Source organism: Bifidobacterium pseudolongum subsp. pseudolongum DSM 20099, assembly GCF_000771225.1.
GTDB lineage: Bacteria > Actinomycetota > Actinomycetes > Actinomycetales > Bifidobacteriaceae > Bifidobacterium > Bifidobacterium pseudolongum.
Genome location: NZ_JDTZ01000003.1, coordinates 345884 through 403554 on the forward strand (window position 1 = coordinate 345884; position 57671 = coordinate 403554).

Sequence of the window (57671 nt, forward strand, 5' to 3'; positions counted from 1 at the left end):
ATTGCGGTGTGGAAGGCCCTACCACAATCCGTGATGTCAACGAGCTGCGCCACCGCCAGATGCGCAACATGTTCTCCACATTGCTGCTCAGCCAAGGCATACCGATGATCTGCGGAGGCGATGAAGTGGCTCGCACGCAGTTGGGCAATAACAATGGATATTGCCAGGACAACGAAATATCGTGGACGCATTGGAATCTCAAAGACTACCAGAAGGACATGCTCGCGTTTGTTTCGAAGCTCGTGCATCTGCGTTTGGAGCATCCGGTGTTGCACCGCCGCCGTTTCTTCACGGGGCGTGATGCGAACATGGCCGCTGATGCGTTGCCACAGGTGGAATGGTTCGACCACAACGGCAACATCATGGATTTGGCGGCATGGTCCAACACGCACGCCTTCTCGATCATGGTGTTCCTCAATGGCAGCGACATTCCCGAACCTGACTGGTACGGCAACACGATGGTCGACAACGACTTCATCCTCATCTTCAACGCGCATTACGAGCCAATCATGTTCACACTTCCAGATGAGCAATATGGGCGCAAGTGGAAGCTCATTGTGGACACACACAATCCGAAAGGTCCCGAACTCAACTACGAGGCAGGTTTCGCCATCACCGCGCAGTCGAGGAGCTTCATGCTGCTCATGAGCGATGAGAAGAAGGGACGGCATTCAGGTAACTGAGTTGGCGGATTATCGTCGCGTGAGAGGGGCGGGCCCTGTCCACACATTCGATGTGTGGACAGGGCCCGCCCCTCTCACGCGACGACATGTCACTTGGCCAGCGATTGGATGGTGTTCTTCGCCTCATTCGCCAACATTGGGCTGCTCATATCGGTGAGCACCGTGCTGAATCCGGCCTGTTCCTCAGCATCAATCATCTTGTCGAGCGCCGCGGGGTTGATGACCTGATGCGTGAGGATCTGCCGCTGGATGCGGTCCGCTTCGATGGCGGCGATCTGGCGTGAGAACCCGATGAACCATCCCAGGAAAAGCATGGCGGCGAGCGCTTCGACGTTCGTTAGCGTGTTGATGCCCATGAGCCACGAAACGCCCACAAGCGCGCAGACCACGATGGCGAGGTCGGAGATGGCGAAGAAGGCCTTGGAAAGCTGCGGGGCGAGCCAGGGGAGGGCCACGAGCATGATGAACATGACGACCGGCATACCACGTGCAAACACATTATGCAGGATCGGGTGGGGTGTGTAGCGGAACATGCCGATCCCGATGAATGCCACGCCAGACAGCACAAGCATGACGCTCAATATGGTGATGCGTACCTTGAAACGGGGAATCTTGTAGGATACGTTTGGTTGGCGTATGGCGATGTCGCCGTTCGGACGCACGATGCGGTATGTGGCGATGAGTTCTGATATGGCGAAGTACGTGATGATGATGATGCAGATGCCGCCCATGATGAGCGTGGTGTTGAACATGCGCGCCGCGAACGTGGTGCGGTCGCCGAGCTCTGAGAAATTGTTGCGGAACCAGTGGGGGTCGGTTGTCGTGGAGCTTGCGGTGCTTACGCCCGCGATCACAAAAAAGGGTAGGAGGGCCGAAAGTGTCTTGGCATTCATCAGCTCGGCCTGCACGAACGTCAGATATCCGCTCACACCGGCGAACGCGGCGGTCAACGCAGGGATGTACGACGTGAAGATCGCTTTGCCCATGATGGAGTTCACCAAGGAGAACAGCATGTACGACATGAGGAACAGCGTGGACGCGTAGACGATGGAGAGCGCGAGGATCTCGAAGGCGCGGCGCACGCTGTGCACCCATCCTTTCTGCACATCGAGCATACGGATGCGGTGGATGTAGCCGACGACGAACGAGATTACGCCGCAGGCTGCAACAATGGCGGCGCATGCCATGAACCGGCGTTGCGACAGTTGCCAGAACGCGGGGGCCGATTGCAGATACAGATACATGACGCCACACCCGACAAGGGCGCAGCAGACAAACGATATCAGTCCTAACGATTCAGCGCGTTGGTGCCTTCCCATACGCCCACCTTTCCACTCGACACCCCATTGTATCGAATTAGTCAACAACCATGGTATAGTTATCGCTTGTGCGTAAAAGCATCCTTTTGTGCATCGGGCTGTGGCGCAGCTTGGTAGCGCGTCTGCTTTGGGAGCAGAATGTCGCAGGTTCAAATCCTGTCAGCCCGACAAACATGCGGGGCCGTTGCTAACACGGCCCCGTTTTTCATGAATTGGCTTAGATCCACACGGCACCCATGCCGGCATTCGTGAGATGCGCGCCTCATGTTCAGACGTTGCCATTACGATGAAGCCTATGACCGAACATGATACCCAACCTTGGCCGGCACCCCTCGCCGAAGGACCGCTTGACGCCACCGTGACCATCCCCGGCAGCAAATCGCTGTCGAACCGTTTCCTCATCCTCGCCGCGTTGAGCACGCGCCCGGTACATATCCGCGGTTTGCTGTGTTCGCGCGACACCGAACTCATGATGAGTGCCTTGCAGACGCTCGGCGTGACATGTGAACGGCACAGCACTGACGGGACGGATGTCACGATCACTCCGCCCGCCGATGGCGTGTTCCGTGGCAACACGGACGTCTATTGCGGACTCGCCGGCACGGTGATGCGCTTTGTGCCGCCGCTTGTACTGTTCGCCAACGGGCCGGTGCGTTTCGATGGCGATGAGCAGGCATATGCGCGCCCGATGAAACCACTGCTTGACGGATTGTGCCGCTTGGGTGCGCATGTGGACTACCACGGTGAGGAGGGGCATCTGCCCTTCACCGTCATACCACCGACATCATTAGGTATGTCGGGCCGCCGTGCAGTCGTGAAAATCGATTCTTCCGCCTCGTCGCAGTTCATTTCGGGATTGCTGCTCGCCGCGTCACGTCTGCCGAACGGACTGACACTCAGGCACACCGGCCGCAAACTGCCGAGCCTGCCGCATATCCGCATGACCGTGGAAGACATCAATGCCGCCGGTGGTGCGGTCGAGATGACACAGCGCGGCGAATGGGCGGTCGAGCCGCGCGCATTGGCGATGGCGCAGGAGATCACTGTCGAGCCGGATCTATCGAACGCCGCACCGTTCCTAGGGGCCGCCTTGATTGCCTCGGGGTCGGTGAGCGTGCCGAACTGGCCTGCGCACACGACACAGCCCGGCGGCTTGTTGCCCGCGATTCTACACCGGTTCGGTGCCGAGGTAACGCTTGACGGCACTTCGTTCAACGAGCTCGCTGATTGCGAGGAATTCAATGACCGGTACTGCGGTACGCTGACGGTGCGTTCCGATGGAACCATCCGGGCATTGGGTGAACTCGATTTGTCAGCCGCGGGGGAGATTGCGCCGAGCATCGCCGCCATCGCTGTGTTCGCAGACGGTCCATCGGCACTCACCGGTATCGGGCATCTGCGCGGGCATGAGACTAACCGTCTGGAGGCGCTCGTGCAGGAGATTGAACGTGTGGGCGCCCATGCGCATGAGCTCGCGGACGGCATCGCCATCAATCCAGTCGCGCAGGGGCAGTTGCATGGCGCGGTCATGGAATCCTATGCTGATCACCGCATGGCCACGTTCGCGGCGATGCTGGGGCTGCGCATCGCGGATATAGCGATTGAGGACGTACAGACGACACGCAAGACAATCCCCGATTTCACCGGCCTGTGGACCGCGATGCTGGCACAGCATAAGTAAAACCGTTATGGAGTGGTTTATGTAATTATGTAAAAGGAATGCCATAGGAAAACAGTTGTGAACGTTTTGTCAATCTATATGGTTTTGGCACTGTGCCGATGCCACGTTATGGCAGAATGAATTCCTGTGGGGGGAAAACAGGAAAGAGGCCAGCCGAATCCGGCTGGCCTCTTTTTATCGCTGAGAGGAGCGTCTGGCGCGGAGCGATCAGGCGACCTTGTTGCCGTAGGTGTCTTCGCCCTTTTCGGCGATTGCGGCGGAACGCTGTGCGATCGCGAGCTCTTCGTTCGTCGGGACGACGGCGATGATCACCGAGGAATCCGGCGTGGAGATGATGCGTGGCTCCTTGGAACGGGTGTCGTTCTTCTCCATGTCGAGCTTGACGCCGAACGGTGCGAGCTTCTCGCAGACCATGCGGCGCACGATTTCGTCGTTTTCGCCGACGCCGGCGGTGAACGTGATGACATCGAGGCCGCCGAGCTGGGCGGTATAGGCGCCGATGTAGCTCACGATGCGGTGCACGTAGACGTCGAGCGCGAGCTTGGCGTTCTCGTCGCCTTCGGCGATGAGGCGATGGACTTCGCGCATGTCGCCGAAGCCGGTCATGCCCATCATGCCGGACTTCTTGTTGAAGAGGTCATCGAGCTCATCCACGTCCATGTGCGCATTGCGAATCAGGTGGAAGACGGCGGCCGGATCGATGTCACCGGTACGGCCGCCCATGACCAGACCCTCAAGCGGGGTCAGACCCATCGATGTCTCAATCGGCTTGCCGTCGAGTTCGGCGGAAGCGGAGGCGCCGTTGCCGATATGCAGCACGATCTGCTTGAGGCCTTCAGCGGGCTTGCCAATGACCTCAGGAACCTTCGAGGAGACATACCAGTGCGAGGTGCCGTGGGCGCCGTAGCGGCGGATCTTGTACTTTTCGGCGACTTCACGGTTGAGCGCGTAGGTGCTGGCGGCCTTCGGCAGCTGCTGGAAGAAGGAGGAATCGAACACGAAGATCTGCGGCACATCCGGCAGCAGTTCGCGCATGACCTCGGCGCCCTTGGCTTCAGGGCCGTTATGCAGGGGAGCGAGCACCGCAAGGTCCTCGACCTGCTTGATTGTCTCGTCGGTCACGAGGGCCGGGTCAGGGAAGGTGCTTCCACCCTGGACCACGCGGTGGCCGACGGCCACGATGCCGGCGCTTTCGAGGCTTGGGCCATACTCCTCGAAGAAACCGAGCACGCGCTTGAGACCCTGCTCGTGGTTGTCGATGCGCTCTTCGAGCTCATGCTTTTCGCCGTTGTATTCGTACTTGTAGTGGCCGTCGATCGGCTCGCCGATTTTCTCAACGAGACCCGAGGCAATACCTTCGCCGGTTTCAAGGTCGACAAGCTGGTACTTGATCGAGCTGGATCCGGAATTGATAACAAGGACGGTTTTTGCCATTCTGGGCATCCTCCATTGGTGTTTTGTGTTCACCGCTGTTGCGGCTTTCCAGAAGTACAGGGTACTCGCCATTTGCTACAAAACGATGACGGACGACACGATGCGGGCGTCGTGGCTCCAATCCATAGGGGAAGTGGAACCACGACACCCGCATCGTGTTCAGGGTTGTGCGGTGTGTCTCAGTCGTTCTGCTGGGCTTCGATGGCGGTGAGCGCGATTGTGTTGATGATGTCCTGCACCAGTGCGCCACGGCTCAGGTCATTCACCGGTTTGTTGAGGCCTTGCAGAATCGGCCCGATGGCCACTGCGCCTGAGGAGCGCTGCACGGCCTTGTAGCAGATGTTGCCCGAATCGAGATCCGGGAACACGAACACGGAGACACGTCCGGCGACGGGATCGCCGGGGGCTTTGACTGCGGCTACATCTGGCGACCACGCGGCATCGAATTGGATCGGTCCCACGAGTGCCAGATCGGGATCCTTTTCCCGTACGATCGACGTGGCCTGAACGACCAGATCGACATCGGGGCCTTTGCCGGAACCGAGTGTGGAATACGACAGCATGCCCACACGCGGTTCAATCGAGAACGCTTTGGCGGTCTGGGCGGACTGCAATGCGATGTCGGCGAGCTGCTCCGGGTCGGGGTCGAGGTTGATCGCGCAGTCAGCGAATACGGACACATGGTCTTTGAGGCACATGAGGAATGCGCCGGAGACGGACTTGGTGCCGGGTTTCGTCTTAATGAGCTGCAGGGCCGGACGCACCGTGTTGGCGGTAGAGCTGATGGCGCCGGAGACAAGGCCGTCAGCCTGCCCGAGCACAACAAGCATGGTGCCGAAGTAATTCGGGTCGCGCAAAGTCTTGCGGGCCACATCAGGGGTCATACCCTTCTTGGCGCGTATCTGGCACAGCTTGTCAATCATCTCGGCAAGCAGCTGCTCGTCTTCCATCGACTGGAACCGTGCTTTGTCGAGCGTCTTGAGGCCGAGTTTCTTGCCGCGTTCGATGATCTCATCGCGCTCGCCGATGATCACAATGTCAACCACGTTCGATTCGAGCAGGTAGTTCGCAGCGGTGATGATGCGGTCGTCGGCACCTTCGGGAAGCACAATCGTTTTGCGGTTCTTCTTGGCTCGCGCGAGGATGTCGTATTGGAACGCGTATGGCGTGGTCGGTGGCACGAAGGGGGAGTCCAGGGTGCTCAGCAGTTGGTCTGCGGGCACATGCGCGGCAAAAGAGCCAATGGCGTCGTCAGGAGTGGCGTTCTCTTCGAGGTCGAGGAACGGCACCGTCCAGACGGGTACATCGTAATCCTTGAAATAGGTGCGCAGCGATGTGCACTGGTTTTCATCACAGCCGGTGATGAACACGCCGATGACCTTGGTACCGGCATTGACGATGACCTCGGTGCATGCCTCAATCGTCTCATGCAACTGCTGTGGTGTGCGATGCAGTGTGCAGACGGTCAGCAGCACTGGCGCCTGCAAGTCCGCTGAGACATCGGCGTTGAAGCTGAATCGCTCCGGGTCGCCCACGCCATTGCGGTCGCTGCCGACAATCACACGGACCTTCGGGTTGAGCTGGGCGTTGGTGTCGATGAATTTGCTGACGATCTGCGCGCGGGCACTCTGCTTGTTGATGCGCGCATCGCGCAGTGTGACACCGATGGCCTGCTCCCTGGTCTGGTGCGCGGTCGCGTAGTCGAGTAGTGTGTCGGTGAAAGTCTCGTTGCTTGAGACCGCGGGGCGGAACACGCTGGTGACGTTGTTCTTGGCGAGCAGGGCAACCAGTCCGAGCGCGACCACGTTGCGTCCATTGCCGGGTTCTGGACTGATGATGCTCACATTCTTGAGGCTCACATTGACTCCTTATGATGCATGCTACGTTGCGTGCATGCGGGGTGGTGCATGGCAGTGCGTGTGGGAAAAGGCACGCACCATTCCATTGTACGCATTGGCGGTCATGTGGCAATTCATGCGGTCATGGGTCACGGCGGCGGCAATGAGCGCATGTCCGCATGATATGAAAAAGGCGTGTGGAAACGAATTTCCACACGCCCCATTCCCGGATGCTGATCACCGGGAAGCGTTAACCCTTAGGCTCACTCGTTGTCGCCTGCGGTCGCCGCGGTCGCGGAAAGCATCTGCGTCTCGTCGACCTTGACATCCGGGTACACCCAGTCGGTGAACTCCGGGATGTCGTAGCCGTTGTCGACAGCGAACTGGAACGCCTTCTTGCGGAACGCGTTGAGCTCGTCGATCTTGTCGGCGTACTTGTCGGCATCGATCAGCTTGAGGGCAGCGGCCTGGAGCGCATAGCGATCCATGTCGTTGACGCGGACCATGTCGAACGGCGTGGTCGTGGAGCCCTGCTCCTTGTAGCCGACGACGTGGAAGTTGTCGTGGTTCGGGCGGTCGTAGATGAGGCCGCGAACATCCTGAGCGTAGGAGTGGTATGCGAACAGAACCGGCTTGTCGGCGGTGAAGAGTTCGGTGAACTCCTCGTCCGTGAGGGCCTCGTCGTTGTTCTCGCGGGACTGCAGCTTCAGGAGGTCAACAACGTTGACGACCTTGAACTTGATGCCCATCTTGTTGAGGGCATCGGAGGCGGCCATGAGCTCCTGGGTCGGCACATCGCCAGCGGAAGCGAGGACGACCTGGACCTCATCGTTGTTCTCGGCGTTGGAAGCCCACTTCCACTCAGCGGCGCCGGCTTCGAGCTCGGCGCGGGCCTCATCGAGCGTGACCCACGTCGGAGCAGGCTGCTTGCCGGCGAAGATCGCATTGATCTTGTTGGTGGACTTGAAGCACTTCTCGGAGATCGCGAGCAGCATGTTCGTGTCGGTCGCGAAGTAGATGTTCGTCACGTGATCGTTGTTGAACGTCTTGTTGATCAGGAGCGAGGTGACACCCGGATCCTGGTGCGAGAAGCCGTTGTGATCCTGACGCCACACGTGCGAGGAGACGAGGAGGTTCACCGAGGAGATCGGCTTGCGCCACGGGATCTCGCGGACGGTGGCCTCGAGCCACTTCGCATGCTGGTTGAGCATCGAGTCGATGACGTGGACGAAGGACTCGTAGGAGCTCCAGATGCCGTGGCGGCCGGTGAGGAGGTACGCCTCGAGGAAGCCCTCGCACTGGTGCTCGGAGAGCTGCTCGGTGACCTGACCGGTGACCGCCATGTGCTCGTCGACGAGACCCGAAAGGTAGCCGTTGTCCCACTGCTTGTCGGTGACCTCGTAGGTCGCGTTCAGGCGGTTGGAAGCGGTCTCGTCCGGTCCGAAGATGCGGAACGAATCTGGGTTGTTCTTGATGATGTCGCGGCAGTATGCACCGAGGGCACGCGGAGCCTCGACCTGGCCCCAGCCATGGCCGTACTCCTTGACGCCGGTGACCTCGTACTGGTCGAGCTCGGGGAGCTTCAGGTCCTCGCGGATCACACCGCCGTTGGCGTTCGGGTTGGCGCCGATGCGGAGCTCGCCCTTCGGCATGAACGCGGTGACGTCATCCTTGATGGAGCCGTCGGCGTTGAAGAGCTCTTCCGGCTTGTAGGATTCCATCCAGCCCTTGAGGACTTCGAAGTGCTCTTCGGTGTCGCGGGCGGAAGCCAGCGGGACCTGGTGCGCACGCCAGGAGCCTTCGGTCTTCTTGCCGTCGATGAACTTCGGGCAGGTCCAGCCCTTCGGGGTGCGGAAGATGAGCATCGGGTAGAACGGACGGGTCATGTCGTCGGTCTGGGCCGCAGCCTTGATGTCGCAGATCTCGTCGAAGATCGTCTCGAACAGCTCGGCGAAACGACGGTGGATCGACATGTGGTCCTCGTTGTCGAAGCCGGCAACGAACTCGTACGGGTGGTAGCCCATGCCGCGGAAGAAGTCATGCAGCTCTTCGTCGGAGATACGAGCGAGGATGGTCGGGTTGGCGATCTTGTAGCCGTTGAGGTGCAGGATCGGCAGCACGATGCCGTCGGTGCGCGGGTTGACGAGCTTGTTGGACTGCCAGCCGGTGGCGAGCGGGCCGGTCTCGGCCTCGCCGTCGCCGATGATGCACGGCACGAACAGGCTCGGGTTGTTCATCACGGCGCCGTATGCGTGGGAGAGCGCGTAGCCAAGCTCGCCACCTTCGTGGATCGATCCCGGGGTCTCCGGGGCGAAGTGCGACGGGATGCCGCCCGGGTAGGAGAACTGGCGGAAGAACTTCTGCAGGCCAGCTTCGTCCTTGGTGATGTTCGGGTAGTACTCGGTGTACGTGCCGTCAACGTAAGACTGGGAGGTGCCAGCCGGGCCGCCGTGGCCCGGGCCCATGATGAACACGGTGTTCTGCTGGTGGTCAGCGATGAGGCGGTTGATGTGGGCGAGAAGGAAGTTCAGGCCCGGGGTGGTGCCCCAGTGGCCGACCAGACGGTGCTTCACGTCATCGCGGGTGAAGGGTTCCTTCATCAGCGGGTTGCTACGCAGATAGATCTGGCCGATGGACATGTAGTTGGTGACGCGCCAATACTTGTCCATGCCTTCGATGGCTTCTTCGGAAACCGGGCGATCCAGCTTCTGCCACGGGGTGCCAATAACAGGATTTGTCATGTGTACTCCTGTACTCCTGCACAATATGTGCGATTGTTTGTTCCAATGTGGCCACGGGATCCGCATGTCCTCCCACTGGAGAGGAACCCCGTGTCCAATCGAGAATCATGTTACGTGAACTCTCTGACTTTTTGCTTCTTTTTGGGCATGTGTGTGCGTAAATGTGATATTTCTTACCTCTTTTGCAAACTTTACCAGTTGAATTGTGCATTCCGGAATTGCCTCTCAACCCTCGTGGAACGCTGCAATAGCAATGATTGCAAGCGTATGTGCATGGTTGATCCCGTTCGATTGGACACAATGCACGGCGGCGTGTTGCAGTAAACCGCACATTGCGAGGAATCAGGCGTCGCAGTAGCCCTGCAATCCGATGTCGGTCCTGTATGGGCCGGCTTGTCTACTTGCATGCCCACAATGGAGTATGTCAATTACACGCCACAACATACCTATGTATTAAGGGGTTCAACTTATGGCACAAGGGCCTGTACTCGTCGTTGATTTCGGCGCCCAATACGCGCAATTGATTGCCCGTCGCGTGCGTGAGGCCAACGTCTATTCGGAGTTGGTACCACATTCCATGCCGGTCGAGGAGATGCTCGCCAAGGACCCACAGGCGATCATTCTTTCCGGTGGCCCCGCCTCGGTGTTCGAGCCCGGCGCCCCGTCCATCGACAAGAAGGTGTTCGAGTCCGGTGTGCCGGTGCTCGGCATCTGCTATGGATTCCAAGTGATGGCGCATGAACTCGGCGGTGATGTGGACAAGGCCGCACTGGGTGAATACGGTAAGACCGAAACGGTCATCGACGATCCTGACGGCATCCTTGCCGGCTCGCCATCGGAGCAAACCACATGGATGAGCCACGGTGTGGCTGTCAAGGAAGCCCCCGAGGGCTTCGAGGTGCTCGCACACACCGAGGGTGCGCCAGTGGCCGCGATGCAGGACCCGCTGCGCAAACTCTACGGCGTGCAGTGGCATCCAGAGGTCAAGCACACCCCGAGGGGCCAGGCGCTCATCGAACGCTTCCTGCATGATTGTGCTGGCATCGGCCGTGACTGGGACGCCGCGAACATCATCGACGATCAGGTCAAGAAGATCCGCGAGCGGGTCGGCGACGCGCAGGTCATCTGCGGCCTGTCGGGCGGTGTCGATTCCGCCGTCGCCGCGGCTCTCGTACACCGTGCGATCGGCGACCAGCTCACCTGCGTGTTCGTGGACCACGGCCTGCTGCGCAAGGGCGAGGCGGAACAGGTCAAGCACGATTTCGTGGCGGCCACCGGCATCAAGCTCATCGCGGTCGACGCCTCCGAGGACTTCCTGAATGCGCTCAAGGGGGTATCCGATCCCGAAACCAAGCGCAAGATCATCGGTGAGAAGTTCATCCGCACGTTTGAGAAAGCACAGCGTCAGGTCATCGAGGACGCAGGCAGCGAAGGCAAGGAAGTGAAGTTCCTCGTGCAGGGCACGCTGTACCCCGACGTCGTCGAATCCGGTGGCGGTGACGGTGCGGCGAACATCAAGTCCCACCACAATGTGGGCGGCCTGCCCGACGACCTCAAGTTCGAATTGATCGAACCGCTGCGTTCGCTGTTCAAGGATGAGGTGCGCGCGATCGGCACCGAGCTCGGCCTGCCGGACGAGATCGTCTGGCGCCAGCCGTTCCCCGGTCCGGGCCTCGGCATCCGCATCATCGGCGATATCACGAAGGAACGACTCGACATTCTGCGTGACGCCGACGCGATCGCCCGTGAGGAACTGTCGAAGGCCGGTCTGGACCGCGACATCTGGCAGTGCCCGGTCGTGCTGCTCGCCGACGTGCACTCCGTGGGTGTGCAGGGTGACGAACGCACGTACGGCATGCCGATCGTGCTGCGCCCCGTGAGTTCCGAGGACGCGATGACGGCCGACTGGTCGCGCGTGCCGTACGACGTGCTCGCGGCGATCTCGACGCGCATCACGAACGAATGCCGCCAGATCAACCGTGTCGTGCTCGACTGCACGTCGAAGCCGCCGGCGACGATCGAATGGGAGTGAGTGCGACGCTCTGGGCATGACGAGGCCTGCCGAAGTACGTTCGGCAGGCCTTTCTTTTTGGATGAATGCGCACTGTGACAGGCGCCGTCTGGAACGGGAATTATATATTCGTCGATGGCTTGGTGCGGTTGGTTGCCGGTGCTTCATCGGAGGAGGCATGGCGTTCCAGAAGTGAGAACAGCACGGTGCAGCATACCGCGAAGAGCACACCAATCATGTTGTCGTAGATCCGCAACGTCACAGATCCGGAGACGCCGTAGACGCTCTCGGCAAGCAGGAGGGGCGCCGAAACAATTGAGGGCGTTGTTTACCATGTACTTGCTGGGGAATCCCATACAGATGCCTGCGATGGGGCCGAACAGGATGCGGGACCCGGCCGGTACCACAAGCGAGAATCCGGCATATAGCAATGATCCCACGACAACCCCGCCTATGCGCTGCAGCGCTCGCATTGGCAGGCTCGTTCCCGCTTCGCCGAAGGGGAGAAGCACCGACATGCAGGCATAGCCCACCCATACGCCTCGGGGCAGTCCTGCCAGTTCCCCGATGAGCAAAGCCATGGCCACCCCTGCGGACAGTCTGATCTGCCAGAGTCCCTTTGCGCTGGATACGCTGAATGCAGCCAGCATGTCATACAAACGAACATTCTGGAACTTCCCGTGGTGCTTGTGCAGGAGCACGGCGCTGCATGCCAGCCACAGCAGCAACGCCAGCGCACACCGGCTTGCGAGCGCTTCCCCGTTCACAGGCGTCTGGCTCACGAACAGGTATCCGAACACATAGAGCCCGGCGTTGCCCATCAGTGGCTCGTCGGCGACGAGTATCAGGATGACGGTGATGAGCAGGACGTTCACCATCAGGCAGGGGACTGGCGGCCATGCCTGGGCCGCCAGCCCCCCCACACCATGGCCGCTAAGACGAACGCCAGAGCGATGGCACTGTCCGTTGCGCGGTATCCATAAGGAACATGCTTGATGCCGAGCAGGATGCAGAATCCCGCCACGGCCAGCCCGGAGTTATCGGGGCCGAACACCGCCGACAAACCGCCGACAAACCGCCGATGAACACGACGGCGAAGGAGACGAGCAGAATGCTCCTGATTGACATGGCGAAGATGAGACGAGCCTTTGTTCGCGGTTCCGTGGTCGCCTTCACTTTCGCCCATAGCCCATGGACATCCATCTGAAGAAGCTGATAGAAGGATGGTTCGTTGATGGCGCATCTCCTGTTCTGGGTGATTTTGGCAATGAACGATACCCGGTATGCATGATGGTGCTGAGCGGACTGTATATGCATTGGTTTGACCAAGAATACAAGCAACGTCTCGAGGAGGCCACTGACATGCCCACATGTGGAGATTACGAGGATTATCTACGCAAAGGCATTCCTTTCCTGACCGATCACGACAGGAAAATCACGGTGGTCGGGGAGATCGAACTGTTCCCATTGTCGGTATACGGCCGGGCGGAAGAACTGTGCAATGATGGCCATCCTTCACAACCAGTGGAATATGATGATAGGGACATCTACATGGGCGGCGTGGTGACCGTGCATGCGGGATTCGATGAACACCGGTATTATTACTGTGATTTCATCACCGGTGATGGCGTCAAATTGCCTTACGATGCCTGGAGCGGGACGCAACAGGGTTTGGTGCTGAATCTCAGCAGGCAATATGGTGATGCACTGCGCGGAATCATCACTGACGCATCGATGCATCATATGAGATTGTTCATTGATGCCGCTGCAGAGGAATGATCAGAGTCCACGCTCCATTCGCCATGCGGCGAGTTCCGCATGGAGCTGCGCCTTGCGCCCATCCGAAGCGAACGACGCGTCGATCGAGTTGCCGGCGAGCGCCGCCAATTCCTCCATCGACATGCCGATGTCGGCGAGCGCGGCGTAGTTCGCTGCAACATAGCCGCCGAAATACGCCGGGTCATCCGAGTTGATCGTGCACATGACTCCTTCATCGAGGAATCGGGGGATCGGATGCTTGCGCATATCGTGCACGACCTGCAGCCTGAGGTTCGACAACGGGCAGCAGGTGAGCGGGATCCCATCGCGCACGACGCGCTCGAGCAGCTCATGGTCGTCCTGGATGTGGATGCCGTGGTCGATGCGCTCGGCATGCAGCAGATTGAGCGCATCGCGAATATACACCGCCGGCCCCTCTTCGCCGGCGTGCGCCACGCAATGCCAACCAAACGACCTTGCCCGCTCGAACTGGTCGACGAAACGGTCCGGCGGATAGCCCACTTCCGCCGAATCCAGGCCGATGCCGAGGATCTCGTCTTTCCGCGGCTGCGCCAGATCGAGGATCATGTTCGCTGAATCGATATCCATATCGCGCACGATGCTGAGCATCAGACCGCCGGTGATGCCGAAGCGCTCGCGGCCAATCGCCATGCCTTCAAGCAGACCGTCGAGCACCGTGTTGAAATCCAACCCATTCGTGCACACATGCACCTGCGGATCGAAGAAGATCTCCGCGTGCTTGACACCATCCGCGTTCGCCCGTGTGAGATAGGCGATCATGAGGTCCTTGAAATCATCCTTCGTCTTGAGCGTCCTCATCAACGCATAGTAGAGGTCGAGGAACGACTGCAGGTCTTCGAACTCGTATTGCGCGCGCAGTTCGTCGATGCTCGCCCACGGCAATGCGACACCGTTGCGCTCGGCCAAGGTGAGCGCCAGATCCGGTTCGAGCGTCCCCTCGATATGCAGGTGCAGCTCGCATTTCGGCATTGTTGCGAGCGCCTGTTCCTTTGCTCTGTCCACCATGATTCCTCGTTCCCTGACGACATCGGATACGGATTCCCATAATTCTACCTTCGATACGCGTCCGTCGCGCCGCCGCAGCCGAGGTGCACCATCCGAAACAGGGACGTAATAGGCACGTCATGGAGACGAATGCCGAATGTGAAGTATCCATCCATGCCGAACGAAAGCAGAGAGGATGCCCATGAGACCTACGATCGCCGTGATGCCGCTCGTCGACGACGAACGCGAAAGCCTGTGGATGCTGCCCGGGTATATGGATGCGCTGCGCGAAGCCGGTGCCGTGCCGTTCATGCCGGCGGTGACGACGGATGATGACGAGATACAGCAGATCTTCGCGATGTGCGATGGGTTACTGATGACCGGTGGGCATGATGTCGAGCCGCGGCAGTATGGGGAGGAGCCAAGGTTCGACAACGTCGTGCCGAACGCCGAGCGCGACACGATGGAGCTCGCGTTGCTGCGCCTCGCGCTCGCGCATGACAAACCCGTCTTCGGGATATGCAGAGGTCTGCAGATCATGAACGTAGTGTGCGGTGGCACGTTGTATCAGGATCTTCCGAGTGAATCGATTCCGATGTCGACCATCATCAGCGACCCCCATACGACCGGCCGGTGCACGATATACATATCGAAGTAGGAACGCCGCTAGCCGCCGGAATCGGCGTCGACGACCTCGCGGTCAACAGCTACCATCATCAGGCGATACGCGTGCTAGGGGGAGCGACTCGTGCCGATGGCAATCAGCGAGGATGGCCTCATTGAGGCGATCGACAGGCCGGAGAACACATATTTCCGCGCCGTGCAATGGCATCCCGAATTCCTCTACACAGTGGATGGGCCGAGCCGGCGACTGTTCCGTTCGTTCGTCGCCGCCTGCGCGAGACAAAGCGCAGAGCCACGCTACGGGCGTAGCGGTGTGTGCCGCCGCTAGCATGGAATCCGATAAGGCACACACGGATACTGACGAAGGAACACGCGGATATGACGGCCGGCACAGCGAATCACGAGACGATGCTGCAATGCTTCGAATGGTATCTGCCCGACGATCATGGGCTATGGAACTGGATCGCGGCGCAGGCGCAGGATCTCGCCGCCGCCGGGTTCACGATGACATGGCTTCCACCGGCGTACAAAGGCCAAGCGGGGGACTCTGACGTCGGCTACGGCGTCTACGACATGTATGATCTGGGTGAATTCGACGCGAAGGGCTCGGTGCCGACGAAATATGGGTCGCGTGGTGATTATCTTGCCGCAATCCGTGCATTGCGCGCGCATGGACTGCGCGTCATCGCTGACATCGTTTTCAACCACAGGATGGGCGCCGACGGCAAGGAGCGGGTCGCGGCGCATGTCGTCGACGTGGATGACCGCACAGTGAGCGACAGCACGGTGATCGAACGTACGCTCGACACTGTCTATGAGTTCCCCGAACGCGGCGGCGCGTATTCGACGTTCCGTTGGAACTGGCGTGACTTCACCGGCACCGACTACACCGCCAATGACGGCAGCATCGGCATCATGCGCTTCGCCGGCAAACAATGGAGCGGCAACGTAAGCCAAGAGCGTGGCAATTTCGACTACATCATGGGGGACGACGTCGATGTCAATGAACCCGAAGTGGCCAAGGAACTGACCGATTGGGGCATCTGGTACACCGAGACGACGGGTGTCGACGGCTTCCGTCTCGACGCCGTCAAAAGCATAGACGCGACGTTCTTCGCACCATGGCTCAATACAATGCGACAGTATGGCAACCATCCCGATTTCGCGGTCGGCGAGTACTGGTCAGGCGATGTGGATGAATTGGTCGGTTACCTCAACGATTGTGGGCACTGCATGACGCTGTTCGACGTCGCGCTGCACTTCGCATTTGAACATGTCTCGCAGGAACCTCAGGCATATGATCTTCGCGAACTAGCCGCGCATACGCTTACGGTCGATGAGCCAGAGTACGCGTGCGCGTTCGTGGACAACCATGATACACAACCGGGTCAGGCACTCGAATCCTGGGTGCAGCCTTGGTTCAAACCGCTCGCATACGCCTATATTCTGTTGCGTGACAGCCCGTATCCGTGCGTGTTCTTCGGCGACTGGTACGGCATGCCGCACGACCTATTCCCACCACTGGCGCTGCTCCATGAGATGGTGTGGATCCGTGCGCATCTGCTCGGCGGCCGTGTCGTTCCGCAGGGCGGCAACACCGCGCATTCATTGTGTTGGGTGGTGCGGGGCGGCCATCCGGTATGCGTTGTGCTCAACACCGGTGATGCCGCAGTGGCCCGCCCTATCCAAGAGGATTTTCTTGCAGCGCACACGGTTGTAGACATCTGCCACCCGGATGCAGCGGTGCGGATCGACGCGTCCGGCCGGTGCGTGCTGCATTGCCCACCGCGGGCCTGTAGCATCTACATTGACGCCGGCGATTATGAGTTGATGCGGGAACGCTCAGCCGATATGCAGTAGCGTCTTGCCATTCGAGCCGCCGCGGCGCACACGAAGATGAACGCATAACGTTGGCCGCGCCTGTGACCCAGACGGTCGTTCCTCATGCCGGCCGCGTCGAACAGGAGACGCTTGTACCAAGGCAATCCGATGCGTCTGGCGAACGCGCCGTTCGGTGTGCCACGCAACGAGACCAGGATTCCGCCGCGTTTGAGAATGCCCATCTCCTTGCCGATCTCACGGTCACCCACTGTATCGAGCACATAGTCCATGCCCGACAGCATCGTGGCGTAGTCCTGAGTCTTGTAGTCGACGAAGGTCGTCACGCCCATGTCGAGCATGCGCCGCCGGCTGGAAGCTCCACCACTGACAGACACCTCGAGGCCCAAGTCGCGTGCGATTGCACCGCCATCGCGCCCAGGCTTCCCGTCGTCCCGGAGATGAACAGACGGCCGCCTTCGGCCACATGCATGAACTCGTACGCTTGCCATGCGGTCAACGCCGTCAACGGCACACAGGCCGCCTCCTCGTCGTTCATGTACTCCGGAGTCGCCTCGAGCGCCGACTGGGGGATGGACACGAACTGCGCGAACGCGCCAATGGAATCCAATGGCATGCGCCCATATACACGCTCGCCCGCGGAGAATCGCGTGACCTGCGTGCCGGTCCTCTCCACCACGCCGACGAACTCATTGCCTATCGTCAATGGCATGGGGTACGGCACGATGAGCTTCACCTCGCCGCACACAATCATATTGTCCAGTGGATTGACACCCGCGAACGTGACTCGCACGAGAACGTCATCCGGCCCGACCGTCGGATCGGGTATGTCGCACACCCGCAATGGAGTTCCCTGACGGTCATATTGGTCCAATATCGCTGCCTTCACGATTCTTCTTGCATCGGCGTGGGATTTGATGCGATTCTATGGCAGCGGGACGTGATTCTCCGATGGAGATATGCGGGAATATGGGAGCATGCGCGCATGCCGCGGACTACACTGGCCGTAAAGAGGATGATGCGGGAACAATGGTTGGCATATGAATCGAAACGGGTATGGAGCGAACATGAATGGAACGCAACGAATGAACACGGACAGGGGCGGCTCGGACGCTGGGACAAAGGAATCAAGACTGCAGCAGATCGCCGCCCATGGCGACCACTTCGGCTATGACGCACACATGCGCCGACGCGCGTTGCGTATCGCGAGCGGTGTGGCCGTCATCATCCTCGGTTTTGCTGTCGGCAGTTTCTTCGCACTGCTGCCGGAACGCAACACGGCCGACGTCGAAGAGATCGTCAAAGGGCTCAACCGCCTCATCGGACTCATGACACATGAGATCGTGGAACTGCCGGAAGTACAGAAACACCCGGAGACGTTCATCATCGAGATCATCGCCATCCTCGTCGGGTACACGATACTCAAGCACACAGCGGAGGACCACGATGACTACAGACGCGCGTTCCGTCGCATCGAACAGTTCTACACCCCGCGCGCACGCAGGCAAGGATGGGAATTGTGCGCGGTATGCGTCATTCTCGCCACGGCGGTCATCGTCGCCGTGCATGCGGTAATCGCCGTGTGGGGCATGCATTGGCCCGTGTCATTCGCCTCGGGCCTCTCACGCACGGGGCTCGCAGTGGGATGCTGGCTCTATATTTACGGGCTTGTCATGGGCGTGCGCACGAACCTCTTCCTGTACAACTTCAAGGCGCTGCGCCTCATCAACATCTATGAGCTCGGCGTGAAGGAGTCCGATACGCGCCGAGGCACTCAACTCGCCGAGAAGAAGCTGTGCGATTTCTCAGTGTCATTGACGAGCTTCGCGACCATCTTCGGTGTGCTCGGCGCGCTCGCGTTGTACTTCCTGCCGACATTGAGGACGACGTATTTCTGGATTCCACTCGCCGCCACGCTCGGCGTGACGTTCGTCATCAAATGGATTGTTGTCCATTACGCCAAAACCAAATACGAGCCGGATTTTGACTGAGGATCCTCAGTCCGTCTGGGCCGGTGTGGCGAGGAAACGTTCTTCGCCGGGCAGCACCAGATTGAGCACCACAGCCACCACAAACGCCACCGCGATGCAGTTGTGCGCGAAAATCGACTGGAACAGCGGGGGAAAATGCACAAAGATCGCGGAGACCTGCGTGAAACCGATGCCGATTGTCAAGGAAAGCGCGGCGATTGTGATGTTGCGTTGCGTATACCCGGCGTCGGAGATCATCTGGAAGCCCGAGAGGATGATGTTGCCGAACATCATGATTGTGCAGCCGCCGAGCACCGCCTGCGGCATGGAGTTGAAGACCTCGGACACGGCCGGTACGAAGCTCGCAAGCACAAGTAACAGGCCACCGGAGAGGATCACCTTGCGGTTGACGACCTTGGTCATGGCCACCAGACCGATGTTCTGGGCGAACGAGGTGAGCGGCAGGCAGCCGAACAGGCCGGAGACCGATGAAATCAGGCCGTCGCCGGCGATGGCGCCAGCTGTCTCTTTCTTGGTGGGGGTGCGGTTGAGACCGACCTTGGTCAATGCCGCGGTGTCGCCCAGCACTTCGACGGATGAGACGACATAGAGCAGGCCGATCGAGATGATGGCACCCCAATCGAATTCCGGCTTGAAAGGCATGAATGTGGGCAGGCTCACCACCTGCAGGTGTGCGAATCCGCTGAAATCCACTTTGCCGAGGCACAGTGCCAGCAGGTAGCCCACCACAAGGCCGAACAGCACGGAAAGCTGCTTGGCCACACCTTTCATGAGCAGTTGGAATGCAAGGCAGGCCGCCAACGAGACCACACCGAGTGTGAGATTCTGCCAACTGCCGAAATCCGGGGCTCCCGAGCCGCCACCGAAGCTTTCGGCACCCACGGAAAGCAGCGAGAAGCCAATCGATGTGACCACCACGGCGGACACCACCGGTGGTACAAACCGTGCCCAATACTGGGCCGTGAGTCCCAAGGCGACTTCGAGCAGGCCGCCGACGAGCACAGCCCCCACCACGGCCCCATAGCCCTGCTGGCCCACGATGGCGATCGCCGCAGCCACATAGGTGAACGAGATGCCGGTGACCATCGGCAGGCGCGATCCGATGCGCCATATGCCGTAGAGCTGCAGGCATGTGCCCAAGCCCGCCACAAGCAAACCGGACTGGATGATGCGCGCGGAATCGACGGCACTCATGTGTCCTGCGGCCGCCACGAGGAAGATGGGGGCGAGATTGGCCACGAACATGGCGAGCACATGCTGCAGTCCAAACGGTATGCCGCGCCAGAACGAGACGGGTGCGTCGAGCGACGAAAGCGTGGCGAACGAGACCTCACTGTGGTGCTGCTTCACCTTGGATTCCTCCTGTGTGGTCAGTGGCGGAAGGTCACGGTGCCATTGTCGGCATCCATCGACTCGACGATGGCGAGGGAATCAAGGTCGAAGCCAGCCTCGCGCAGACGGTCGCCGCCGCCTTGGAAACCTTTTTCGATGGCGATGCCGATGCCCTCCACCGTGGCGCCGGCGTCCTCGCACAGCTCGATGAGCCCTTGGAGCGCCTTGCCGTTGGCTAGGAAGTCGTCGATGATGAGTACATGGTCGCCTTCAGACAGGAATTTCTTGGCCACGATCACAGGGAATTCACGCTGCTTGGTGAATGAATACACCTGTGTCACGTATTGTTCGCCGTCGAGGTTGATCGATTGCGCTTTCTTGGCGAACACGACCGGAACATTGTCGAAATGGCGTGCGGCCACGCATGCGATGCCAATGCCGGAAGCTTCGATGGTCAGGATCTTGGAGATCGGCTTGCCCCGGAAATGTTCGGCCCACGCCGCGCCCATGGCGTCGAACAGCGCCACGTCGCACTGATGATTGAGAAAGGCGTCCACCTTGAGCACATTGCCCGGCTTGACCGTTCCCTGCTGCCTGATCCGCTCCTCAAGTTCCAGCATCTGCATCCTTCCATCTGGGAATGCGGCACCGATGGCGGCACATGGTCTCCAGAATGGTGCGCGTGTTGTTGGGTGATATGTCGCATCACTGTACGCTGTGCAACTGACCACGGCATACAGTGATGGCGCATGCCGTCGCGACGTGACCAATCGATGTGCTAGATATGGTAGCCGGCCTGTTCCCGGGCCCATGGTTACGAAAGGAAGCGACGTGCAGCAAGATCCCGACGTCATCGCCCGGCCACCAGAGGCGCTGATTGGCGATTTGAACCCCCAGCAGGCCGAAGCGGTCCAATACCGCGGGCCGGCCCTGCTCATCGGCGCGGGCGCCGGTTCGGGCAAGACGCGCGTCCTGACCCGACGCATCGCCTGGATCCTCACGCAGTTCGGCGCTTGGCCGAGCCAGGTGCTTGCGATCACCTTCACCAACAAGGCGGCCGCGGAGATGCGCGAACGTCTCGAATCGCTCATCGGGCCGGTCGCGTCGCGCATGTGGGTCTCCACGTTCCATTCCGCGTGCGTGCGCATCCTGCGGCGCGACGGCGAGCGCATCGGCCTGAAATCCGGCTTCACCATCTACGACACCGCCGACTGCGAGCGCCTCATCAAGCTCATCGCCAATGATTTCAACTTCGATGTGAAGCGTTATACGCCCCGCTCGATCCTTGCGCGGATTTCGGATTACAAGAACAACCTGACGAGCGCGCGCGAGATGCTCTCCCAATACGCGCCGGACTTCAAACCCGGGCAGCGCGGGTACCGTGTGGGGCGCATCGGCAATCCGGAGGAGCTGTATGCGGTGGTCTATGCGGAATACCAGCATCGGCTTGCCGCGGCGAACGCCGTGGATTTCGACGACCTGATCGTACGCACGGTGGAGCTGCTGCGCGCCTGCCCAGACGTCGCGGAGTACTACCACCGCAAATTCCGCTACATCCTCGTGGACGAATACCAGGACACGAACCATGCGCAGTATGTGCTCATCCGTGAGCTCGCAGGCGTGGACGCCGGCGAACACGCGGACATGGGCGCCGTCGGCGCGGGGCGCGTGGGGCCGGCGTGGATCACCGTGGTGGGTGATTCCGACCAGTCCATCTACGCGTTCCGCGGAGCCGACATCCGCAACATCCAGGATTTCGAACAGGATTTTCCCAACGCGAAGACGATCATGCTCGAACAGAACTACCGTTCGACGCAGACGATCCTCGACGCGGCGAACGCGGTCATCGCGCACAACGAGGGGCGCAAGCCGAAGCGCCTGTGGACCGCGGCGGGCGCGGGGGAGCAGATCACCGCATACGCCGCGGACACCGCGCAGCTCGAAGCACATTGGATCGCCGCGCAGATCAAACGCCTGCACACGGACGACGGCGTGCGCTACAGCGACATCGCCGTCATGTACCGCGCGAACGCGCAGTCGAGGTCGCTCGAAGAGGGGCTGATCCAGGCGCGCGTGCCGTACCAGCTCATCGGCGGCACGAAGTTCTACGAGCGGCGTGAGGTGAAAGACGCGCTCGCCTATCTGCAGGCGATCGTGAACCCGGCTGATGACATCAATATGCGGCGCATCCTCAACGTGCCCAAGCGCGGCCTTGGCGCGCGCGCGGAGTCGCAGGTCACCCTGCATGCCCAGCAGATCGGGGGCACGTTCTGGGACGGCGTCGCGCACGCGGACCAGATCGAAGGAATGACGGCGCGCACGCTCAACCCGCTCATGCGCTTTGCCCAGATGATGCAGGAACTGCGTGAATTCGCCCAAGAGCATGATGCGAAGCCTTCGCAGATTGTGGCCGAGGTGCTCGAACGCAGCGGGCTGCTCGAGGAACTCAAGAAGTCGCAGGACCCGCAGGACCAGTCGCGTGTGGAGAACCTGTCGCAGCTGCAGTCCGTTGCCGCCGAATACGAGCAGAACACGCCTGACGCGACGCTCGCCGGGTTCCTTGAGACGACGGCGCTTGTGGCCGACTCCGACCAGCTGCCCGATGAATCGCAGGATTCCGGCAAGGTGACGCTGATGACGCTGCACACCGCCAAGGGCCTCGAATACCCGATTGTGTTCCTGACGGGCATGGAGCAGGGCACGTTCCCGCATGCCCGCGCCATGGAAGACACCAGTGAGCTGTCCGAGGAACGCCGTCTGGCGTATGTGGGCATCACGCGCGCCAAGCGGCATTTGTTCGTCACGCGTGCCGCCGTGCGTGCGCAGTGGGGGCGTTCGGCCGAAATGATGCCGAGCCAGTTCCTCGACGAGATCCCGGCCGACCTGATCGACTGGAAGCGCAAGGAGGCTGGCATGGAGCGCATGCGCTCCGGCTGGCGTGCGAACGCCTCTCATGACTTCGGCGCGCACGGCGGCTGGAACGACGACGAGTTCGACGCCTCGAGCTCGTTCGGTGGGTCGTCATACGGGTATGGCTCACGCTCGTCGTATGGGTCACGGTCGACCTACGGGTCCGGAGTGCGTGGTTCCGCGGCGCATGCCGGCAAAGTCACCACGCGCCGGGCGCCGGTGCGCCAGCCGGTGCAACCCGCGTCGTCGCTGAAGGCCGACAACCACCTGCGTATCGAGGATTTTGCCGTCGGCGACAAGGTGACCCACGACAAATTCGGTTTGGGTACCGTGGTAGACGCCCAAGACAAAGGACGCAACTCGGTGATCACTGTGGACTTCGGTTCGAGCGGTGTCAAGCGGCTCATGCTGCGTGTGGCGCCGATCGAAAAGCTCTGAGGGGCCTTACGTCCATAGGGCCGGTGTAGACTATTGCGCTGGTGCCGATCCGCATAGGATTGGCATCGTCTGGAGCCTTGGCCCGTCGATGGGTCGGCGGCGCGGACCCGCGCCGTTCGTGCATGGCACGACGAAGCATCGGAGAGGCTGGCTCAACACGACGCCGCAGGCGTTGTGTTCCGTTCAGACAACGACAGAACAACCAAAGGAACAAACAATATGACGAACGTTCAGCGTTCCCGCCGTCAGGTGCGTCTTTCGCGCGCCCTCGGCATTGCACTGACCCCCAAGGCCCAGCGCCTTTTCGAAAAGCGTCCGTATGCTCCCGGTGAGCATGGCCGCACCCGCCGCCGCGCCGAATCCGATTACGCGGTCCGTCTGCGCGAAAAGCAGCGTCTGCGCGCCCAGTACGGCGTGTCGGAGAAGCAGCTGCGCGCTGTGTACGAGAAGGGCACCCACACCGCCGGCCAGACTGGCAACGCGATGCTCACCGATCTCGAGACCCGTCTCGACGCCCTCGTGCTGCGTGCCGGCATCGCCCGCACCACCGCGCAGGCCCGTCAGTTCGTGGTGCACCGCCACATCCTCGTGGACGGCAACATCGTCGACCGTCCGTCCTACCGCGTGAAGCCGGGACAGACCATTCAGGTCAAGCCGAAGAGCCAGACCATGGTGCCGTTCCAGATCGCCGCCGAAGGCACACACCGTGATGTGCTGCCGCCGGTCCCTGGCTATCTCGACGTCAATCTGGCCTCCCTCAAGGCCACGCTGACCCGCCTTCCTGAAGCGGAGGAGATTCCGGTTCAGGTCAACATCCAGTACGTGGTCGAATTCTACGCCCGCTGATCTGGATCCACTTACTGTACTGATACAGTTCAAGGACATACACAACGAAGCCCCGCAATATGCGGGGCTTCGTTGGTTGGGGGAACCGGGCGGCAACGAGGAGCGGCTCACGAGCCGATCGCCGCGCTGACGATTCCGGAGACGATCGACATGATGATCGAGCCGAGCGTGGCCCACCAGAATCCGTCGATTGTCACGCCCACATCGAACAGGCTCAGCGAAAGCCATGATGCCAGTTCCATGAACAGCCAGTTGATCACGAGCGCGAGGATGCCGAACGACAGGATGGTGAACGGCAAGGCCAGCGTCTGTACGACCGGCTTGATGGAGGCGTTGAGCAACGCCATGAACAACGAAAACGCCGCGATGCCCAAGATGGGAGGGTGCCCAACGGCATGCATGCCGGGCAAGAGCAGCACCATGACGGCGGCCGCCACTGTGAGCACGAGCCACCGGATACAAAATGAAGCCATGGTATTGATTATGCCGGTGCGGTGCGATAATCGTGAACCATGATCATTCATCTTCATCTCGTCCGCCACGGGCAGACGTTTTTCAACCGATACAACCGCCTGCAGGGGTGGTCCAATTCTCCGCTCACCGAAGCCGGCCTCTCCGATGCCGACCATGCGGGCTCCCTGCTGGCTGGCATTGATTTCGCCGGCGCCTATTGCTCGGACACCACGCGGGCGCAGATGACCGCCGAGCGCATCCTCGACGCCAATGAACAGGCGGGGCATACGCGCCCTACGCTTGTGGCGGACATGCATTTCCGGGAACAGTTCTACGGGTATTACGAAGGTCAGGACATGTCGATGGCATGGCTTGCGGCCGGTGGGCCACACGGTGCGCCGACCTATCAGGCGATTGTGGCGCGGTACGGGCTGGCGGCCACACGCGACTTCCTCAAGGAGGCTGACCCCTTCCACGACGCCGAATCGGATGACGAATACTGGCGCCGTATCGCCGGCGGGTATGCGCTCATCGCCGCGAACACCGGCCTGCACGACGGCGACCATGTGTTGCAGATATCGCACGGCAACACGTTGCTCAGTCTCATGCAACGCTTCGCGCCGGCCGGCTACGACCTGAGCGAACGGCCCGCGAACGGTTCGGTGACCGTCTTCGATTTCGATACAAGCGAACCATTTGATTCCGCGCTGCGGGTCGTCTCATACAATCAGCGTTGAGCTTGGCTGGTCTGGGTGATTGGTTACGCTAATGCGGGTAAGAGTCGTCGTGGCGTATGCCGTGACCAAGAAAGAGGTGCACATCCATGGGTGCTGGTGAAATTGCAGGACTAATCGCGGCGATCGCCTTCGCCATCCTTGCCGGATTCCTGATCTACCCGTTGATCCGTCTTGGCAAGCTGTTCGACCAGATCGCCGACACCGTCAAGGAGACCGGCGACCATGCGCTGCCGGCGCTCGATGAGGGCGTGACCACCGTGCAGCAGGTCAACAAGTCGCTCACCGACGTGAACAAGATCTCGGCCGCCGCTTCGAGCACGGCCAACAACGTCGGCGCATTGACCAACCTCTACGGCTCGTTCCTGGGCAAGCCGGTCATCAAGCTGGCCTCCACGTTCTACGCGATGAAGGTCACCGCGCAATCGTTCCTGCATAAGAACCAGGCCAACAAGGCCTCCGTCGTCGTCGAAGAAGCCAAGGGGGAGTGATGTTCAAACGTCTGTTCTGGGTGGGGCTCGGTGTGGTCGCCGGAGTCGTCGCCGTCAGCAAGGCCCAAGCGTATGTGAAAGCCAACACGCCCGACAAGGCGCGTCAGTTCCTGCTGGGTCCCGATCAGGAGAACGTGGGCATGCGCACGCTCGAAGGCCTCGTCAATGAGTTCACACAGGTGCGCCGCACGCGGGAAGCCGAGCTCAACAACCGTTACATCGACAAGCTGCAGTGACCCCAACCGCAGCCAACCCACAACCACATAGGACTTACCAAGGAGCGTCCCTTTACATGCGTACCGCGCAGATCGCACAGACCTATCTCAACTATTTCAAGAAGCACGACCATCTGGTCGTGCCATCGGCTTCGCTCATCTCGCCGAACCCCACCACGCTGTTCACAATCGCCGGCATGGTGCCGTTCATCCCGTACCTGATGGGGGAGCAGACCCCGCCGAGCCACCGCATGGCGAGCAACCAGAAGTGCGTGCGCACGCTCGACATCGAAGAGGTAGGCAAGACCACGCGCCACGGCACCTTCTTCCAGATGCTGGGCAATTTCTCGTTCGGCGACTACTTCAAGGAAGAGGCCATCCACTACGCCTACGAGCTGCTCACCCTGCCGGTGGAGCAGGGCGGCTACGGCTTCGACCCCGAAAAGCTGTGGATGACCACCTACACCGACGACGAGGAAGCCCGCGCCATCTGGCGCAACGAGGGCGTCGACCCCGAGCACATCCAGATCCTGGGCATGGAAGACAACTTCTGGACGACCGGCGGCCCCGGCCCCGGCGGCCCCTGCTCGGAGATCTACGTGGACCGTGGCCCCGAGTACGGCAAGGAAGGCGGCCCGATCGCCGACGAAAACCGGTACATCGAAATCTGGGATCTCGTGTTCGAGAACTACATGGTCGACAACGTCAAGTCGAAGACCGACCTGCACATCGTCGGTGAGCTCAAGCACAAGAACATCGACACGGGTGCGGGCCTTGAGCGTCTGGCCTACCTGCTGCAGGGCAAGCAGAACATCTATGAGACCGATGAGGTCTTCCCGGTCATCGAGGCGGCGGAAAAGCTCGCGGGCGTCAAGTACGGCGAGAACGCCGAAGCCGACGTCAAACTGCGTGTCGTCGCCGACCATGTGCGTTCCGCGCTGATGATCATGAGCGATGGCGTGCGCCCGAGCAACGCCGGCCGCGGCTACGTGCTGCGCCGACTGCTGCGCCGCACGATCGAAGCGATGCGCGTACTTGGCGTGGTTACGCCGGTGATGCCGGAACTGCTGCCGGTCTCCGAAGCCGCGATGGAGCCGAACTACCCCGAGCTCGCCAACACCTTCCACGATGTCTCCGAAGCCGCCTACGGCGAGGAGGACGCCTTCCGCCGCACGCTGACGAACGGCATCGAGATCTTCGATGTCGCCGTGAAGAAGGCCAAGGAACAGGTGGCAGGCAAGCAGGACGCGCAGCCGGTGGTCTCCGGCGACGCCGCGTTCACGCTGCACGACACCTATGGCTTCCCGATTGAGCTGACCCTCGAAATGGCCCAGGACCAAGGCGTTAAGGTCGATGAGGCCAAGTTCCGTGAACTGATGAACGAACAGAAGTCGCGCGCTCGTCAGGATGCGCTGAAGAAGCGCCACAACGTCGATCTGAGCGAATACGACGACTTCAAGAACAAGATGCAGGCGCCGATCGAGTTCCTCGGATACACCGACATGACATCGCGCAGCCGTGTCATCGGCATCATGCAGGAAGGCGTCGGCTCGGTGCCGGCGGTCTCCGCGCCCGCCACCGTCGAGGTGATCCTGGACCGTACGCCGTTCTATGCGGAGGCCGGTGGCCAGCTCGCCGACCAGGGTGACATCGTCTCCGACGATGGCGCAGTGCTCGAGGTGGATGACGTGCAGAAGCCGATCAAGGACCTCATCGTGCACCAGTGCCGCCTCATCGAAGGCACACTCGTCGTCGGTGCCGAAGTGACCGCCGAGATCGATGTGGAGCGCCGTGGCGCGATCGCGCGCTCGCACACCGCGACGCACATCGTGCACAAGGCTCTGCGTGAGGAGCTCGGCCCGCAGGCCACCCAGCGTGGTTCCGAAGATGCGCCGAACCGCCTGCGCTTCGACTTCCAGTGGTCCAAGGCCCCGACCAAGTCGCTCATGAGCGCTGTGGAAGCGCGCGTGAACGACCGTCTGCGCGACAATCTGCGTGTGTCTACGCAGGAGATGAAGTTCGACGACGCCATTGCGCTCGGCGCCATGCACCTGTTCGGTGAGAAGTACGGCGATGTGGTGCGTGTCGTGACGATTGGTGACGACGGCTGGAGCCGTGAGCTGTGCGGGGGCACGCATGTCGACTACGCCGGCAAGATCGGCATGGTCAACATCCTGTCCGAAGCCTCGGTGGGTTCGGGCGTGCGCCGTGTGGACGCGCTCGTGGGGCAGGGCGCCTACGATTACAACGCACGTGAACATGCGCTTGTCTCGCAGCTGTCCGACACACTCAACGCGCGACCCGACGAACTCGCCGAGCGCGTGAACACGCTGCTCGCCAAGCTCAAGGATTCCGACCGCAAGCTGGCGTCGATGTATGAGGCTCAACTGGCCGCCTCGGTACCGCAGATCATCCAGGACGCCAAGGAATCGAATGCGCCGGTTGTGGTGGCCGCGAAGAATGTGGGCCACTTCGGCTCTTTCGATGTGCTGCGCAAGACCGTCATGGACATCCGCAACCGCTTGGGTGACGACAAGCCTGTTGTGGTGGCCCTCGCCGGCGTGAACGAGGATGACCGTCCGATGGTGGCCGTGGCCACGAATGAGGCCGCGCGCAAGGACGGTATCAAGGCCGGTGACTTGGTGCGTGGAGCATCCAAGATGCTCGGCGGCGGTGGTGGCGGCAAGCCGGACTTCGCCCAAGGCGGCGGCTCCGACGCGGCGCAGATCGACGCCGCGCTCGAAGCGCTGCAGCGCGAGGCCGTGAAGGCCTGATCGCATATGGTGTGGCTTGGCGTTGATCTAGGGAACGCACGGGTCGGACTGGCATTGTCCGACCCGGAGCTCACGCTGGCACATCCCGCCGGCAACATCACGGTTCGACGGGATTATTTCGAGGCGTTCGATGATGTGCTCAACGTCATCGAAGACAACCGGGTGGATCGAGTGGTCATCGGTTTGCCTCTGGACATGGACGGGACCGAGGGACGCAGCGCGAAAAAGGCGCGCCGCTGGTCCACCAATCTGGTCACACGGCTTGAGCGTGAGCGGGATGACCCACAATCTGGCATCACATGGATGCCGGATGTTATGCTCATAGATGAACGGCTGACGACGGTCGCCGCACATCGGCAGCTGTTCGATGCCCAAATCGACAGTCGCGGCCACAGGGTGCTCGTCGATCAGCAGTCAGCGGTGACCATCCTCCAGATGGCACTCGACCGACCATGAGCATAGATGAAGTTACGAGGAGCAAGCGTGTCAGACGACATCCATGATTTTTTCAATGACGATGATTCATGGGGGAATGCGCAACAGGACGATGTGGGGGCGCCCCCTGCACCTCCCCGTTCACGCCGCGACATGCGCATGAAGCGCAAAAGCAAGCAGCGCCACCGGATGGCGAAACTCATCATCGCCATTGCCGTGGTTATCGCGCTGATTGTCGGTGGCGTCTACGCCTACCGTGCCGTCAAGCAATGGCGGCACAACACCCTTGCGGATTCCTCGGTCGTCGAGGATTACCCAGGCCCGGGCTCCGGCAGCGTCGCGTTCACCATCACCACCGGGGAAGGCGTTGCGGAGATTGCCGAGCATCTGGTGCAGGACGGCGTGATCAAATCCGTGGATGCGTTCACCGGCGTGGTTTCCGCGAACGATATGACGTTGTATCCGGGCACCTATGAGCTCAAGCACGAGATGAAGGCGTCACAGGCCGCGCAGATCCTCTCCGACCAGGGCAATGCCAAGGGGTTCGTGGAAGTGCGGCAGGGCGAACGCCTGCAGGCGGTGCTCGAACGTGCGTCCGAGGCGTCCGGCATCGAACTGAAGGAATTCGAGGCCATCACCACCAACGCCGCGGAGGCGTCGAAGCTCCTGCCCGCGGAGGCCAACGGCAATTTCGAAGGCTGGCTTGAACCGGGTGTGTACAACGTCTCGGCAGACCCCAACGCCGCGCAGATTCTTACAGACATGGTCAAAGCGCGCATCAGCAAGCTCGATGAACTGGGTGTGCCGCAAGGCGCGGACCGTGAGCGGACGCTGATCATCGCCTCCATTGTGGAGGCGGAGGTCAATTCACCCGAATACTACGGCATGGTCAGCCGCGTCATCCAGAACCGGCTCAATGACGACATGTCGCTCGGCATGGACAGCACAGTGGCCTACGGATTCGGCATCAACGGTACCGAACTGACGAACGACCAGCTCAACGACGGCAGCAATCCATACAACACGCGTGTCAACAAGGGATTGCCTCCCACTCCGATCAGCAATCCGGGCGATGACGCCATTGAGGCGGCAATGCACCCCAGTGACGGCAATTGGCTGTATTTCGTCACGACGAACCTCAAGACGGGCGAGACCAAGTTCACCGATAGCTACGACCAGTTCGAACAGTACGTGCAGGAGTACAAACAGAACAACGACGGCGCGAACTAACCCAAGAGCGCGATGGCGGCGACCCCCGCCGCCACGATGACCGGTGCATACGGCGCTTTGCAGTGCGCGCCGGCCATCGACGTATGCCGCAGCGCCTGCCATAACAGGAGCCACGCTACGCCGATAGCCGCCATGCACATCCACCACAGCACAAAGGCAGCGGGGGAGTGTCCGCCAACTGCGCATCCCACCAGCGCGCAGAGTGTGACATCGCCCAACCCAAGCGCGCCGGGACGGATCAGCGCAAGTGCCAACTGGATGCCCGTGCCCGCCACCATGCCGATGAACGCTCCGGCGAGCGCGCCCCATCGTCCCGCGCATGCCGAAGCCGCGGTGAACGCCGCCAGTTGGCATAGCACACCGCACACGATCCACGCGCGCGGAATGCGCCGCGTGCGCACATCGTGCGCGCTTACGGCGATTCCGAAGAGCAGACTCGGCAGGTAGCAAAGGTACGGCATACCGTTAAGATAGTCGCAGTATTCACCGAGATAAAGGAGCGGGCATGTTGCGTTGGCAGACGGCGGGCGAATCGCATGGCGAGGCGCTTGTGGCGATGATCGAGGGGGTTCCGGCCGGGGTTGAGGTCACGAGTGACGACATTCGCGGTGCCCTCGCCCGTAGGCGGCTGGGGTATGGCCGTGGCGCGCGCATGAAGTTCGAGCAGGATCAGGTGCGCCTGCTGACCGGCGTACGCCATGGCAGTACGCTCGGTTCGCCGATCGCCATCGAGATCGGCAACACCGAATGGCCCAAATGGACGGAAGTGATGAGCGCCGACCCGCTCGACCATGAGATCGCGCGCGAAGGCCGCAATGCGCCGTTGAGCAGGCCCCGTCCGGGGCACGCCGATCTGACGGGCATGCGCAAGTACGGCTTCGATGACGCCCGTCCGGTGCTCGAGCGGTCAAGCGCACGCGAGACGGCTTCGCGTGTGGCCTTGGGTGAGGTGGCTGCGCGGTTCCTCGACCAGGTGGCGGGCATCCGTACCGTCTCCCACGTGCTGTCCATCGGCGGCGTAGGCGTGGATGGGCGGTCGGAGGATCCGACACCCGACGATGTGGAACGGTTGGATGCCTCTCCGGTGCGTACCTTGGACGGTGATGCAGAGGCGCGGATGGTCGCGCGCATCGACGAGGCGAAAGCCAACGCGGACACCCTTGGTGGCGTGGTCGAAGTGATCGCCTACGGCATGCCGGCCGGTGTCGGCACGTATGTGGAATCCGACCGCAGGCTCGACGCCGCCTTGGCCGCTGCCGTCATGGGTGTGCAGGCCATCAAGGGTGTCGAGATCGGCGATGGGTTCCTTGAGGCGATGCGCCCCGGTTCACAGGCGCACGATGAGATGGTGCCGGGCGATGATGGCCATATCGACCGTCTGACGAACCGTGCCGGCGGCATCGAAGGCGGCATGTCCAATGGGCAGCCGATCCGCGTGCGCGCGGCGATGAAGCCGATTCCGTCAATCCCCAAGGCGCTGCGCACCGTGGATGTGGCCACCGGTGAGGCGGCGCAGGCGATCAACCAGCGTTCCGACAGCACCGCGGTGCCAGCGGCGGCCGTTGTGGTCGAGGCGATGGTGCGCCTCACCTTGGCCCGCGAACTGCTCGAGAAGTTCGGTGGCGACAGTGTGGACGAGACACGGCGCAACCTTGAAGGCTATCTGGCCTCGTGGCCAGAGCACATGCGGTGATCGCCATGGCCACCACAGCACATGATGGGGCGGTGCGTCCCCTAGCCGTCATCATCGGCATGATGGGTGCGGGCAAGACCCGGCTCGGCAAGGAAATGGCGCAGATGATGGGCCTGCCGTTCCGTGACGCCGACATCCAGATCGAACGGCGCATCGGCATGTCGATCCCACAGTATTTCGCACAGCAAGGCGAGCCCGCGTTCCGCGACGTGGAGCGTGAGGTGATCCTCGAGACACTCGAAGGCTTCGACGGCATCTACGCATTGGGCGGCGGCGCCCCGATGACGCCGGCCGTGCAGCAAGGACTGGCCGCATACGCGCGCGCCGGCGGCAAGGTGATTTACCTGCAGGCGGACCCGCATGAGGCCATGACCCGAGCACGCCGCGCCGGCGGCCGGCCGATGCTCGACGGCGACGCCGACGCGCGCTGGATGGCCCTCTACGAACAGCGCGACCCGACCTACCGCGCCGTGAGCAACGTCGTGGTCCGCACCCACGGCATGACCCCCAAAACCGCAGCGAGGAAGATGATCGAGATGACAGATGAAGGCATCGTGCATGTGGACGGATCCGGTATCGAACCCTACGACGTGCGTATTGGCGAAGGCGCGTTGAACCACCTGCCGGACGTGCTTGGAGAACAACCGGTGCGCGTGGCGCTCATCCATACGCAATCCGTGCAGCGGCACTCCGACCGCGCCCGTGCGATCCTGCGCAAGGCAGGCTACGATGTGAGCGACATTGTGGTGCCCGACGCCGAAGCGGGCAAGACCGCGCACGTGGCCAACGGCATCTGGGAAAGGCTCGGCAACGAAGGCTTCACACGGTCCGACGCGATCGTCGGCCTTGGCGGCGGCGCGTGCACCGACCTCGCCGGGTTCATCGCGGCCACATGGATGCGCGGTGTACGCTATGTGAACTGCCCGACCTCACTGCTGGCGATGGTCGACGCGTCGACGGGCGGCAAGACCGGCATCAATACGCCGCAGGGCAAGAACCTCGTCGGTTCGTTCTACACACCCGCTGGTGTGCTCGCCGACCTGCGCGCACTCACGTCCCTGCCCAACGACATCTTCATCGAAGGGCTCGGCGAAGTCGCCAAATCCGGATTCATCCGCGATTCTGAGATCCTGGCGATCCTCGAGAAGCATGCCAGCGACCTGCGCGCGTTCAACGGCAAGACATTCCTCGACTCGCCGCTCAAACCCGTCGTCGCCGAACTCATCGAACGCACCGTGCGCGTCAAGGCGCACCATGTGTCCGCCGACCTCAAGGAAGCCGGCCTGCGCGAGTTCCTCAACTACGGGCACACCTTCGGCCACGCGGTCGAACAGCTCGAGCATTTCCGCTGGCGTCACGGCAACGCCGTGGCCGTCGGCATGATCTACGCCGCCGAACTGTCGAACCTGACCGGGCATCTCGACCGTCAGACCGTGGAATACACCTACGACCTGCTCGACCGGCTCGGCCTGCCCACGTCATGGAATGGCGCCGACTTCGACGCGGTGCTCGCGCTGATGCACCGCGATAAGAAGGCGCGCGGCAATACACTGCGGTTCGTGGGGCTCGAAAAGATCGGCAAGCCGTTCCACCTCAACGACCCCGATGCTCAAGCGGTGCGCGAGGCGTTCGAACGCGTGCGCCAACAGGCGTGACGCGCAGACGGTATTATCATAGGGCTGGGAAGCCCGCAAAGGATTGGAGTGGATATGGCCGAAGCTGAGCCAGTCAAGGTGATCGTCGTCAACGGGCCGAACCTCGGTCGTCTCGGCGTACGGCAGCCGGACGTGTACGGCAGGCAGGACCTCGAGCAGCTGCGCAGGCTGTGCACGCAGTGGGCGCAGGAGCTTGGTCTCGATGTGGACGTGCGACAGACCGACGACGAGGCGCAGATGGTGCAGTGGATGCACGAGGCCGCCGAAGGGCAGAAGGCGGTCGTCATGAATCCGGCCGCGTTCACGCATTACTCATATGCGCTCGCCGACGCGGCGCACATGGTGCTTGATGCGGATATGCCGCTCATCGAAGTGCATATCTCGAACCCGGCCGCGCGCGATGAGTTCCGCAAGCGTTCCGTGATCAGCCCGGTCGCGACCGGCACGATCACCGGACTCGGGTTCTTCGGGTACAAACTCGCGCTTGAGGCGGTGGCCGAGCTCACCCAATGAACTGGGATGTCCACTGGCTGGACAGCTGAGATACCCGCAAAACCGGGTGAAACCGTGTGGATCCCCTCCGTTCCTTTGGACGGAGGGGATTTGTTGTGCCGCACAATGTGAACAAAGTGCGACGAAGTTGTGCAGAAATAGTGTAAAATATTCCTGATTTCACTGCAAACGTGTGCAAAGCTCGTGGCTGAGCTCCTCGGAAATCCATGCAAGAGAAGCATGTGAGGCTTTTGCATACTTTGGCATGCTGGCTCGTTGATGGAGTGGTGGAGGTTTTACAAAGCGCTCCATGGATGGACCGGCCCAGGGAAAAGAGAAATGGAACATCTATGGTGATTCAGCAGGTTAGAGACTGCATGCGCCGGACCACAGGCATAGGCGTGGCCATTGCCATGGTCGGCACGGGCGCCCTGCTCGCAGTGCCGATGGCGGCGAACGCCGCGGAGGACACCGGGCAGACCACCCTCCCCGCGAAAACGGACGTGCAGGTGATCGCATTCCAGCAGACATGGAATTCGATCGCCAAGGAATGCACGAACACGTACGGCCCACAAGGCGTGGCGTACGTCGAGATCTCACCGCCACAGGAATCGATCCAGGGCACCGAATGGTGGACAAGCTACCAGCCGGTGAGCTACAAACTCGATTCGAAGCTCGGCACCGAAGCCGAATTCAAGAACATGATCACGACATGTGATGCCGCGGGCGTCGGCATCATCGCCGACGTCGTGCTCAACCAGACGACCGGTTTGGATGTCGCTGCAGGCGAGCAGACCGGTGTGGCGGGCACGAAGTACAACGGCTTGACCGGCGACTATCCGGGCTTCACCGGCGAAAACGGCCAATATCCGCAAGGTGTGACCGCCGCCGACTTCCATGACTACAACAACGGCGCAAGCATCTCCGATTACAAGAACCAGCAGGAGGTGCAGGAAGGCCGCCTGAACTCGATGTGGGACTTCGACACGTCGAGCGAGAAGGTGCAGGACATCCAGTCCGACTATCTCGCCAAGCTCTACAAGATGGGCGTCAAGGGCTTCCGCATGGACGCCGTCAAGCACATCAACAACGAGGACATCAAGGGCATCAAAGACAAGATGGCCCAGAAGGTCGGCAAGAACGCCAACGACATCTACTGGATCCAGGAAGTCATCGGCAATGCGAGCGAAGCGCCCGGCATCCAGCCGCGCAATTACCTGGAGACCGGCACCGTGACGCAGTTCGACTACAAGTCGGACCTCAACGCGAAGTTCAAGGGCAAGATCGCCAAACTCAAGGACCTCTCGACGCGCATCGGCGACCTGTCGTCGAATCCGAACGCGATTGCGTCCAAGGACGCGAACGTCTTCGTGACGAACTGGGACACCGCTCGCAACGACGGTGCGATCACGTACAAGAACGATTCGATGTACGCGCTCGCGAACGCATTCATGCTCGCCTATGACTACGGCACGCCGCGCCTGCTGTCGGACTATAAGTACGACGTCAACGACAACGGCGCCCCGGGTGCGACCGCGGCCGAAGTGCCTGACGTGGACTTCGACGAGGCGTGCTCGACGAAGGATGGCGAATGGAACTGCCAGCAGCGTTGGACGACGACGCGCGGCATGATCGCGCTCCACAACTACGTGGACGGGACCGCCGTCGAGCAGTGGCAGGACGACGGCGCGAACAACATCGCGTTCTCGCGTGGCGACAAGGGCTTTGTCGCGATCAACAACTCGACCGAAGACAAGACGGCCGAATACGCGACATCGATGCCTGACGGCGAGTACTGCGACGTCTACGGAGTGCAGGACTGCTCGAAGACCGTGACCGTCTCCGGCGGCAAGGTCAAGGTGACCGTGCCGGCGATGCAAGCCATCGCGATTTACGGCGGTGCAACGAAGACGACGCACCCCGTGTCTGACGTGGCCGTTGACCCGAGTACCCCGGACGTCGTCATCCCGGACAACACCGTCAAGCCGGACGACCAGACGACGACCGTGTGGTACAAGCCCGCCAACACGTGGGACAAGGTCTTCGTGCACCATGGCGCTGGCTCCGATTGGACGGCCGTTCCCGGCGAACAGATGGAAGGACCGGACGCGCAGGGCTACTACACGAAGACGATCGACACCAAGGGTGAGGACCATCAGATCTGTTTCAACAATGGCGGCGATGACTGGGACAGCAACAGTGGCAAGAACTATCTGATCCGCAAAGGCATCACGCAGGTGGCGGTCGAGGATGGCGCGCTGTCGGTAGGCAATCCGGAGGCGATCGGCGGACAGACCCGCATGCTCGTGCACTACAAGCCCGCGGCCGACGAAGCGGGGAAGAACCGCGGTGTCTATGTATGGGGCAAGGATACGACTGGTGCCGACATGGAGGCCAAGAACCATCCATTCACCGGCGAGGATTGCTACGGCAAGGTCGCCGAACTCACATTCGACGGCAAGTACGAGGACCTCGGCTTCATCATCACGACCGAAGGCTGGGACAAGTTTGGCGGCGACCGTAATGTCAAGGTCGGCAAGACCGGCACCATCGAGGTGTGGATCGACGGCACTGGCGACGCTGACACGACGCTTACCGAAGCGCCCTCCGACTACAAGTGCAAGGCGGACAAGGTGGATGTGACCGTCCACTACATGCGCAACGACGGCCTGTACTTCAATGCCGACGACACCGAGACGAAGGACCCGCAGTGGGACCTGTGGATGTGGAATTCGAACAGCAACGGTCTTGCCGCGAAGTTCACGAACCATGACGACTGGGGCGAGCTCGCCACAGCATCGTTCTCGAAATACACCTACCAAGCGTCCAATGGCGAATCGGACTTCGGCCTGCTGCGTCGTTACGGCGTCGATGAGTGGAAGAAAAAGGACGGCTCCGACGGTGATATCAGGATGACCGCCAACGCCCTCGTTTTCAACAACGACGGCACCGCGAAAGCCGAAGTGTGGCTCATGCAGGACGACCCGACCGTCTACACGGCGCGTCCGGCGCTTGGTGCGCGCATTTCGACGGCCGAGATCGCCAAGAAGAACACGATTGACACGAAGCTGACAAAGCCAGCCGACGTCAAGGCCGGGGATGTCAAGGTGACCGACGCCGACGGCAATGCCGTTGAGATCGACAATGTGAAGACCGACGGCACCGTCGTCACGATCATGCTCAAGAACGATCTGGACCTGGCCGCGAAGTACACGGTCAAGATCGAGGGATTCGGCTCCGCCGACGCCGTGGCTGGCTCCGTGGTGCGCACTGACGAGTTCGATAAGGAATTCGCCTATGACGGCGATGACCTCGGCGCCACCTACGCCGCTGACGGCACGACCTTCAAGCTCTGGGCCCCGACCGCAAGCAAGGTCGAGCTCGTGACGTTCAAGGACGCCAAGACCGCCGACGCCGAAGCCGCCGACACCATCGCGATGGACCGCGGTGAGAAGGGTGTGTGGAGCGCCACGGCCAAGGTCGCCGACGGCACCGCCTACATCTACCGCGTGTCGTTCGCCGATGGCACCGTTAACGACTCTGCCGACCCGTACGCCCGCGCATCCGTGGTCAACGGCAAGCGTTCCGTGGTGCTGTCGCCGGCCAAGACGACGGTCAAGGACTCGGGCCGCATGGCGCCGTTCTCCAAGAACACCGACGCGGTGATCGCGGAAACGCACATCCGCGACCTCACGAAGAACGAGAACTCCGGTGTGGACGCCGACAAGCGCGGCAAGTACCTCGGCATGATCGAGAACGGCACCACGAACTCCGCGGGCAAGTCCACTGGCGTGGACTACCTCAAGGAGCTCGGCATCACGCATGTGCAGATCCAGCCGATGTTCGATTACGCGAGCGTCGACGAGACGAAGCCGCTCGATGACTCCAACTACAACTGGGGTTACGATCCGCTCAACTACAATGTGCCGGAAGGCTCCTACGCCTCTGATCCGACCGACCCTGCCAACCGCGTGGTCGAGGCCAAGCAGATGGTGGACGGCCTGCACAAGAACGGCCTGCGCGTGGTCATGGACGTGGTGTACAACCATGTGGCCGACGCTGCGACGAATCCGTTCGGCCTGACGGTGCCGGGATACTATTTCCGCTACCAGAACGGCTCACTCGTCAACAACTCGGGCTGTGGCAACGACACCGCGTCCGAGCGGGCGATGATGCGCAAGTACATTGTGGATTCCGTCACCTATTGGGCGAAGGAATACAACATGGATGGCTTCCGCTTCGACCTCATGGGCCTGCATGACCTGGAGACGATGAAGCAGGTGCGTGCGGCCCTTGACAAGATCGACCCCTCGATCATCATCGTCGGTGAAGGCTGGGATATGAACACCACGATGGACAAGTCCGCGATGTCGATCCAGCCCAACGGCTACGAGCTCGACACCCCGGCTTCCACCGTCTCGTTCTTCAACGACTCGATCCGCGACCAGCTCAAGGGCTCTGTGTTCTCCGAGGAGGACAACGGCTTTGTCTCGGGCAAGCAGGGCCTCGAGCGTGTGATCCTCAACAACATGCTCGGCTGCCGCAACACCGACGACTTCGACGGTGCCTATTGCACGAACGGCAATGCGAACGTCAAGTACGCGAACGCCGGTCAGGTGGTCAACTATGTGGAGATCCACGACAACCTGACGCTCAACGACAAGCTCGAGAAGTCGCTGTTCGTACAGGGCCGCAACGAAGGCCTTGACGAAGCCGGCCAGAAGGAGAAGGTCATCGAGACCTCGAAGCTTGCCAATTCCGCCGTCTTCATGGCGTTCGGCATCTCCGAGTTCCAGGTGGGCCAGGAATTCCTGCGCACCAAGGGCGGCGACGAGAATAGCTACAAGTCGGGCGATTCGGTCAATGCCGTCGATTGGGACCGCATGAACGACGCCGGTTACGGTGACCATGCCCAGTACGTCAAGGACCTCATCGCGATCCGCAAGAAGACCTCCGCGCTGCGTGTCGAGAGCTATAAGAAGATTTCGAGCGGCACGAAGGAACTCAAGGCGGCCGACAATGTGGTGGCCTACGAGATTGTGCGCGACAACGGCACCTATGTGGTGGCGCTCAACGCGGGTGATGATGCCGCCGCGGTGCCGGGCGTGACCGCCGGCGACTACGGCGTGCTCGTGTCCAACGGCCGTACCTACCTGCATCCGGCTGAATCCCAGGCCGTGGCCTTGGCCGATAATGCCGAGGGTGTGGACGCCTCGGTGGCCGGTGCCGCGATTGCGGTCAAGGATGGGCAGAACGTGGTGGTGCCCGCCCATAGCGCGGTGCTGCTCGCCCCGGTCTCCGACCTCGGCCAACCGGACACCCCGGATACGCCGGACACCCCGGACCAGCCGGTCAATCCGGCCAATCCGGACGAGCCCGGTGACACTGACAAGTCGGCTGCCGGCGAACAGCCGGGCGGTCAGACCTCCGGTGGCGCCACTGGCCCGCAGGCGTCCGCTGGCGCCGCGCAGCAGGTGGCCGGCATCGCCTCGACCGGATCGGCGATTGCACTGCTGGCCGCCATGGCTGTGGCCCTCGTGGCTGCAGGCAGCGGTCTGCTGATGTTCCGCCGCCGTGGCTGAATGATACGGCAGACGCCATAACGGTGCATGCACTGGTTGAATCCTCGAGGAGGATGCCCCACTGGGCATCCTCCTCGTGTGTTATGGCCCCTGCGCGCCCCAATGTGAGAACACGGAGTGGTTCGGCACTTGGGGCGGTTACAGTGGGGAACGAGTGCCCATGCCGCCGCTGGTCTGGGTGATGCTTGAGGAGGAAGGACAATGGTTCGATGACAACGAGGACACCTCACACCGCACCATTTATATTGCGCGGACCCGTTGGCGGGATGCGCCGCACGATGGGCCGGGTGTGCGCCGCCTGCGCCGGCATGGTGCTTGTGCTCGTACCGCTCGCCGCATGCGGGCAGGCCGACACAGGCAGCACGGCGTTGCCCCGTAAAACCGATGTGGAGGTCATCGCGTTCCAGCAGCCATGGAACTCGATCGCCCGGGAATGCACGCAAACCTATGGGCCGGCTGGCGTCGCCTATGTGGAGATCTCGCCACCGCAGGAATCCATCCGTGGCACCCAATGGTGGACCTCATACCAGCCAGTGAGTTACAAACTCGATTCCAAACTCGGTACCGAGGAGGAGTTCACCCACATGATCCAGGAATGCTCCGCCGCGGGCGTGGATATCATCGCCGACGTGGTGCTCAACCAGACAACGGGCACGGGTGAAGACACGCAGCTCACCGGGGTCGCCGGAACGCCATACAACCCGGGCACCGGAAACTATCCGGGGTTCACCGGCAATGAGCACCAGTACCCGAACGGCGTGGATCACCATGATTTCCACGACTACAACAACGGCGCTTCGATCAGCAACTACCGCGATCAGGACGAAGTGCAGCGGGGGCGGTTGAGCGGTATGTGGGACTTCGACTCATCCAGCGAGAAGGTGCGCGACCTGCAATCGGATTATCTGGCCAAACTCTACCGTATTGGTGTGCGGGGTTTCCGCATGGACGCCGTCAAGCACATCGACACCGAAGATATGAAAGCGCTCAAACAGGCCATGGCCAAGAAGATCGAAGTGCCGGAGCAAGACATCTATTGGATTCAGGAGGTCATCGGCAATGCCGGCGAAGCGAAGGGCATCCAACCATCCAACTACTTCGACACCGGCACGGTGACCCAGTTCGCGTTCGCTGGCGCCATGAAATCGAACATGCCCGGTTCGCTCAACGCATTGTCGGATTTGCGCGAGCGCCTCGGCGACACCAAACGCAATCCCTACGCGATCCCGACCGGCAAGGCGAACGTGTTCGTGACCAACTGGGATACCGAGCGCAACGGCCAGTCGCTGTCCTACAAGGATGGCGCAGCCTATGCGCTCGCCAATGCGTTCTCGCTCGCCTACGACTACGGCACCCCAAGGCTCATATCCGACTACCGGTTCACGGACAATGACGCCGGCGCTCCGGGCGCCACGGAGACGAGTGTGCCCGACGTGAATTTCAATGAGGCGTGTGCCACGAACGACGGCCCATGGAATTGCGAGCAACGGTGGACGTCCACACGCGGCATGATCGCGTTCCACAACTATGTGCATGGCACGGCGGTGGATCATTGGCAGGAGGGTGCGGACGCCTCCGTCATCGCCTTTTCCCGTGCAGGCAAAGGATTCATCGCCATGAATGGCGGGGACCGGGCCTCCGATGTGGAATTCACCACGTCGATGCCTGACGGCGAATACTGCAATGTCTATGCGGTACAGGACTGCTCGCAGACCGCACGTGTGCGCAAGGGAAAGGTGCGCGCGTCGATTCCCGCACGATCCGCGGTTGCACTGTACGCCGGGGCGACGGCGAAGGCGCATCCCTCATCACCCTTGGCGGTAGATCCGAGCACCCCTCCACAGGATTGACAGTCCGTGGATTCTCCTTGCAGTGCAGATGGTGGTGTCGCGAAAAAGACGCACATATAACTCGCTCTTGGAGATATTATATACTGGCCAACGGTAGCAGGAATGTCGTATATAACTATATGGCTGCGATGACATCCGTGATGTCCGCGGCACATCGATTAGGGGGGTAGATGAATACGAAGGATATCAGGCGAAAACTCACGGCGGCGATTGGTGCGGCCACGGCGTGCGCGACACTCATATGTGGGGGAGTCGGTGCAGCGCAGGCGATGGAACGCGACGCACTCGGCGGCTCCGTGCTCAATGCATACAACGCCCTCAACGGCAACGGCATGCGCTTCGAGAAAGTCAGAGGGCGGATTGCGCGCCCCCGACGGCGTGGTCGATTATATCGGCGACGGTATGATCGCCGAAACGGACAAGGGCCAAGGCGACCGCGGCCAGTCCTACAGCTACGCCGCCGCGTCCCATGGCGACTGGGTGTACATCGGCGCCATGTATGGCGGTCTTGGCGTGCAGGCGATCCTGAGCCACGGCATGGCGGTCCAACATGGGCATGTCCGCTGAAGCGGCGAGCAACCTCATGCAGACGATGTACGCGGGCCACATGTATCTGGGCGAACCCGACGGCAAAAGCGCCGGCGGCATGCTGTTCAAATTCAATGTGAAGACCGGCGAGACGAAGATCCTCATGTCCAAGAGCGCCGGCATCGAAGGCGGCAAAGGCATCATCCCCACATTCCGCAGCGCATTCGAGATGAACGGCAAACTGTATTTCGAGGGCATGGTCATGGACACGGCGAACCCGGACCTCGACCAGCGCGAGATCCAGACCGCCATCGCGATGCAGAACGGCTTCCCGTGCATCTACGAGATCGATCCGTCCAACGGCGACAAGCTCACGCTCGTGCACAACAGTGTGGACACGGAAGGGTTCCGCACGCTCGTCAAGCAGAACGTGTTCACCTCCACGCGTGCGATCGGCTCATTCAACGACACGCTGATCACCGGAGACCTCAAGATCGACGAGAACGGCAACGGTGCGGCCTATCTGGTGGCGTCGGACACGCCGTCGGTCCCCGGATCGTACAAAGTGATCGCCGACATGGCGAGTTTCGACAACCTGCCGGCGATTCACCGTTCCGACGTCAACGGTGGCGGCGGCATCTACCAGATGCTCGAATTCAATGGCAAGCTCTACGTCGTGGTGTGCACCGGCAGCACGGACACGCGCAACGAGCAGACCGGCACATTGCGTTCCTTCGCCATCTACGTAGGTGAAAACAACGGCGACGCGACGAACAAGGACGATTGGAACTGGCGGCCGCTCGTCGGCGACCCCACCAAGGGCGCCAAATACTTCTACGGTCTTGACTCCAGCCGCGTGAGCGCCGGCGCCTGCACGCTGCAGGTCTTCGGCGACCACCTCTACATCGGCGATTACAACGATGTGTCGAGCGCACTGCAGGGCTTCGCGATGAACATGGACTTTCGTGACCCAGGCCACGAACCTCGAACAGTCGATCAACCTGTACCGCATGGATGCCAATGAGAACGTCGAAATGCTCGTGGGCGACGCCAACAAGACCTTCCCCGATGGCGGCAGTACCGGTTTGGGCAGCGGCTACGGCAACAATATGAACCAGTACACATGGCAGACCGCCGTGCACGAAGGCAAGATGTACCTGTCGACGATGAACACGACGACGCTGCTCGAGCCGATTGCCCAGTTCACCAATGGCGACATCCTGCACATGAGCGCGCAGGAGTGGAAAGACACGGTGAAATATCTGCGCGCGTTCCTCGAAATCCTGCTCAAGCGCGATGATACCGCCGCATTCTCACGCACCCGTTCGGTACGCCCATCGGCGGATGACCCAGATGCGCTTGTCGAATGGGCGTGCCGGCAGGCGAGCGAACGTGCCGCCGCTGACACCCCGGCCCAGATCGATGGCGACGGCGGCACCCAGGAGGAGGTCGCCCTGACCGATGCCCAGCGCGAGTCGCTTGTCAAGGGCATCAAGGACGGCGGCATCGTGCCGGAAAGCCTCGATGACGCCAATACCGCAGGGGAGCTGTTCGCCATCAACGGCGCGTTGAGCTCCCTGGCCCCGCAGCTGGACGAACAGGCATCCGAAGGGTTCGTGGACTCCTATGGTGATCTGCTTGCCGCGTTGGGCGCGTTGCCGCAGGTGCCCGAAAACCTGAAGAAACTCTACGAGACGCTCCTCAAGCTCGCCTCCAAGCAGAACATGCAGGCGTTCTTCAAGTCCCTGCCGTATCTGGCCAAGTCGAAGCGCGGCTTCAACCTGTTCGAGATCAGCGAAGACGCCCAGGGTGGCGTGGCCGTCGCCAGCGACAACACCTTCGTCATGCCGTCGCACAGCAACCGAGCCGGGCTCCACAGGCAACAGCACCTCTGCGGGAGGCAGCCAGCAGTCGGTCGACCTCGCGTCCACAGGTGCATCGATCATCGCCCTGGCGATGGCCGCGGCAGTCGCCATCGCTTCGGGAGCCACGATGATCGCCGTCAAGCGCAAGCGCGCCTGACCTGTGCCCCATAAGGGGCAGCCATACGACACGCCGACACCAGAACGTTGGAATTCCAACGATGCTACGGAACGTAGCATGGAAATCCACTGGTGTCGGCGTTCGTTGCTTGTGGGCATTGGTGCGGGCCCATACGGTGGCCTCATCGACGCGGCGCCAGCTGGCCGCCTCCCTGGACCACGAGGAGCAGATACCATGGCACAGCATCAGCCACCATCCGGCGACGCGATCATCAGCGCACGGGGATTGACCCAATCGTTCTGTACGGTCGACCACGAACAAACCGTGCTCAACGGCCTTGATGTGGACATCCGCCGCGGGGATTTCACCGCGATCATGGGTCCCTCTGGAGCAGGCAAGTCAACGTTGCTCTACGCGCTCGCCGGACTTGAGCGTCCGGCCGCCGGCACCATCGCTTTCGACGGCGAAGACCTGACGGCCATGCGTGACGACGCGCTTGCCGTGTTCCGCCGGTCCCATTGCGGGTTTGTGTTCCAACAGCACCAGTTGCTCGAACGCATGAGCCTCATCGCAACGTCATCGTCGCCGGTGCGCTCACGATGCGATCCAAGCCACGGATCGCCGCCAAAGCGCGCGAACTGTTCTCGCTCGTGCACCTAGACGAACGCACGCAGACGCGCACAAGCGCACAGGTATCCGGCGGTGAGGCCCAACGCGCAAGCATCGTGCGCGCCCTGATCAACGACCCCGAGCTCGTGTTCGTGGACGAACCGACCGGTGCGCTCAATTCGCACAATTCCCAAGCGGTTCTCGACGTGTTCTGCACGCTGTATGCCAGCGGGCAAAGCATCGTCATGGTCACGCACGACCGGCACAGCGCCCTGCGCGCCAACCGCGTGCTGTTCCTGCGCGACGGCACGATCGCCGGCGAATGCGCGCTTGGCGCGTGGACTAGCGGCGAGCCGTACGGAGAACGTGAACACAAGCTTGCCGTGTTTCTCGACGAGATGGGGTGGTGACCAGATGCGCATGCTCGCCCTGCACCAATGGCGCCGCAATACGGGGACCTTCCTCGGATTCGGCGTGATCATCCTCATCGCCGCCTGCATGCTGGGTTCGGCACTCACCCTGCTGTTCACCGTGGGGCCGCGCTATACCGCGCTCGCGGACGAACTGCGCACCGCGGACGTGGACATCGTGGTGCCGCGCGCCGCCGCCACCGCTGACGTACGCGAATTGATCGACGGCACCGCCGGCGTGGTCGAAGAGATGGAATTCGGCAACGCCGGATCGCAGATCCTCGCGTTCAGCGCCCCAGCCGCACGCTTCACCCAGCTTGAACGCGCGTATCCGCAGGCGCGCATGACCGAATACGCGGTGAGCGTAAGCGCCGGCGCCGATCCGCGCGCCGTGCGTTCACACATTGATCGGGCGCTCGCCGACGCAGGCGTACCCGTGGCCGCCGCTATCGACTGCGACAGTGTGCGCGCAACCCGTACGATGGTCAGCCGGCTCATCATCCTCATCCTCGTGGTGTTCGCCGTGCTCGTCACCGTGGTCAGTCTGGCATTGTGCACATTCCACATCAGGAACATCGTGAAGACCGACCGTACCGACATGGGCGTGCTCAAAGCGCTCGGCTACACCAGCCAGATGATCTCGCACGCGATGATGGCACCGTATCTGCTCGTGTGTGGGCGCGACGTTGGCCGGACTCGCCCTATCCACACTCGCCACCCCAGCGATCGGCTCACTGATCGCGCTGCAGGCCGGCTTCACGTTCCATGCGCAGGCCGACGCGCGCGCTTGGCTCATCACCATCGCGGCGCTCGCCGGCGTCACGCTGCTGTTCGCGTGGATTGGCGTACGCTCCTTGCGTGCACTGCAACCGATCGAAGCGATCCGCGGCATCAGTGCGCGCAGCCAGCGCCATACGGTACGCCCACTCAACCGCATGCCGGGCAATGCGCGCACGGCGATCAGCCTGCAGCAAGCCGCCGCATCCCCCTCGCGCAACCTGCTCGTGGGGTGCATGCTGTTCCTGATGACCCTGATCGTCAGCTTCGCCGCAGTGCTCACATACAACGCCACGGTCAAACCGGACAACCTTTACAACACGCTGTCCACGGAGACGCCACAGGTTGTCGCCACACCAGCCCAAGGAGAAACCACTGAGGCGATGCAACGCATCCGTGCGATTCCGTCGTACAGAACGTGATCGCATACACCACGGCGGCACCGCGCTCGGCTACACCGTGGTGGGCTACATCCAGAGCGTCAACGACGGCGGCTCCGTCTGCGAACTGACCAACGCGGGCTATACACGCCTCGACCCTGACTTCGCGCACAGCCCACGCACGCTTTACGTGCACTGCGACGGAGACGATACCGCACGCATCATCCGCGTGATCAACGACACCTGCGCCGGCCTCGTGACACACACCGCCGACATGGAGCGCATGCGTGACACAAGCCAACAGATGTACGGATCGGTCATGTCAACCGTCAGCCTCGCCATACTCATCCTCGCGGTCGGTCTGACAGGACTCGTGCTGATGATGGTCATCCGGTCCACCATCGTGCGCGAGCGCCACCGCTTCGGTATACTCAAGGCCCTCGGATACACCAGCGGACAGCTCATGCGCCAGATCGCCGCCATGCTCATGCCCGCCACCGTGATCGGCGCCGCCCTCGGCGCGGCAGTCGCGAGCATTGCCCAACCGGTGACCGATGCGCTCTTCGCGACCGTGGGCGTCATGCGCAGCCAATTCGACCACCCTGCCCTGCTGCCCGCAGTCGCCGCGCTCGACCTAGCCGCAGTGCAAGGTGCGCTCGCACTGGCCCTCGCCACTCCGATCTGCGACATCAGCCCCTACCAGCTCATCACCGAATAGGAGACCACTATGGACGAACAGACAACCACACCCAAAGTGCGCACGATGGAATTCTCCACACGCCTCAAGGACCTGCGCGCGCAATCCGCGTCTCGCAGGAACAGCTCGCGCGGCGCATCGGCGTCTCACAGCAGGCCATCACCAAATGGGAAAGCGGCGCAGGCCGCCCGGAATTGGAAAGCCTCGTCGCGCTCGCCGACGTTTTCGCGGTGAGCGTCGACGCCCTGCTCGGTGTCGATGACGCGCATGCGGGGCCGGCGCGCGGCGAATACCGGTACGAAAGCGCCACGAACTACGACGTCGACGGCGGCAAGCATTTCGACATCGACTGCGGGTCGGTCTACGCGTGCATGATCCGTGGGTACGACGGCGAATAGCTGCGTGTGCGTGTCGTGTCGAACACCGTGGCCAATCTGGCGCGCCATTTCAAGGTATCGGTCGACGACAGGCCGAAACGCCTGGACGTGCAGGTGCGCCGTGGCCCCGGCGTCAGCGAGACACTCGCGAAAGACGACGTCACGGTGATCATCTGGGTGCCGCAGCGGTATGTGACCACGGTCGAATGCGCGGCGAAGGCGCATGAGGCGCATGTGCGGGGCCTGACATGTGACGGACTTGAACTCGATGTGCGCACACCGCGGCTCAATCTCGATGACGTGCACGCGCATGTGGAGATCAATGGCAACCTTGATATGGAGGTCGACTGTGCATCGATCGACGGGCGTATCGACGTCAACCAGCTGTCGTCGACATCGCGTATCACCGTGCCGAAGGGCGTGTCGATCGCCGTGCTGACGCACGGGCCGCGTACGCGCACGATCGTGGGTGCAGGTGTACGTCAGGACGAGGATTCGCCCAACATCGTCGAGCTCAACGGCGTGGCGAGCGAACTGATTGTCGAAGGCAGATGAAGGCCGCGTATCGCTCCGCCATGTCACGGCGGAGCGATACCATGAAGACCCATGGTTAGAAGACAACATGGCAATGCTCAAGAACACGTCACCAAGCACATTTTCGTCACCGGCGGCGTTGTTTCCTCCCTTGGCAAGGGGCTTACCGCTTCCTCCCTCGGACGTCTGCTGCGCAGCCGTGGCCTGCGTGTATTGCAGCAGAAGCTCGATCCGTACATCAACGTCGACCCGGGCACGATGAACCCGTTCCAGCACGGTGAGGTCTATGTGACCGAGGATGGCGCGGAAACGGATCTTGACATCGGCCACTACGAGCGTTTCCTTGACGTCTTCCTTTCGCAGAAGGCGAATGTCACGACTGGCCAGATCTACCAGGAAGTGCTCCGCAAGGAGCGCGCCGGCGAATACCTCGGCCAGTGCGTGCAGGTGATCCCGCACATCACCAACGAGATCAAGTCGCGCATGCGTGCCCAGGCCTCCGACGATGTCGATGTGATCATCACCGAGATCGGCGGCACGGTCGGTGACATCGAATCGCAGCCGTTCATGGAGGCGGCGCGCGAGGTGCGCCGTGACCTCGGCCCTGAAAACTGCATGTTCATCCATGTGTCGCTCGTGCCGTACATCGCGGCCGCCCATGAGCTCAAGACAAAACCGACCCAGCACTCCGTGATGATGCTGCGCCAGCTGGGCATCTCGCCGGACGCGCTTGTGCTGCGCAGCGACCGCCCGCTCAACCAGTCCATCAAAGACAAGATCTCGCTCATGTGCGACGTCGACACCGAAGGCGTCGTGAATTGCGTGGACGCCAACAGCATCTATGATGTGCCGAAGGTGCTGTTCGACGAAGGCCTCGACGCCTATGTGGTGCGTGAGCTCGGCCTGCCGTTCCACGATGTGGATTGGGACGAGTGGGAGGACCTGCTCGAACGTGTGCACCACCCCAAGCACGAAGTCAACATCGCCATCGTGGGCAAGTACATCGACCTGCCCGACGCCTACCTTTCGGTCACCGAGGCCATCAAGGCGGGCGGATTCGCCAATTGGGCCAAGGTCAACGTCAAGTGGGTGGCGGCCGACCGTTGCGAGACCGAGGAAGGCGCCGCCGCGGCGCTCGACCAGGTGGACGGCATCGTGGTGCCCGGCGGCTTCGGCATCCGAGGCATCGACGGCAAGATCGGCGCCCTGCGCTACGCCCGCGAGCACGGCATCCCGGCGCTCGGCCTGTGCCTGGGCCTGCAGTCCATGGTCATCGAATACGCCCGCGACGTGCTGGGCATCGCCGACGCCGGTTCCACCGAGTTCGACCCGGATTGCCCGAACCCGGTGATCGCGACGATGGAGGAACAGAAGGACATCGTGGCCGGCAATGGCGACATGGGCCACACGATGCGTCTGGGTTCCTACCCGGCGGATCTGCTCGAGGATTCCCTCGTGGCCGAACTGTACGGAACGACGCATGTGACCGAACGCCACCGCCACCGCTACGAGGTGAACGTGGCTTACAAGCAGCAGCTGCGCGATGGCGGCCTCGTCATCTCCGGCCAGAGCCCGGATGGCGAACTCACCGAGTTCGTGGAACTGCCACGCGAGGTGCACCCGTTCTATGTGGCCACCCAGGCGCACCCGGAGTTCAAGTCGCGCCCCACCAAGCCGCATCCGCTGTTCGCGGGGCTCGTCAAGGCCGCGCTCGAGCACAAGGAGGAGCGCCTCCACATCGCACAGTAAGTGCGCAAACCCCGTGCAATGTGGCATACGCCACATTGCACGTGCACGTTTTGTAGGTATCATGGCCGTGAGCACTGTGGTGTTCACGGCCATGTTGCATAATAAGACTCGCATTATCAGTATCTGAACAGCACAAGGAAGCCAATGTCTTTGCACGATGGAAACCAGCCGTTGCCCCAGGACGGCGGCACCACGCCGAATGGACCTGTCCACCGCACCGAGGGGGAGCGGACCCAGGCGTTCACTCCATTGCCTTCCGTCGAGCCGATCGACGGGTTCAACGCGACGGCGGCCCCCGCGGCGCCTGCCAAACGGCATCATGTCTGGCCGTGGATCGTGCTCGCCGTGGTCGTGCTGCTTGTGGCGGCGGGGTTTGGCACATTCGCGTTCTTCCAGAGCCGTGCATTGCCGGGTACCACGTTGTGGGGGCATGATGTGTCCGGCAAGACACAGCAGCAGATCGCCACGATGATCGACGACCAGGTGAACACCACCAAGGTGCCGGTGGCCTATGGCGACAAAACCGCCGAAGTGAGCGCGAAAGACCTCGGGATGAGTGTCGATGCACAGGCGATCGCACATGATGCGGTGGATGCCAAGCGCAACGCCCCTGTATGGGACCGCTATGCGTTCTGGAACAAGAAAGATGTGGCGCCTTCCATCGATGTGGCGCAGGCCGACCCGACCGTGCTCGACGAGCATCTGGGCACCAACAGCGTCAAGCCCGTCAATGCGGAGCTGACCATCAATGAAGACAGCGGCGAGGTCGAGGTGACCCCCGCGTCCAATGGCAGCGGAGCGGACCCCACCCAGACCGCCGAAGCAGCCGTCGCGGCCATCGAATCGTTCGGTGACACCAAGCCGCAGAGGGTGACGGTCGAGCTCAAGGACATCGAACCGCGGGTCACTGACGCCGTGGCCACACAGGCCAAGCAGACGGTGGACGAACTTGTGGCGAACAAGGTGGGCATCGCGGTCGGTGATCACGAGATCGCGCAGTTCTCCGCGCCGATGCTCATCGCCTCCTCGCGCATCGAACCCGACACCGAGGCGGCCCTCGGAGAGGGCGAGGCACGCAATGGCGTGCTTGTGTTCAGCGCCGACAAACTGCAGCAGCAGTACGATGATACGATCAAGAATTCGCTCGCTTCCACCAAAGAGGACCGCGAGGTCATCGTGAACGGCAACGGCACCGAGACGGAAGTGATCAAGGAAGGCCACGACGGCGTCAAGATCAAGGACGGCGCCGACACCTCGATCGGCACCGACGCGCTGCCGGTGCTCGCCAAAGGCAAGGGTACGGTCAACGTGGCCGGCGAAGTCGACCCGATGAAGGTCAAGCAGATCAAGCGCCATGTGGTCGTCGACCTGTCGGACCACAAGGTCTACGCGTACCAGGACGACAAGCTCGTCAAGTCGTTCTCGATGTCCGCGGGGCAGGGCAACGACTATGCGACCGGCGCGTGCAACCCCTCGGGTGACATGTGCACGCCGCTCGGCGATTTCGAGGTCTGGCTCAAGTACCCCACGCAGGACATGTCCGGCACGCTCACGCTCTCCGATGGCAAGAAGGAGACTTGGGATGTCAAGGGCGTGGGTTTTGTGAACTATTTCTCAAAGTCGGGCTGCGCGATCCACCGCATCGCCACGAGCACGCCATATTCCGACGCGCAGATCGCCGCGATGGGGGCGAACACATCGCACGGCTGCGTTGGCATCGGCTGGGATGTGGCGGAGTGGTTCTATGACTTTGCTGGCATGGGCACGAGCGTGCATGTGCAGCAGTGAGCACTGACCTGATGGCGGGACAGACTCTGGCGTGTTTGCACGCTGGTCTGTTACGTTAGGTTAGGAAGTGTTATTTTCCGGTAGTTTGTGAATGGAGGCGGCGACCTGTGGCGGAACATCCTTTGCCCAACGCAGCGTCTGACGTGGAGATGAACCAGTATGTGGCTGATCGAGGACGCGTCAATGAAGACAAAATAAGACAAGACGACGAGATCATCGAGCAATTCGGCGAATACTCGTACGGCTGGCACGATTCCGACGCCGCCGGCGAAGCCGCCAAGAAGGGCATCAGCGAAGAGGTCGTCCGCGAGATCTCGGCGGACAAGCACGAACCCGCTTGGATGCTCGACATGCGTCTGCGTGGCTACAAGGCGTTCGTAGAGCAGCCCATGCCCAAGTGGGGTGTGGATCTCTCCGGCTTCCATGCGCAGGACTTCAAATACTACGTCAAGCCGGTCGGCAAGCAGGCCGCCACATGGGAGGACCTGCCGGACGACATCCGTGAGACCTACGATCGCCTCGGCATCCCGGAAGCGGAGAAAAGCCGACTCGTGTCCGGTGTGGCCGCGCAATACGAGTCCGAGGTCATCTACAACTCAATCCAGGAGGACCTCGCCAAGCAGGGCGTGATTTTCGTCGACACCGACACCGCGGTGCGCGAATACCCCGAGCTCGTCAAGAAATACTTCGGCACTGTCGTCCCCCCGGAAGACAACAAGTTCGGTGCACTGAACACGGCCGCCTGGTCGGGCGGTTCGTTCGTGTACGTGCCGAAGGGCGTGCACGTGGACATCCCGCTGCAGGCCTACTTCCGCATCAACACCCCGAACATGGGACAGTTCGAGCGCACGCTCATCATCGCCGACGAAGGCTCGTACGTGCACTATGTGGAAGGCTGCACCGCGCCGATCTACTCGACCGACTCGCTGCATGCGGCGATCGTCGAGATCATCGTGGAGAAGAACGCCCGCGTGCGCTACACGACCGTGCAAAACTGGTCGAACAACGTGTACAACCTCGTCACGCAACGCGCCTATGTGCGCGAGGGCGCGACGATGGAATGGGTCGACGGCAACATCGGTTCGAAGGCGACGATGAAATACCCGGCGTGCATCCTCGCCGAGCCGTACGCGAACGCCTCCACGATGTCGCTCGGCTTCGCCGGCCAAGGCCAGTACCAGGACACAGGCGCCAAGATGATCCATCTGGCCCCGCACACGAGCTCGACGATCGTGGCCAAATCGATCTCGCGCGGTGGCGGGCGCAGTGCCTACCGCGGACTCGTCAAAATCGTGGACGGTGCGGAAGGCGCCAGCTCGAACGTGGTGTGCGACGCACTGCTCGTGGATGATTTCTCACGTTCCGACACCTATCCGCATGTCGACGTGCGCGAAGACGATGTGTCGATGGCCCACGAAGCGACCGTGTCCAAGGTCTCCGAAGACCAGTTGTTCTACCTGATGAGTCGTGGCATCGAAGAAAAAGAGGCGATGGCGATGATCGTGCGTGGATTCGTCGAGCCGATCAGCCGCGAGCTTCCGATGGAGTACGCGCTTGAACTCAATCGCCTTGTCGAACTGCAGATGGAAGGATCGGTGGGCTGACCGATGGCAGACCGCAAAGAAATCAACATCCCCGTCGCGGATCCCAACGATCCGTACGCCGTGCCCGCGGCGATGCCGTCGAGCGCGGACACGAACCCGCGTTCATTCGATTTGTCCGATTTCGCCATGCCGACGCGCAAGCAGGAGGATTGGCGCTTCACACCCATCGAACGCATCAGCGAGTTCTTCGATATCTTTGAGCCCAGTGGGGCCACCGAGGTGCACGTCACGTACATCGACGGCTCGCCGGTCGACGACGCCACGGTGCAGGTGCGCCGCGTGCGGATCGGCGACGGCCTGAGCGGCACGGTGAGCAAACCCAACGACCGCGTGTCCGTGGTGGAGTGGAACAGCGTGGCCACTGCCACGGTGGTGGACCTGTTGCGCGAACCCGAGCAGCCGGTCCTTGTGCAGGTGCACGGCAATGGCCTGGAACTCGACGCGCTGCACCTCGTGATCAATGCGCGTGACCGTGTGCATGGCGACGTCGTCGTCGAACACGACGGACAGGCGCGTCTGGCTGAAGGCATCGAAATCATGACAGGTGATGACGCGCACATCAGCACGACGTTCGTGCAGGAATGGACCTCGGATTCGAAGCATGTGGCCTCACACCGCATCCATGTGGGCAACGAATCGTCGTTGCGCCATTCGGTCGTCACCCTCGGCGGCGAGGTCGTACGCATTCGCATGGATCAGGATTTCGGTGGTGAGCATGGCGACCTCAATATGCTCGGCATCTATTTCGTCGATCCGGGCGAGCACATCGAACACCGCACGATGGTCGTGCACAACCACCCCGAATGCCGTTCGCGCGTGGTCTACAAGGGCGCGCTCAGCGGCAAGGGCGCGCACTCCACATGGGTCGGCAACGCGCTCATCGAACCCACCGCACCGGGCACCGACTCCTATGAGCTCAACCGCAACCTCGTGCTCACGCCAGGCGCGGTCGCCGATTCCGAGCCGAATCTGGAAATCGAAAACGGCAACATCGTCGGCGCCGGCCATGCAAGCTCGGTCGGCAGATTCGATGACGAGGAGCTGTTCTATCTGCAATCGCGCGGCATTCCCGAACGGGAGGCGCGCAAACTCGTGGTGCGTGGCTTCTTTGGCGAACTCGTCGAAGAGATCGGCATCGAGCAGATCGCCGGTCATCTCATGCAAGCAATCGACCGCCGTCTGGCGCGCGGCGAATCCAGCGCCATGCAGACCGTATTGGAGGAGAAGTAAGCGATGTCCACTCTTGAAATCAAAGACCTGTATGTCTCGGTAGAAACCAAGGAAGGGAGCAAGCAGATCCTGCGCGGTGTGAACCTGACCGTCAATTCGGGTGAGACACACGCAATCATGGGGCCCAACGGCTCGGGCAAGTCGACGCTCGCCTACACGCTCGCCGGCCACCCCAAGTACGAGGTGGATTCCGGCCAAGTGCTGCTCGACGGTGAAGACATCCTGCCCATGACACCTGATGAGCGCGCCAAGGCGGGCCTGTTCCTCGCTATGCAGTACCCGGTCGAGGTGCCGGGCGTCTCGATGACGAACTTCCTGCGCACGGCGAAGACCGAAATCGACGGCAAGGCCCCGGCGATCCGCACCTGGACCAAGGAGCTCACCGAGGCGATGAAACGCCTCAAGATGGACCCGAAATTCGCCACCCGTTCGGTCAACGAAGGCTTCTCCGGCGGTGAGAAGAAGCGCGCCGAAGTGCTGCAGCTCGAACTGCTCAAGCCGAAATTCGCGATCCTCGACGAAACCGATTCCGGCTTGGACGTCGATGCGCTGCGCATCGTGTCCGAAGGCGTCAACCGCGCCAAGGAAGCGAACGATTTCGGCATCCTCATGGTCACGCACTACACGCGCATCCTCAAATACATCAAGCCTGACATCGTGCATGTGTTCGCCGACGGCCATTTCGTCAAGACCGGCGGACCGGAGCTTGCGGATGAGCTTGAGGAGCGCGGGTACGACGAATACCTTCCGGAAGGCTCGGACTCCGAGTCGGCCCTGGCCTGACCTTGGAGCGAACGATGGCGGATTTCGAGGCGATTCGACGGCAGTTCCCGATTCTGGGCCAGCAGGTCCATGGGCGCCCGTTGGTGTATTTGGATTCGGCGGCCACGGCCCAGAAGCCGCAGGCCGTGATCGATGCGGAAAGCGGATTCTACGAGTCGATCAACGCCGGCGTGCACCGCGGCGCCCATGAGCTCGCCGCACGCAGCACGGTGGCGTTCGAAGATGCCCGGGCCGCCATGGCCCGTTTCGTTGGCGCTTCGGCCGAAGAGGGGCGTGAAGAGCTTATGGTGACCGCCGGTGCCACCGCGGGCCTCAATCTGCTGGCCACCGCCTTCGGCTACGCGTCGATGGGCCGCGGTCCGGCGGCCGCACAGCGGTTCGCGCTCGGTCCGGGTGACGAGATCGTGGTCTCCCAGGCCGAACATCATTCCGTGCTGCTGCCGTTCCAAGAGCTTGCCGCGCGCACTGGTGCCACACTCAAATGGTTCACGCTCGACGATGAGGGGCGTATCCGCACCGACACCGCCGATGAAGTGATCACCGACCGCACGAAGGTCGTGGCGATGACCCATGTGGGCAATGTGACCGGTGCCATCACCGATCTGGCACCCGTCGTGCGCCGTGCCCACGAGGTGGGTGCCATGTTCGTGCTCGACGCCTGTCAATCGGTGCCGCATCTGCCGGTGGATTTCCACGCGCTTGACGTCGATTTCGCCGCGTTCAGCGCCCACAAGATGTATGGTCCGACCGGTGCGGGGTTCCTGTACGGGCGCCGTGAGCTGCTCGAAGCACTGCCACCGGCATGGTTCGGCGGGTCTATGGTCGAACTGGCGTGGATGGACAAACCAGCGCAATACATGGATCCGCCGGCCCGGTTCGAAGCCGGTACACAGCCGGTGGCGCAGGTCGTGGCCGCGGGTGTGGCCGCCCAGTGGCTGCAGTCCATCGGCATGGACGCCGTCGCCGGACACGAGCACGCCCTGACAAGCGAACTGCTGCGGCTCGGGGAGATCCCGGGCGTGCGCATCCTTGGTCCCACAAGCGCCACTGCGCGCATCGGCACAGTGGCGTTCGAAGTCGAGGGCGTGCATCCGCACGATGTGGGGCAGTACATCGACGCGCAGGGCATCGCGATCCGCGTCGGCCACCATTGCGCGCAGCCCGTGCACCGGCATTTCGGCGTCTATGCGTCGAATCGTGCATCACTCGGTGTGTACAACACCATGGACGACGTGCATGCGTTGCTCGACGCCGTGGCCGGTGTGCGCCCGTTTTTCGGGGTGGACGGCACGCGCGCGGAATAGTGCGGCGCGGGGCCGGTTGGACACAATGGAACAATGTTGCATGCAGGAAAGGCGGGCATGATGCCAATGGCACAGGACGACGGGTTGGAACAGATGTACCAGGAGGTCATCCTCGAAGCCTCGAAGCACCCTTCGGGCCGTGTGGCATTCGCTCCCGACCTCACGGATGAGTCCGCGAGTGCGGGGGAGAGCACGGTCATGGCCGCCCATGAGGCATGCGCGGCCGGCGAATCCCACCAGTTCAACCCGACATGCGGCGATGAGGCGACAATCCATGTGGACGTGTCCAGCGATGAACCACACCGCATCGAACGGGTGGTGTGGGACGGCCACGGCTGCTCGATCTCGCAGGCGAGCCTGTCGATCATGGTCGACCTGGTGGAGGGACGCACCGTGGACGAGGCGATGGATCTGTTCCGCACGTTCCATGCACTGATGGAGTCGCGCGGCGCCGGGCTGGCCGATGACGCCCAAGCGGATGAGCTTGGTGACGCGATTGTGTTCCAAGGCGTTTCGAAATACCCGATGCGCATCAAATGTGCATTGCTGGGGTGGGAAGGCCTCAAGGATTCGATGGCCAAGGCATTGGCGCAGGCGTGACGCCTGCTGTGAACTTCGATAACTCAACCATGTGGGCACGCCATGCACCGGTGCGTCCACGTTACAGGAAATGGGGTGCGCGATGAGCGACAATCTGGTGCCCGGGCCGCAGGCGACGATTTTCGATGCGGTGAACAGTGTGGTGAACGACGAGCAGACGGCGCAGGCGATCATGGCCAACCCGTCGTTGGCGAAGGATGTGGATGCGAACGGCGTGCGCGCCCACGGCCAAGACGACGGCTG

At 61.7% G+C, this 57671-nt stretch carries 53 protein-coding genes and 1 tRNA gene (2 of these 54 running past the window's edge); 40 read left to right on the top strand and 14 right to left on the bottom strand.

What is annotated here, in order from left to right; genetic code table 11:
• A protein-coding gene (gene glgX / locus OU02_RS03670) for a glycogen debranching protein GlgX (protein ID WP_193345769.1) crosses the window boundary here: on the top strand, positions 1-683 show its 3' portion. 1459 nt of this gene lie to the left of the window's left edge; only the last 683 of its 2142 coding nucleotides appear in the window; the start codon falls outside the window, past its left edge; it ends in the stop codon at positions 681-683.
• A gap of 89 nt (positions 684-772) precedes the next feature.
• On the opposite strand, the gene OU02_RS03675 is transcribed toward glgX, so the two are convergent.
• A complete protein-coding gene (locus OU02_RS03675) occupies positions 773-1927 on the bottom strand; it encodes an ABC transporter permease (RefSeq protein WP_306820940.1) in 1155 nt (384 codons plus the stop codon).
• A gap of 169 nt (positions 1928-2096) precedes the next feature.
• Between OU02_RS03675 and OU02_RS03680 the strand changes: the two genes are divergently transcribed.
• Positions 2097-2170: transfer RNA gene (locus OU02_RS03680), tRNA-Pro, on the top strand.
• A 127-nt stretch (positions 2171-2297) separates the two neighbouring features.
• A complete protein-coding gene (gene aroA, locus OU02_RS03685; RefSeq protein ID WP_033488796.1) occupies positions 2298-3683 on the top strand; it encodes a 3-phosphoshikimate 1-carboxyvinyltransferase in 1386 nt (461 codons plus the stop codon).
• Positions 3684-3890: 207 nt separating this feature from the next.
• Here aroA and OU02_RS03690 read toward each other — a convergent pair whose 3' ends face one another.
• From OU02_RS03690 to OU02_RS03700, 3 genes are all read right to left on the bottom strand, one after another.
• The gene (locus tag OU02_RS03690; RefSeq protein ID WP_033488797.1) at positions 3891-5117 is read right to left on the bottom strand and encodes an acetate/propionate family kinase; all 1227 of its coding nucleotides are present in this window, start codon (positions 5115-5117) and stop codon (positions 3891-3893) included.
• Positions 5118-5296: 179 nt separating this feature from the next.
• Complete coding sequence (pta, locus tag OU02_RS03695) at positions 5297-6976, bottom strand: phosphate acetyltransferase (protein ID WP_033488798.1); 1680 nt, start codon at positions 6974-6976, stop codon at positions 5297-5299.
• A gap of 242 nt (positions 6977-7218) precedes the next feature.
• The gene (locus OU02_RS03700) at positions 7219-9696 is read right to left on the bottom strand and encodes a phosphoketolase (RefSeq protein WP_033488799.1); all 2478 of its coding nucleotides are present in this window, start codon (positions 9694-9696) and stop codon (positions 7219-7221) included.
• A 469-nt stretch (positions 9697-10165) separates the two neighbouring features.
• On the opposite strand from OU02_RS03700, the gene guaA reads away from it, so the two are divergent.
• Positions 10166-11728 carry a glutamine-hydrolyzing GMP synthase gene (guaA, locus tag OU02_RS03705; protein WP_033488800.1) on the top strand — a complete coding sequence of 521 codons (1563 nt, stop codon included), beginning with the start codon at positions 10166-10168 and terminating at the stop codon, positions 11726-11728.
• Between the two features lie 143 nt (positions 11729-11871).
• On the opposite strand, the gene OU02_RS03710 is transcribed toward guaA, so the two are convergent.
• Both OU02_RS03710 and OU02_RS08700 read right to left on the bottom strand, forming a co-directional pair.
• Positions 11872-12585 carry an FUSC family protein gene (locus OU02_RS03710; RefSeq protein WP_033488801.1) on the bottom strand — a complete coding sequence of 238 codons (714 nt, stop codon included), beginning with the start codon at positions 12583-12585 and terminating at the stop codon, positions 11872-11874.
• A complete protein-coding gene (locus OU02_RS08700; protein ID WP_152593133.1) occupies positions 12585-12893 on the bottom strand; it encodes a hypothetical protein in 309 nt (102 codons plus the stop codon). The genes OU02_RS03710 and OU02_RS08700 overlap by 1 nt, the downstream gene beginning before the upstream one ends.
• A gap of 5 nt (positions 12894-12898) precedes the next feature.
• Between OU02_RS08700 and OU02_RS03720 the strand changes: the two genes are divergently transcribed.
• Positions 12899-13486: a hypothetical protein gene (locus OU02_RS03720; protein ID WP_238551907.1), complete on the top strand. Its 588-nt coding sequence runs from the start codon at positions 12899-12901 to the stop codon at positions 13484-13486.
• Here OU02_RS03720 and OU02_RS03725 read toward each other — a convergent pair whose 3' ends face one another.
• Positions 13487-14512 carry an adenosine deaminase gene (locus tag OU02_RS03725; protein ID WP_033488803.1) on the bottom strand — a complete coding sequence of 342 codons (1026 nt, stop codon included), beginning with the start codon at positions 14510-14512 and terminating at the stop codon, positions 13487-13489.
• 181 nt (positions 14513-14693) lie between these two features.
• Between OU02_RS03725 and OU02_RS09115 the strand changes: the two genes are divergently transcribed.
• The 4 genes from OU02_RS09115 to OU02_RS03735 are packed head-to-tail and all read left to right on the top strand — an operon-like array spanning position 14694 to position 16975.
• Entirely contained in the window at positions 14694-15149 is a 456-nt protein-coding gene (locus OU02_RS09115) for a gamma-glutamyl-gamma-aminobutyrate hydrolase family protein (RefSeq protein ID WP_274518164.1), read from the top strand.
• Positions 15125-15274 (top strand): gamma-glutamyl-gamma-aminobutyrate hydrolase family protein, encoded by a 150-nt coding sequence (locus OU02_RS09120; protein WP_257467406.1) that lies wholly within the window; start codon positions 15125-15127, stop codon positions 15272-15274. The genes OU02_RS09115 and OU02_RS09120 overlap by 25 nt, the downstream gene beginning before the upstream one ends.
• Complete coding sequence (locus OU02_RS09125) at positions 15240-15443, top strand: gamma-glutamyl-gamma-aminobutyrate hydrolase family protein (RefSeq protein WP_277985437.1); 204 nt, start codon at positions 15240-15242, stop codon at positions 15441-15443. Before OU02_RS09120 ends, OU02_RS09125 begins: the two co-directional genes overlap by 35 nt.
• A gap of 50 nt (positions 15444-15493) precedes the next feature.
• Entirely contained in the window at positions 15494-16975 is a 1482-nt protein-coding gene (locus OU02_RS03735) for an alpha-amylase (RefSeq protein WP_033488804.1), read from the top strand.
• Here the strand turns inward: OU02_RS03735 and OU02_RS08260 are convergent.
• The gene (locus OU02_RS08260; protein WP_052110236.1) at positions 16936-17295 is read right to left on the bottom strand and encodes a zinc-binding dehydrogenase; all 360 of its coding nucleotides are present in this window, start codon (positions 17293-17295) and stop codon (positions 16936-16938) included. The genes OU02_RS03735 and OU02_RS08260 overlap by 40 nt on opposite strands.
• Positions 17277-17843 (bottom strand): alcohol dehydrogenase catalytic domain-containing protein, encoded by a 567-nt coding sequence (locus OU02_RS08265; protein ID WP_338321339.1) that lies wholly within the window; start codon positions 17841-17843, stop codon positions 17277-17279. Before OU02_RS08265 ends, OU02_RS08260 begins: the two co-directional genes overlap by 19 nt.
• Positions 17844-18039: 196 nt before the next feature.
• Between OU02_RS08265 and OU02_RS03745 the strand changes: the two genes are divergently transcribed.
• Entirely contained in the window at positions 18040-18945 is a 906-nt protein-coding gene (locus OU02_RS03745) for a transcriptional regulator (RefSeq protein WP_238551898.1), read from the top strand.
• 6 nt (positions 18946-18951) lie between these two features.
• On the opposite strand, the gene OU02_RS03750 is transcribed toward OU02_RS03745, so the two are convergent.
• Both OU02_RS03750 and OU02_RS03755 read right to left on the bottom strand, forming a co-directional pair.
• The gene (locus tag OU02_RS03750; protein ID WP_033488805.1) at positions 18952-20295 is read right to left on the bottom strand and encodes a nucleobase:cation symporter-2 family protein; all 1344 of its coding nucleotides are present in this window, start codon (positions 20293-20295) and stop codon (positions 18952-18954) included.
• Between the two features lie 20 nt (positions 20296-20315).
• Positions 20316-20897, bottom strand: a complete 582-nt coding sequence (locus OU02_RS03755; protein WP_033488975.1) for a xanthine phosphoribosyltransferase — start codon at positions 20895-20897, stop codon at positions 20316-20318.
• Between the two features lie 211 nt (positions 20898-21108).
• Between OU02_RS03755 and OU02_RS03760 the strand changes: the two genes are divergently transcribed.
• Both OU02_RS03760 and rpsD read left to right on the top strand, forming a co-directional pair.
• On the top strand, positions 21109-23625 hold the full coding sequence (locus tag OU02_RS03760) for a UvrD-helicase domain-containing protein (protein WP_033488806.1): 2517 nt from the start codon (positions 21109-21111) through the stop codon (positions 23623-23625).
• 219 nt (positions 23626-23844) lie between these two features.
• Positions 23845-24471, top strand: a complete 627-nt coding sequence (gene rpsD, locus OU02_RS03765; RefSeq protein ID WP_022857629.1) for a 30S ribosomal protein S4 — start codon at positions 23845-23847, stop codon at positions 24469-24471.
• 107 nt (positions 24472-24578) lie between these two features.
• On the opposite strand, the gene OU02_RS03770 is transcribed toward rpsD, so the two are convergent.
• Positions 24579-24944: a phage holin family protein gene (locus OU02_RS03770; RefSeq protein WP_033488807.1), complete on the bottom strand. Its 366-nt coding sequence runs from the start codon at positions 24942-24944 to the stop codon at positions 24579-24581.
• A gap of 39 nt (positions 24945-24983) precedes the next feature.
• On the opposite strand from OU02_RS03770, the gene OU02_RS03775 reads away from it, so the two are divergent.
• The 6 genes from OU02_RS03775 (at position 24984) to mltG (ending at position 30803) form a co-directional block, all read left to right on the top strand.
• A complete protein-coding gene (locus tag OU02_RS03775) occupies positions 24984-25661 on the top strand; it encodes a histidine phosphatase family protein (protein ID WP_033488808.1) in 678 nt (225 codons plus the stop codon).
• Between the two features lie 86 nt (positions 25662-25747).
• Positions 25748-26149 carry a DUF948 domain-containing protein gene (locus tag OU02_RS03780; RefSeq protein ID WP_022857626.1) on the top strand — a complete coding sequence of 134 codons (402 nt, stop codon included), beginning with the start codon at positions 25748-25750 and terminating at the stop codon, positions 26147-26149.
• Positions 26149-26385 (top strand): hypothetical protein, encoded by a 237-nt coding sequence (locus tag OU02_RS03785; protein WP_026643158.1) that lies wholly within the window; start codon positions 26149-26151, stop codon positions 26383-26385. Before OU02_RS03780 ends, OU02_RS03785 begins: the two co-directional genes overlap by 1 nt.
• 56 nt (positions 26386-26441) lie before the next feature.
• The gene (alaS, locus tag OU02_RS03790) at positions 26442-29138 is read left to right on the top strand and encodes an alanine--tRNA ligase (RefSeq protein WP_033488809.1); all 2697 of its coding nucleotides are present in this window, start codon (positions 26442-26444) and stop codon (positions 29136-29138) included.
• A gap of 6 nt (positions 29139-29144) precedes the next feature.
• Positions 29145-29594 (top strand): Holliday junction resolvase RuvX, encoded by a 450-nt coding sequence (ruvX, locus tag OU02_RS03795; RefSeq protein ID WP_033488810.1) that lies wholly within the window; start codon positions 29145-29147, stop codon positions 29592-29594.
• Positions 29595-29621: 27 nt separating this feature from the next.
• A complete protein-coding gene (gene mltG / locus OU02_RS03800) occupies positions 29622-30803 on the top strand; it encodes an endolytic transglycosylase MltG (RefSeq protein WP_033488811.1) in 1182 nt (393 codons plus the stop codon).
• Here mltG and OU02_RS03805 read toward each other — a convergent pair.
• Complete coding sequence (locus tag OU02_RS03805; RefSeq protein WP_033488812.1) at positions 30800-31264, bottom strand: prepilin peptidase; 465 nt, start codon at positions 31262-31264, stop codon at positions 30800-30802. The genes mltG and OU02_RS03805 overlap by 4 nt on opposite strands.
• Positions 31265-31308: 44 nt before the next feature.
• Between OU02_RS03805 and aroC the strand changes: the two genes are divergently transcribed.
• From aroC to OU02_RS08930, 10 genes are all read left to right on the top strand, one after another.
• On the top strand, positions 31309-32496 hold the full coding sequence (gene aroC / locus OU02_RS03810; protein ID WP_033488813.1) for a chorismate synthase: 1188 nt from the start codon (positions 31309-31311) through the stop codon (positions 32494-32496).
• Between the two features lie 5 nt (positions 32497-32501).
• Positions 32502-34151: a bifunctional shikimate kinase/3-dehydroquinate synthase gene (locus OU02_RS03815; RefSeq protein WP_033488976.1), complete on the top strand. Its 1650-nt coding sequence runs from the start codon at positions 32502-32504 to the stop codon at positions 34149-34151.
• Positions 34152-34205: 54 nt separating this feature from the next.
• Positions 34206-34664, top strand: a complete 459-nt coding sequence (gene aroQ, locus OU02_RS03820; RefSeq protein WP_033488814.1) for a type II 3-dehydroquinate dehydratase — start codon at positions 34206-34208, stop codon at positions 34662-34664.
• Positions 34665-34993: 329 nt separating this feature from the next.
• A complete protein-coding gene (gene pulA / locus OU02_RS03825; protein WP_033488815.1) occupies positions 34994-40225 on the top strand; it encodes a type I pullulanase in 5232 nt (1743 codons plus the stop codon).
• A 209-nt stretch (positions 40226-40434) separates the two neighbouring features.
• Positions 40435-42075: an alpha-amylase gene (locus tag OU02_RS03830; protein ID WP_080720475.1), complete on the top strand. Its 1641-nt coding sequence runs from the start codon at positions 40435-40437 to the stop codon at positions 42073-42075.
• 402 nt (positions 42076-42477) lie between these two features.
• On the top strand, positions 42478-42642 hold the full coding sequence (locus tag OU02_RS08900) for a hypothetical protein (protein WP_193786541.1): 165 nt from the start codon (positions 42478-42480) through the stop codon (positions 42640-42642).
• The gene (locus OU02_RS08905; RefSeq protein ID WP_193786542.1) at positions 42632-43627 is read left to right on the top strand and encodes a hypothetical protein; all 996 of its coding nucleotides are present in this window, start codon (positions 42632-42634) and stop codon (positions 43625-43627) included. The genes OU02_RS08900 and OU02_RS08905 overlap by 11 nt, the downstream gene beginning before the upstream one ends.
• Positions 43569-44639 carry a hypothetical protein gene (locus OU02_RS08910; protein ID WP_052110240.1) on the top strand — a complete coding sequence of 357 codons (1071 nt, stop codon included), beginning with the start codon at positions 43569-43571 and terminating at the stop codon, positions 44637-44639. Before OU02_RS08905 ends, OU02_RS08910 begins: the two co-directional genes overlap by 59 nt.
• Before the next feature lie 181 nt (positions 44640-44820).
• Positions 44821-45246, top strand: a complete 426-nt coding sequence (locus OU02_RS09130) for an ATP-binding cassette domain-containing protein (protein WP_206537858.1) — start codon at positions 44821-44823, stop codon at positions 45244-45246.
• The gene (locus OU02_RS08930) at positions 45186-45605 is read left to right on the top strand and encodes an ATP-binding cassette domain-containing protein (RefSeq protein ID WP_206537859.1); all 420 of its coding nucleotides are present in this window, start codon (positions 45186-45188) and stop codon (positions 45603-45605) included. Before OU02_RS09130 ends, OU02_RS08930 begins: the two co-directional genes overlap by 61 nt.
• Before the next feature lie 132 nt (positions 45606-45737).
• On the opposite strand, the gene OU02_RS03845 is transcribed toward OU02_RS08930, so the two are convergent.
• Entirely contained in the window at positions 45738-46205 is a 468-nt protein-coding gene (locus OU02_RS03845) for a hypothetical protein (RefSeq protein ID WP_033488816.1), read from the bottom strand.
• 74 nt (positions 46206-46279) lie between these two features.
• On the opposite strand from OU02_RS03845, the gene OU02_RS03850 reads away from it, so the two are divergent.
• The 12 genes from OU02_RS03850 to OU02_RS03900 form a co-directional block, all read left to right on the top strand.
• Entirely contained in the window at positions 46280-46804 is a 525-nt protein-coding gene (locus OU02_RS03850) for a hypothetical protein (protein ID WP_033488817.1), read from the top strand.
• Positions 46779-47480: an FtsX-like permease family protein gene (locus OU02_RS03855; RefSeq protein ID WP_033488818.1), complete on the top strand. Its 702-nt coding sequence runs from the start codon at positions 46779-46781 to the stop codon at positions 47478-47480. Before OU02_RS03850 ends, OU02_RS03855 begins: the two co-directional genes overlap by 26 nt.
• An 83-nt stretch (positions 47481-47563) precedes the next feature.
• The gene (locus OU02_RS08870; RefSeq protein WP_274518167.1) at positions 47564-47857 is read left to right on the top strand and encodes a helix-turn-helix domain-containing protein; all 294 of its coding nucleotides are present in this window, start codon (positions 47564-47566) and stop codon (positions 47855-47857) included.
• Between the two features lie 6 nt (positions 47858-47863).
• A complete protein-coding gene (locus OU02_RS08290; protein WP_051918220.1) occupies positions 47864-48391 on the top strand; it encodes a hypothetical protein in 528 nt (175 codons plus the stop codon).
• 51 nt (positions 48392-48442) lie between these two features.
• Positions 48443-50119 carry a CTP synthase gene (locus tag OU02_RS03865; RefSeq protein ID WP_033488819.1) on the top strand — a complete coding sequence of 559 codons (1677 nt, stop codon included), beginning with the start codon at positions 48443-48445 and terminating at the stop codon, positions 50117-50119.
• 144 nt (positions 50120-50263) lie between these two features.
• Positions 50264-51907, top strand: a complete 1644-nt coding sequence (locus OU02_RS03870) for a L,D-transpeptidase family protein (protein WP_033488820.1) — start codon at positions 50264-50266, stop codon at positions 51905-51907.
• A 149-nt stretch (positions 51908-52056) separates the two neighbouring features.
• Positions 52057-53511, top strand: coding sequence for a Fe-S cluster assembly protein SufB (gene sufB, locus OU02_RS03875; RefSeq protein ID WP_051918268.1), 1455 nt, complete (start codon positions 52057-52059; stop codon positions 53509-53511).
• A gap of 3 nt (positions 53512-53514) precedes the next feature.
• Positions 53515-54741, top strand: coding sequence for a Fe-S cluster assembly protein SufD (sufD, locus tag OU02_RS03880; RefSeq protein ID WP_033488822.1), 1227 nt, complete (start codon positions 53515-53517; stop codon positions 54739-54741).
• 3 nt (positions 54742-54744) lie between these two features.
• The gene (gene sufC / locus OU02_RS03885) at positions 54745-55524 is read left to right on the top strand and encodes a Fe-S cluster assembly ATPase SufC (RefSeq protein WP_033488823.1); all 780 of its coding nucleotides are present in this window, start codon (positions 54745-54747) and stop codon (positions 55522-55524) included.
• A gap of 14 nt (positions 55525-55538) precedes the next feature.
• A complete protein-coding gene (locus tag OU02_RS03890) occupies positions 55539-56828 on the top strand; it encodes a SufS family cysteine desulfurase (protein ID WP_033488824.1) in 1290 nt (429 codons plus the stop codon).
• A 66-nt stretch (positions 56829-56894) separates the two neighbouring features.
• Positions 56895-57428 (top strand): Fe-S cluster assembly sulfur transfer protein SufU, encoded by a 534-nt coding sequence (gene sufU, locus OU02_RS03895; RefSeq protein ID WP_051918267.1) that lies wholly within the window; start codon positions 56895-56897, stop codon positions 57426-57428.
• 82 nt (positions 57429-57510) lie between these two features.
• A protein-coding gene (locus tag OU02_RS03900) for a metal-sulfur cluster assembly factor (protein ID WP_033488826.1) crosses the window boundary here: on the top strand, positions 57511-57671 show its start. Its footprint extends 397 nt past the window's final position; 161 of the gene's 558 nt are visible here — the first part of the coding sequence; the start codon lies at positions 57511-57513; its stop codon lies beyond the right edge, outside the window.

Bases quoted from the DNA above. Each gene is read 5' to 3' on its own strand.
- OU02_RS08905 (WP_193786542.1), top strand. From the start codon at position 42,632: ATGTCCGCTGAAGCGGCGAGCAACCTCATGCAGACGATGTACGCGGGC.
- guaA (WP_033488800.1), top strand. From the start codon at position 10,166: ATGGCACAAGGGCCTGTACTCGTCGTTGATTTCGGCGCCCAATACGCG.
- OU02_RS08930 (WP_206537859.1), top strand. From the start codon at position 45,186: ATGCGATCCAAGCCACGGATCGCCGCCAAAGCGCGCGAACTGTTCTCG.
- OU02_RS03780 (WP_022857626.1), top strand. From the start codon at position 25,748: ATGGGTGCTGGTGAAATTGCAGGACTAATCGCGGCGATCGCCTTCGCC.
- rpsD (WP_022857629.1), top strand. From the start codon at position 23,845: ATGACGAACGTTCAGCGTTCCCGCCGTCAGGTGCGTCTTTCGCGCGCC.
- OU02_RS03720 (WP_238551907.1), top strand. From the start codon at position 12,899: ATGGACATCCATCTGAAGAAGCTGATAGAAGGATGGTTCGTTGATGGC.
- OU02_RS03845 (WP_033488816.1), bottom strand. From the start codon at position 46,205: ATGTCGGTACGGTCGGTCTTCACGATGTTCCTGATGTGGAATGTGCAC.
- OU02_RS08700 (WP_152593133.1), bottom strand. From the start codon at position 12,893: ATGGGCGAAAGTGAAGGCGACCACGGAACCGCGAACAAAGGCTCGTCT.
- OU02_RS03690 (WP_033488797.1), bottom strand. From the start codon at position 5,117: ATGGCAAAAACCGTCCTTGTTATCAATTCCGGATCCAGCTCGATCAAG.
- pulA (WP_033488815.1), top strand. From the start codon at position 34,994: ATGGTGATTCAGCAGGTTAGAGACTGCATGCGCCGGACCACAGGCATA.
- OU02_RS03815 (WP_033488976.1), top strand. From the start codon at position 32,502: ATGGCCACCACAGCACATGATGGGGCGGTGCGTCCCCTAGCCGTCATC.
- OU02_RS03755 (WP_033488975.1), bottom strand. From the start codon at position 20,897: ATGCTGGAACTTGAGGAGCGGATCAGGCAGCAGGGAACGGTCAAGCCG.
- OU02_RS03700 (WP_033488799.1), bottom strand. From the start codon at position 9,696: ATGACAAATCCTGTTATTGGCACCCCGTGGCAGAAGCTGGATCGCCCG.
- OU02_RS03830 (WP_080720475.1), top strand. From the start codon at position 40,435: ATGACAACGAGGACACCTCACACCGCACCATTTATATTGCGCGGACCC.
- OU02_RS03890 (WP_033488824.1), top strand. From the start codon at position 55,539: ATGGCGGATTTCGAGGCGATTCGACGGCAGTTCCCGATTCTGGGCCAG.
- ruvX (WP_033488810.1), top strand. From the start codon at position 29,145: ATGGTGTGGCTTGGCGTTGATCTAGGGAACGCACGGGTCGGACTGGCA.
- OU02_RS09130 (WP_206537858.1), top strand. From the start codon at position 44,821: ATGGCACAGCATCAGCCACCATCCGGCGACGCGATCATCAGCGCACGG.
- aroA (WP_033488796.1), top strand. From the start codon at position 2,298: ATGACCGAACATGATACCCAACCTTGGCCGGCACCCCTCGCCGAAGGA.
- OU02_RS08260 (WP_052110236.1), bottom strand. From the start codon at position 17,295: ATGCTCGACATGGGCGTGACGACCTTCGTCGACTACAAGACTCAGGAC.
- OU02_RS03870 (WP_033488820.1), top strand. From the start codon at position 50,264: ATGTCTTTGCACGATGGAAACCAGCCGTTGCCCCAGGACGGCGGCACC.
- alaS (WP_033488809.1), top strand. From the start codon at position 26,442: ATGCGTACCGCGCAGATCGCACAGACCTATCTCAACTATTTCAAGAAG.
- OU02_RS09115 (WP_274518164.1), top strand. From the start codon at position 14,694: ATGAGACCTACGATCGCCGTGATGCCGCTCGTCGACGACGAACGCGAA.
- OU02_RS03775 (WP_033488808.1), top strand. From the start codon at position 24,984: ATGATCATTCATCTTCATCTCGTCCGCCACGGGCAGACGTTTTTCAAC.
- OU02_RS03725 (WP_033488803.1), bottom strand. From the start codon at position 14,512: ATGGTGGACAGAGCAAAGGAACAGGCGCTCGCAACAATGCCGAAATGC.
- OU02_RS03785 (WP_026643158.1), top strand. From the start codon at position 26,149: ATGTTCAAACGTCTGTTCTGGGTGGGGCTCGGTGTGGTCGCCGGAGTC.
- OU02_RS03675 (WP_306820940.1), bottom strand. From the start codon at position 1,927: ATGTATCTGTATCTGCAATCGGCCCCCGCGTTCTGGCAACTGTCGCAA.
- aroQ (WP_033488814.1), top strand. From the start codon at position 34,206: ATGGCCGAAGCTGAGCCAGTCAAGGTGATCGTCGTCAACGGGCCGAAC.
- OU02_RS03710 (WP_033488801.1), bottom strand. From the start codon at position 12,585: ATGGTGAACGTCCTGCTCATCACCGTCATCCTGATACTCGTCGCCGAC.
- sufB (WP_051918268.1), top strand. From the start codon at position 52,057: ATGAACCAGTATGTGGCTGATCGAGGACGCGTCAATGAAGACAAAATA.
- OU02_RS03745 (WP_238551898.1), top strand. From the start codon at position 18,040: ATGAACACGGACAGGGGCGGCTCGGACGCTGGGACAAAGGAATCAAGA.
- sufU (WP_051918267.1), top strand. From the start codon at position 56,895: ATGGCACAGGACGACGGGTTGGAACAGATGTACCAGGAGGTCATCCTC.
- aroC (WP_033488813.1), top strand. From the start codon at position 31,309: ATGTTGCGTTGGCAGACGGCGGGCGAATCGCATGGCGAGGCGCTTGTG.
- OU02_RS03805 (WP_033488812.1), bottom strand. From the start codon at position 31,264: ATGCCGTACCTTTGCTACCTGCCGAGTCTGCTCTTCGGAATCGCCGTA.
- OU02_RS08900 (WP_193786541.1), top strand. From the start codon at position 42,478: ATGATCGCCGAAACGGACAAGGGCCAAGGCGACCGCGGCCAGTCCTAC.
- sufC (WP_033488823.1), top strand. From the start codon at position 54,745: ATGTCCACTCTTGAAATCAAAGACCTGTATGTCTCGGTAGAAACCAAG.
- sufD (WP_033488822.1), top strand. From the start codon at position 53,515: ATGGCAGACCGCAAAGAAATCAACATCCCCGTCGCGGATCCCAACGAT.
- OU02_RS03770 (WP_033488807.1), bottom strand. From the start codon at position 24,944: ATGGCTTCATTTTGTATCCGGTGGCTCGTGCTCACAGTGGCGGCCGCC.
- OU02_RS03865 (WP_033488819.1), top strand. From the start codon at position 48,443: ATGGTTAGAAGACAACATGGCAATGCTCAAGAACACGTCACCAAGCAC.
- OU02_RS03735 (WP_033488804.1), top strand. From the start codon at position 15,494: ATGACGGCCGGCACAGCGAATCACGAGACGATGCTGCAATGCTTCGAA.